Below are 56,688 nucleotides of genomic sequence, written 5' to 3' on the forward strand. Positions count from 1 at the left end.
ACCTGGCCTGGCGCATCCGCGGGCGCGAGGCCTATGCCCGCGGCGACTACGAACGCGCCCGCGAATGCTTCGAGCGCGCGGCGCGCTTCGCCGACAAGCCCTCGCAGGCGATGCTGGGCGAGATGCACTGGGAAGGACTGGGCGGACCACGCGACCGCGCGCTGGGCTATGCCTGGATGGACCTGGCCGCCGAGCGCTATTACGAGGACTTCTACCTCCTGCGCGAGCGCTACTGGTCGCAGCTGGGCGCGCAGGAGCGCGAACAGGCGCTGCGCCGCGGCCAGCCGCTGCTGCGCAAGTACGGCGACGACAAGGCCAAGCGGCGGCTGGCCCGGATCCTGGTCCGCCAGCGCCCGGACCAACTGGCCATCGGCGGCTTCTTTGGCAACCTGCCGATCATCCCGCCCTCCGGCGCCGGCCGCGACTCGATCACCCTGCGCGGCAGCGAGTACTTCGACGACACCTTCTGGGAGCCGGACGCGTATTTCGCCTGGCAGGACACGATATGGAGGACGCTGCTGACCACCGGCCGGGTCGAGGTCGGCGAGCCCAGTGGCGCCGGGCCACCGACCGCGGACTGACCAGATGGCGGCCGGGCGCGACGTCCGTAGAATCCCCGCCCATGGCCAAGCTCTACTTCTACTATTCGGCGATGAATGCCGGGAAGACCACCACCCTGCTGCAATCGGCGCACAACTACCGCGAGCGCGGCATGCGCACGCTGATCCTGACCCCGCGCCTGGACGACCGCGGTGGCCGCGGCGGCGTGGTCGCCTCCCGGATCGGGCTGCGCGCCGACGGCACCGCCTTCGACCGCGACACCGACCTGGAGCGCCTGGTCGGCGCCGACCTGCTGGCCCACGGCCCGCTGGGCTGCGTGCTGGTGGACGAGGCGCAGTTCCTCAGCCGCGCCCAGGTGTGGCAGCTGAGCGAAGTGGTCGACCGCATGCGCATCCCGGTGCTCTGCTATGGCCTGCGCACCGACTTCCGCGGCGAGCTGTTCGAAGGCAGCCAGTACCTGCTGGCCTGGGCCGACGAGCTGCAGGAGATCAAGACCATCTGCCACTCGGGCAAGAAGGCGACCATGAACGTGCGCGTGGATGCGCAGGGCCGCGCGGTGCAGGACGGCCCGCAGGTGGAGATCGGCGGCAACGAACGCTACGTGTCCGTCAGCCGCCCGGAGTTCAAGAAGGTCATGCGCGGCGAAGGCACGATCGAACCGCTGCAGGTGCCGCTGCTGTGAGCCGGCGCGGGTGACCGCCATCGGCCGGCCCGGAGTGCGCCGGCGGGAGATACTCTTGCCGCTGCTGCATGGCGGCCCGGTGCAGACGGCCGATCACGGACACGGAGGTTCCATGTCGGGTTCCAGGTGGGTGCAGGCGGTGGTTTGCCTGGTGCTGGGCGTCGCGGTGGGGATCGCGGCGGTATTCGCGCTGGCCCGGACCGCGGCGATCGCCGCGCCGGCGGGCCTGTTCGCGTGGTTCAAGCAGGCCGGTTCGATCGAGGCCGGGGTGTTCTCCTGGGACCTGCTGGTCACCTACGGCCTGGGGGTCGGCGTGCCCGCCTTCATCGTGGCGCTGCTGGCGTTGCGCTTCGTGGTGGCGGCGACCGACGGGTCGGCGCTCGCGTTCGCGGCCGGCGTGCTGCTGGCCATCCACGGGTTGGCGCCGCTGTGGTTCGGCACTCCGCTGGACACCGTGTCGCAGCGGCCGTGGTTCTACTACGCGCTGGAAGCCAGCCTGGGGTTGGCCACCTGGGCGGCCTGGTGGATCGCACGCCGCTGGCAGCGCTCCTCCGCGGACGCGAGGCCGCCCACCGTCGTCCGCGACACGACCTAGGCGCGGCGGCGCAGGCGCCTCAGTACAGCCGGCGTTCCGACGCCGGCGGCGGATTCCACTGGTACAGCCAGGTCTCGCTGAGCGCGCGGCCTTCGTGGCGCAGGTACAAGCGCAGGTCGAGCTGGCCGGTGGAGTCGTCGCCCGGGTAGACGTCGAACATCGCGCGATAACCCTCGATCGCGTGCAGCGGCCGCGCGGATACGGTGTCGAGGCGGCCGCGGCTGGTTTCCACCACCGCTTCGACCGTCGCATTGCGCTTGGCCAGCGCCGCCAGTTCGCCCCCGGCGAAGTCGACCGCGAAGCGCTGGGAGAACTGCTCGCGCTTGAAGCCGATCACCCCGCCCAGCCCGGTGCGCGTGGCCACCGCCTGCGCCAGCGGCGGCTGCACCGGCGGCTGCTCACCCCAGTACAGGCGATAGCCGTACAGCAGCTCCTGGCCCGGCTGCGGCCTGGCCTGCGGCGTCCAGAACGCGACGATGTTGTCGAAGGTCTCGTCGATGGTCGGGATCTCGACCAGCTGCACCGAGCCCTTGCCCCAGCCATGCTTGGGTTCGACCCACAGGCTCGGGCGCTTCTCGTAGAACACGCCGTCGTCCTGGTAATGGTCGAAGTCGCGGTCGCGCTGCAGCAGGCCGAAGCCGCGCGGGTTCTCGTCGGCGAAGGCGTTGTAGCGCAGGTGCGCGGGGTTGCCCAGCGGCCGCCAGATCCACTCGCCGTTGCCGCTGTGCATGGCCAGGCCATCGCTGTCGTGGATCTCCGCGCGCCAGTCCCAGTCCATGCGCCGGTCGTTCTCGCCGACCTGGTACATGCTGGTCGCCGGTGCGATGCCGATGCGCTCGATCTCCTTGCGCGGATACAGCGCCGCGTCCACGTCCATCACCAGCGGTTCGCCCTTGGTGATGGCGAAGCGGTAGGCGCCGGCCACGCTGGGCGAATCCAGCAGCGCGTACACCACCACCGTTTCCGAGCCCGGCGCCGGGCGTTCGAGCCAGAAGGCGGTGAAGTCGGGGAATTCCTCCGGCCGCGGCATGCCGGTGTCGATCGCCAGGCCGCGCGCGGACAGGCCGTACTGCATGCTCGAGCCGACCGCGCGGAAATAGCTGGCGCCGAGGAAGGCGGCCCAGTCGCGGCGGATGTCGTCGGGCGAGTTGAGGCGGAAGCCGGCGAAGCCCAGGTCCTGCGGCAGCTTCTTGCCCTTCAGCCCGCTCTTGCCGAAGTCGAACATCGCCGGGTCGTAGGCCAGTTCCTGCGCCTGGCCGCCGGCGACCTCGAACATGCGCACCGGGCGCTTGAAATAGATGCCCAGGTGGAAGAACTTGGCCTGGAACTTCGAACCCGGCACGTCGCCCCACAACGCGTGGTCCTGGCGGAAGGCGATGGACTGGTACTGGTCCCAGTTCAATGCCGCGACCGGCGGCGGCAGTACGTCGCTGCGCGGCGAGAACGCCTTGCCGGCCAGTGCCCGCGCATGGCCCTTGAGCCAGGCGTAGTCGAACGGGTGGCGCTCGCCCAGCGGCAGCGGGCTGGCCATCGCTTCCAGCAGCGGGAGCGGCAGGCCGAAGGCGGCCAGGGCGGCCGAGGCCCGGGTCAGGAACTGGCGTCGTTGCATGGCGCGTCGTGGTGGCGGGGGCGCGCCATCTTACGCACAGCCGCGGCGCTGCGAGGAGCCGGCCGCGAAGGCCGTTCAGCCGCGGCCGCGGGCCACCGCCGTCCCGCAGGCGCTGGCCAGGCGGGCGACCTCGCGGACCAGGCTGCCGCCTTCCGGACGCGACTGCCGCAGCTGGTCTTCGAGCAGGCGCAACTGCCGTGCACCGGTGGCGAGGTCCCCGTCCAGGCAGCTGGCCTCGGCCGCGAACGCCTGCGCCTCCCAGCGTATCGGCGCCATCGACGGCGCTTCCGGCAGCCCGTCGGCGAAGCGTGCCAGCGGGGCACCGTCGCCTTCGCGCGCCGCCAGCCGCGCCATCGCCAGTTGCGCCTGCAGCGTGCGCGGATCATCCGCGCCGTAGCCGAGCCGGGTGAGCTGCGCGCCACGCTCGAGCCAGGGCCTGGCCGCCTCGGCCTGGCCGGCGTCGAGCAGCATCTGGCCCATCCTGCGGTCCAGGTCGCCTACGGCCGCATGGCTGGCGCCCAGCCGCGCGGCGCGTACCCTGCGCGCCTCCGCCAGCGTGGCCAGGGCGGCATCGGCGTCGCCGGCTGCCTGCTGCGCGGCAGACAGGTCGGCCAGGCCGTAATCGAGCAGGTAGCGCCCGTCGGGCTGGCGCCAGGCGTCGACGGCGCGGCTGAAGGCCGAAAGCGCGGCGGCGGTATCGCCGCGCTCCAGCGCGAGGCGGCCCAGCGCGCACAGGCTCAGCGCGGTTTCGCGGTGGCGCGGACCGAGCGTGGCTTCGGTCGGGCCATGCTGGGCGTTGAGTTCCCTGCCGGCGTCGGCCAGGCGGCCCAGCTGCAGGAACGCCAGGCCCAGCTGGCGGCGGACCGCCAGCGTCGACGGATGGTCCGGCCCATGCAGCTCCAACGCCAGCGCCAGGGCCGAGCGCAGCGCCGCCTCCGCTTCCTGCGCCTGGCCACGGTCCAGGTACAGCACGCCCAGGCTGCGCCGGATGTCCACCATCAGCGGATGCCGGTCGCCCAGCCGCGCGCGCAGCTGGCGTTGCGCGGCGAGGAACTGCTCGATCGCCGCGCCGGTACGGGCCGCATCGCTCTCCAGCGCGGCCAGGTCGATCATGCCCTCGGCCACGCCGGCGTCGTCGCGCAGCACGTCGCGGCGGATCCCGATTGCGTTTTCGTACCACTGCCGCGCGGCGACCGGTTCGCCGAGCATGCGCTTGCAGCGGCCGAACTGGAGGCTGAAGTCGGCCGCCTGCTGCGGCCATTGCGCCTGCACCTGCACCGCTTCGCCGGCCAGCGGCCGCATGCGTTCGATGCAGGCCTGCGAGCGGCTGAGCAGGCGCAGGACGCGGCCGTGCTGGCTGGCCGCGTCCAGGCGCAACCCGACCGGTGCGCCGGCATCGGCTTCCAGCAACTGCTGCTGGCGTTCGGACAGGGCCAGCGCTTCGCGGTAGTCGCCGATGCCCAGGTACATGCGCGAGATCACGCCCAGCAACTCGGCGCGCGCGCGCGGCTGGTCCTCCAGCTCGCTTTCGCCACGGCGGGCGCCGGCCGAGAGCAGTTCGCGCAGGGCCATGCCCTGGTGGCGCTGGGTGCCGCCGGCATGGTCGAACAGGCCCAGCACGAAGCGCTGCAGCGCCTGCGCGCGGGCGGCTTCGTGCCGGGCTTCGACCGCATGCCACAGCGCCAGGCCGAGCGCCGCCACCAGCACCAGCACCGCCAGCGAGCCCAGGCCCACGCCCCAGCGATGGCGCTGCAGGTACTTCTGCAGCTGGTAGCCGATGCGCGGCGGCCGGGCTTCGACCGGGCGTCCTTCCAGGTGCCGCTCGATGTCGCGCGCCAGCGCCTCGACCGATCCGTAGCGCCTGGCCGGCACCTTGTGCAGCGCCTTGAGCGCGATGTTGTCCAGGTCGCCGCGCAGCCGGCGCGACAGCTTGCGCGCCTGGCCCGGTTCGATCTGCCCGGCCTCGGCCAGGCGCTGCACCGCCACCGACGGGCGTGGCGGCGAGACCTCCAGGATCGCGCGCTCCCATTCGGCATCGCTCTGCCGGCGCAGGCGATAGGGCTTGTCGCCGGCCAGCAGCTCGTAGAGCACCACGCCCAGCGAGTAGACGTCGGTGAGCGTGCTCACCGGTTCGCCGCGCACCTGCTCGGGCGCGGCGTAGTGCAGGGTGAAGGCGCGCACCTCGGTGCGCGCGTGCGAGGCGTCGGTGCCGTCGCGGTCGAGCAGCTTGGCGATGCCGAAGTCCAGCAGCCGCACTTCCTGGTCGGCGGCCACCAGCATGTTCGAGGGCTTCAGGTCGCGGTGCACGATCAGGTTGGCGTGCGCGTGGCGCACCGCCGCGCAGACCTGCAGGAACAGGTGCAGGCGTGCTTCCACCGGCAGCGCATGTTCGCGGCAGTAGTCGGTCAGCGGCACGCCTTCCACGTACTCCAGCACCAGGTAGGGCTGGTCGCCCTCGCCGATGCCGGCGTCGAGCAGGCGGGCGATGTTGGGATGCTGCAGGCGGGCGAGGATTTCCCGTTCGCGCGAGAAGCGCAGGCGCAGGTTCGGGTCGGCGTAGCCGGGGCGCAGCAGCTTCAGCGCCAGCTGGCGCTGGTACAGGCCGTCGGCGCGTTCGGCCAGCCAGACCTGGCCCATGCCGCCTTCGCCGAGCAGGCGCTCCAGGCGGTAGGGCCCCAGGCGGGTGCCTTCGCGCGAGGGCGGACGGGTGCCGGGCAGGGGGTCGTGGAGGAAGGTCGGGTCGGTGTCCTCGACTGCCAGCAGCGCTTCGAGTTCGGCGGCCAACGCCGGTTCGGACGCGCGCAGGCGCTCGAGCTCCTCGGTGCGCCCGGCCGGCGGCAGGTCCAGGAGCGCGTCGAGCAGCGGGGACAGGCGAAGCCAGCGCTCGGCGTCCATGGTCGCCCGCGTCCCCGCGCCTGGTCAGTCTTCGCGCATGGCGGCGAGCAGGAACAGGCGGGCCTTCTGCCAGTCGCGGCGGACGCTGCGCTCGGAGCGGCCGAGCAGTTCGGCGATCTCCTGTTCGGACAGGCCAGCGAAGTAGCGCAGCTCCACCACCTTGGCCAGCTTCTCGTCGACGGCGGCCAGCCGCTCCAGCGCGGTGTCCAGGGCGAGCAGGTTCTCGTCCAGGCGCAGGCTGCTCTCGGCTTCCTCCGGGATCTCGGCCACGCGCTTGAGGTCGCCGCCGCGCTTGCGCGCCATGCGGTTGCGGGCATAGTCCACCACCACGCTGCGCATGGCCGAGGCGGCGTAGGCGAAGAAGTGGGCGCGGTCCTCGAAGCGGGCGCCGTTGCTGGCACCGACCAGCTTCAGGTAGGACTCGTGGACCAGCGAGGTGGGGTCCAGGGTGTTGTTCTGCTGGCCGGACAGCTGGCGGCGGGCCAGCGTGTGCAGCTCCTGGTAGAGCGTGCCCAGGACGCGGTCCAGCGCCTGGCGGTCTCCGCCGCGCGCGGCATCCAGCCACACCGTGATCTCGGGGGAACTGTCGGGGACATCGGCCATCGTCATCTCCATGACCGCGGCGAGGGGCCGAATATAGCGGCTTTTGGCGTTGCGGGCGTCCGCCGGCACCGGCTGCGGTTGGCACGATGCATGCCGGCGGCCACGGGGGCGCGATGCGACTCTCCGGTGGATCGTCACCGTCGGGTATCCCGGCCCGGTGGCCGGGATCCGGGCCGATAGGCGTCGCGCGGTCGCGGCATCAGCGCTGGCAGCGCGCGCACCACACGCTGGCGCGCTGGCCGATGCTGGCCTCGCGCAGCGGCGCTCCGCAGTTGGGGCAGGGCAGGCCGCCGCGGCCGTACACCGCCAGTTCCTGTTCGAAGTAGCCGGGCGCGCCGTCGGGATTCAGGAAGTCGCGCAAGGTCGTGCCGCCGCGGGTGATGGCGTAGGCGAGGATGTCGCGGACCGCGCCTGCCAGGGCGGCGTAGCGTTCGCGCGATACCTTGCCGGCCGCGCGGGTCGGCGAGATGCCGGCCCGGAACAGGCTCTCGGCCGCGTAGATGTTGCCCACGCCGACCACGATGCGCTGGTCCATCAGGAACGATTTCACCGGCGCGCTGCGCCCGCGGCTGCGCGCGAACAGCCAGTCGCCGTCGAAGGCGTCCGACAGGGGCTCCGGGCCGAGGCCACGCAACAGTTCGTGCTCGGTGCCGGCCGGCTGCCAGAGCAGGCTGCCGAAGCGGCGCGGGTCGGTGAAGCGCAGCACGCGGCCGGAATCCAGCGCCAGGTCGACATGGTCGTGCGCGCCGACGGGCGTATCGCCGGGCAGCACCCGCAGCATGCCGGACATGCCCAGGTGCAGCAGCGCGCTGTCGCCGGCATCGGTGTCCATCAGCAGGTACTTGGCCCGGCGGCGGACCGCGGCGATGCGGCGGCCGGGCAGCTGTTCGCCGACCTCGGCGGGAATCGGCCAGCGCAGGTCGGGCCGGCGCAGGACCACGCCGGTCACTCGTCGCCCCTCCACGTGCGGGGCCAGGCCGCGGCGGGTGGTTTCGACCTCGGGAAGTTCGGGCACGGTCAGCTCCCGGCGGCGGCCAGGTAGTGGACGCCGCCTTGCGCGTCGCCTTCCGGCCAGACCCGGACCGGGCCGCCGAAGGCGCGCGAGAGCAGCTCGCCATCCAGCGTGGCCCGGCGCGTGCCGTCGGCCAGGACCCTGCCCTGGTGCAGCACGACCACCCGGTCGATCTCCGGGATGATCTCCTCGATGTGGTGGGTCACCAGCACCAGGGTCACGCCCTGCCCGGCCAGCGTGCGCAGCATCGCCAGGAGGTGGCCGCGGGCGACCAGGTCCAGGCCGGTGCCCGGCTCGTCGAGCAGCAGCGCCTGCGGGCGGTTGACCAGGGCGCGGGCGATGAGGACGCGGCGGGCTTCGCCGGTGGACAGCTCGGCGTACAGGCGCCGGCGCAGCGGCAGGGCGTGGGCGCGCTCGAGGGCCTCGGCCGCGCGCTGCCGCATCTCGTCGGTGATCTCGCGGAACGGCGGCACCACGAACGAGGCGAACAGGCCGCTGAGCACCGTCTCCTCGGCGGTGAGCCGGGGCATGTCGGTCAGCGTGGCGCCGAAGTCGCCGGTCACGATGCCCAGCTGCGAGCGCAAGCGGTCCACCTGCCAGCGGGCCTGGCCCAGCACCTGCACGGGCGCGCTGCCGCCGGTGCGCGCCAGCGGGTACAGCTCGCGGGTCACCAGCTTGATCAGGGTCGACTTGCCGCAGCCGTTGGCGCCGAGGATGGCGGTGTGCTGGCCCTGGTCGATCCGCAGCGACAGCTCGTGGAGCACCCGGACCTGGCCGCGGACGACGCTGGCGCGGTCCAGTTCGATCAGGGGCGGCCGCTCGGCGGCGGGGGCGTGAAGAACGGCGGGAGCGGTCATCGACGGGGGCGGTTCCTGGCGCGGACGCCGCAGATGAACACCATACGCGGCGGACAGGTGAAGTTTGCCGGATCAGGCCCCATCATGTCGCCACGCGGGACGGTTTCCCGCGCTTCTTCACGCTCCGGGGTTTGCCGCGATGCTCGATGTGCTGTTCGATTTCCTCGTCTCCGGCGTCGCCAGCCTGGGCTGGTGGGGCATGCTGGTCGTGCTGCTGGTCTTCACCCAGCTGACGATCTTCTCGGTGACCTTGTACCTGCACCGCAGCCAGGCCCATCGCGGCGTGGATTTCCACCCGGTGCTGAACCACTTCTTCCGCTTCTGGACCTGGTTGACCACCTCGATGATCACCCGCGAGTGGGTGGCCATCCACCGCAAGCACCACGCCAAGGTGGAGACCGAGGAGGATCCGCACAGCCCGCAGACGCGCGGCATCGGCAAGGTGTTCTGGCAAGGCGTGGAACTGTACCGCGAAGCGCGCGCTGACCGTCCGTCGATCGAGCAGTACGGCAAGGGCGCGCCGGACGACTGGATCGAGCGCCACCTGTACACCCCGCACGCCAACCTCGGCCCGACCGCGCTGCTGTTCATCAATTTCGCCCTGTTCGGCCTGCCGGGCGTGGCCCTGTGGGCCATCCAGATGGCGTGGATCCCGTTCTGGGCCGCCGGCGTGGTCAACGGCCTCGGCCACTGGTGGGGCTACCGCAACTTCGAGTCGGCCGACACCTCGACCAACCTCACCCCGTGGGGCGTGTGGATCGGCGGCGAGGAGCTGCACAACAACCACCACGCATTCCCCAGCTCGGCACGCTTCTCGATGCGGCGCTGGGAGTTCGACATCGGCTGGGCCGCGATCAAGGGCCTGGAGAAGGTCGGGCTGGCCAAGGTGCTGCGCGTGGCGCCGAGCCTGGACATCCGCCCGAACATCACCGCACCGGATACCGAGACCCTGCGCGCGCTGCTGTCGCACCGGTTCCAGGCCATGACCGACTACCAGCGCAACGTGCTCAAGCCGGCGTTGCGCGAAGAGGCCGCCGCCGCCGGCGCCCGGCTGCGCGAACTGCTGCCGCGGCGGATGCGCAAGGGGCTGGTCGACGATGGCCGCTGGCTCAAGCCCGATGCGCGCGAACAGCTGCACGCGTGGGTCTCGCAGCGGCCGCGGATCCAGGCGCTGGTCGAGCACCGCGCGCGCCTGTCGGCGCTGCTGGAGGCGCGCAGCCACGACGCGGCCGAGCGCCTGCGCCAACTGCAGGCCTGGTGCCAGGAAGCCGAAGCCAGCGGCATCCGCGCGCTGCAGGAATACTCGGCACGCCTGAAGGGCTACGCGCTGGCGCACTGATGCCGGGCAGCGCTCGCCACGCACCGCCGCCGACCAGGCCCGGACGCCCGCGTCCGGGCCTGCTGCTTTGCGCGGGGTGGCTGCTGGCCGCCAGCGCCACCGCCGCCGCCCAGGTCGAGCGCACCGGCGACTACCTGGCGAGGATGGACGGCGACGGCGACGGGCGCATCTCGCAGGCCGAATACGTGGCCTGGATGGGCTACGCATTCGAGCGCATGGATGCCGACGGCGACGGCGTGCTCGCCACCGCCGAGCTGCCCGGCGGCAAGGGCAAGCCGATCACGCTGGAAGAGCACCGGCGACGCCTGGCCGAACGCTTCGTGCGCCAGGACGCCAACAAGGACGGTTACCTGGACGCGCGCGAACTGGCGGCGCCGCCGCTGTAACAAGGGGCGTGCCTCCCACCCCTTCTGCGAACCGCCGTTCCGTCGTAGAGCGGGGCTTGCCCCGCTGCCCTTTCCATGCGACGCGCGACGGCAGCGGGGCAAGCCCCGCTCTACGAAAGGCGGGACCGGCAACGGCAGCGGGGCAAGCCCCGCTCTACGAAAGGCGGGACCGGCAACGGCAGCGGGGCAAGCCCCGCTCTACGGGGGCATGACCACCGCGTGGTTTCGCGTCACGGCGCGTCCTCGCGCGGCGGGTCGACCAGCGGCTGGCCGTTCTGCAGCAGCCACAACATGATCGTCTTCTGGCGCACGTAGTTGGCGCTGACGAACGACTCGACCAGTCCCGGCCAGCCGTCCAGGAAGCCGGCCTTGAGCACGAAGCCGCGGAAGAAGCGCCAGGCCGGCGCCAGCACCAGCTTGCCCAGCGTGGCGCGCTTGCCGCGGGCGAAATCGTGCTCGGCCATCATCCGCGCGTAGCGCTGCTTCTTGTCCAGCAGCTGCATGAAGGACCGGAACGGATGGTGCAGCAGGTCGCCGGTCAGCAACGCGACCGGTCCGTCCACCGACACGGCCTCGTGGATCTCGCGGTCCCCGCGCCAGCCGCCACGGCGCCGGTCGAACAGGCGCAGCACCCGGTCCGGATAGGCGGTGCCATGGCGAAGGAAGCGTCCGTAGTACTCCGACATCCGCGCGAAGCGATAGCCGGCGGCACGGGCGAAACCGCCTTCGCGCTCGGCCTCGATCGACGCGCGCAGCCGCGCATCGACGCGCTCGTCCGCGTCCAGGCTCAGCACCCAGTCGTGCGCGCACTGGTCGACCGCGAACTGCTTCTGGCTGCGGAAGCCGTCGAACGGACGCACCAGCACCCGCGCCCCGGCGCGTTGCGCGACCTCGCGGGTGCCGTCGGTGGAGCCGGAGTCGACCACCACGATCTCGTCGCAGAACGACAGCGAGGCCAGGCAGTCGCCGATCCGGTCGGCCTCGTTGAAGGCGATGACGCAAGCCGACAGCGGGACCCGGCCCGCCGCCATGACGGCCGCGGCGACCGTGGTCGATGCGGCGGCAGGCGTGGCGACGGCGTGGCGGTCGGCGGTCATGCGGCGGAGCACGGCACGGAAGGTGCGCAAAGCCTAGCAGGGGCTGGCCGGGCCGGCGCGCGCCGGTGCGATAATCCCCGCCGTCCCAGCGCACCCGGGAGTGCGACGTGCCCAAGCATTACCTGCTGTACGGTTCCGAGCGATACGCGCTGGCGATCCTGCGCCCGATCCAGGCCGCGATCCGCGCGCGCGGGGACCGGACCGCGTGGTTCTTCGATGGCCCCGGCGCCGACGAGCTGGCGCCCGACGAGACCCTGCTGGACGTCGAGCAGGTCCGCGCCTGGAACCCGTACGCGGTGATCACCTCGTCCAACGCGGTGCCGCACTTCTTCCCGGGGGTGAAGGTCGAGACCTTCCACGGCTTCGATGCGGGCAAGCCGCGGCACATCTACATCCGCGGCTTCTTCGACCTGTACTGCACCACCGGCCCGCGCGACACCGCGGCCTTCGGCGAGCTGTCGAAGGAACTGGGCCACTTCGCGGTGACCGAGACCGGCTTCCCCAAGATCGACCCGTTCATGGCGCAACTGGGCGATGTGCCCGAGCCGGTGCGGCAGCCGCCGGTGATCCTCTACCACTCCACGTTCTCGCCTTCGTGGAGCGCCGCGCCGGTGCTGTACGACGAGATCGCGCGGCTGTCGCGCACCGGGGAGTGGCGCTGGATCGTGACCTTCCACCCGAAGATGGATCCGGAGGTCGTCGCCCGGTACAAGGCGCTGCAGAACGAACACCTGACCTTCGCCGAGAACGACAACATCCTCGACCTGTTCCCGCAGGTGGACATGATGTGCTCGGATACCTCGTCGGCGCTCAACGAGTTCCTGCTGACCTACAAGCCGGTGGTGACCTTCAAGAACCGCCGTCCCGGGCCGCAGCTGATCGACATCGACGATCCCGCGCAGTTCGAGCCGGCGATCCGGCGCGCGCTGTCGCGGCCGCCGGAGCTGATGGCCGCGGTGCGCGAGTTCGCCGACCAGCTGCACCCGTACCGCGACGGCCGGTCCAGCGAGCGCGTGCTCGATGCGATCGACGCCTTCGTCGCCGCCGGTGGGCGCAACCGCAAGCCCAAGCCGCTGAACCTGTGGCGCAAGCTGAAGCTGCGCAGGCGCATCGGCTACTGGGGTCCGGCCCGGGTCTGACCCGGGCGTCCGCTCACCAGCGCAGTCGCCGCGCGGCGAGGGTGCGCCCGAGCTGCGCGTAGAGGGCGCGGGCCTCCTCCACGGGCAGGTAGCGGATGCGCAGTGGCGGCGACATCCCGCCGGCGCCGGCGGTATCCATCCACAGCGACGCGGTGCCCAGCCAGCGGTCCAGCGGCGAGCGCTGCAGGCGCAGCGCCTGCAGCTTGTCGATCTCGGCGAAGCGCCACCAGCGCGACCACCAGCCGCCGCGCACCGCGACCAGGCGCGCGTCGACCGAATAGCCCATGCGACCGGCCTGGCGCCACGCCGCATACGCCGACCAGGGCAGCCACAGCAGCACCAGCAGCCCCCAGGCGCCCAGCTGCCAGGCCAGCGCCGCGGCGACCACCAGGTTCCATGCGACGCTGCCGGCGAACTGCCGCCACCAGGCATTGCGCGGCAGCGGGCGCCACTGCGCCGGCGGCCAGGCGGCGCCCGGCAGCAGGTGCAGGGCCAGCGCATCGCAGGCGCCGGGAGTGGCGATAGGCGCCAGTTCGCGCAGCTTGCGCGGGTCGTCCTCGCGGCCGCCGGTGGCGGTGTCGATGCGCAGGCTGCGCCGTCCGAACCAGCGGTGCAGCAGCGTCTCCTGCAGGAACCAGGCCTGGATCCTGCGCGGGGCGACGCTGCTGCGCACGCGTGCGAACAGGCCGCGCTCGACCGTCAGCCGGCGCTGGGTCTCGCTCAGGCGGAAACCGTGGTACTGGCTCAGTGCCAGCGCGACCGAGAGCAGCCGCAGCAGGAACACGAACAGGCCGGCCACCGCCAGCATGGCGCTGGCGATGCCGGGCCAGCCCAGGTGCAGCTCGCCGGCGTACCCGGCCGCCTGCTGGAACGAATCCTCGGCGTAGCGCGCGATCAGCCGCTCGTCCGGGAACAGTTGCCAGAGCAGGCCGAAGCCGGCGGCGAACACGATCATGCCGCGGTTGGACACCAGGCCCAGGCGCACGATTTCGGCGGTCGTCAGCGCCAGCAGCGTGCGGCTGTCGGCGTCCACCTGTCCGTTCCCGCCGGCGTCGACCGCTGCGGCGTCGGCCGCTTCGGCGCCGTGGTGCCGCACCAGCCGTTCCAGCGCCAGCGCATCGTCCAAGCCCAGCACGCGCATGTGCGCCTCGGGCTTCTGCCCGCCGGCCGATTCCAGCCGCACTTCGGCCACGCCGAACAGCCGGTGCAGCAGCGACTGGTGCAGCCCCACGTTATGGATTCGCGCGAACGGTATCTCGCGCTGCGAGCGCTGCAGCAGGCCGCTGCGGATGGTGATGCCGTCGCGGCCGACCCGGTAGCGGTAGGTGAAGTACTGCAGGACCGACACCAGCACCAGCGCCCCGACGCCCAGCAACGGTGCCAGCTCCCACCAGCCCTCGGAACCGCCGCGCCGCCCGGCGAACAGCAGCACCACCAGCGGCACGATGAACTGCCGCAGCTGCTGCAGCAGCACGAACAGCCACGACCACCGATGCAGCCGCTGCTCGGCCGGCGCGGCCGGGGGCGCGTCCAGCCCGCTCACAATGCGTCGTCGGCTTCGACCTGGCGGGCCAGGTGCGCACGCAGCGCTTCGGCATCGTCCAGCGCCAGCAGCGGCAGCTTCACCGCGGCCATGCGGGTGCCGGCGGTATGCACCACCAGCGTGGCCAGGCCGAGCCTGCGCTCGAGCGGGCCGCGCTCCAGGTCCAGGTGCTGCACGCGCGAGACCGGCACCAGGGTCTCGGTGCGCCACAGGCCGCCACGGCGGGTGGCGAAGCCGTCGGCATCGAGCTTCCAGCCGATCCGCCGGTGGCGCAGGCGGCCGACCAGCGCCCCCAGCGCCAGGCCGGCCAGGCCGGCGACGATGCCGGCGGGCAGCCGCGACACCTCCAGCAGCGCCGAGGCGAGCAAGCCGACGCCGAACGTGGCAGGCAGCGCGAACGCGAAGCCGACCCCGAGCGCATGCAGCAGTGCGCCCCGCGCCGGCAGCGGATGCCAGTCGGCGGTCGCGGCAGGTGCGACGGGATCCAGGGGAGGAGGGCTGGCGGCCGGAGAGTCGGTCACGGAGTTCCGTGGGTCGGGGAGTTCACCGGATCGTAAGCGTTCACGCCGCCGGATGCGCGCCCGCAGCACCGGGCGCGCCGCGCAGCCTGCGGTTCCGCCGGCCTCAGGCCGGGCGCTTGGCCCATTCGCGACGCTCGTACGGATTGATCTCGCCGCTGCCCGGCGGCCGCAGCGTGTAGCGCTTGTACGTCCACTGGTACTGGGACGGATCGCGCCGGGTGATGCGCTCCACCTCGGCATTGAGGCAGGCCACGGCGGCGACCGGATCCGGGTCGCCGATCGCCGCCGGCGCCGGTTCGAGGTGCAGGGCGAAGCCGGGGCCATCGCCGATGCGTTCGCACCAGGCGAGCAGCACCGGCGCGCCGGTGCGTTCGGCCAGGCGCGACAGCAGGGTCATGGTCAGCGCCTGCACGCCGAAGAACGGCGCGAACTCGCCGTCGCCGGCCTTCGGCTGCTGGTCGGGCAGGATCCCCACCGCGCCGCCTTCCTTGAGCGTCTTCCACAGCTGGCGGACCGCCGCGCCCTCGGCCCGGACCTGGCGGACGTTGTCCACGCCGCGGACCTGCTGCAGGAATTCATCGCCCACCGCCGAGTCGGGCGGCCGGTACACGATGGCGATCGGGCCGCGCGACGCCAGCCACTGGTTGAGCAGCTCCCAGTTGCCGAAGTGGGGCGCGGCGACGATCACGCCGCGGCCGGCCGCCAGGGCCTGGTCGTAGTGCGCCACGCCGTGCGCTTCCCGGATCAGGGCGAGGTTCTCCGCCGGGGGCCGGGTCCAGAGCTTGAGCGTTTCCAGCGCCTGCCGCGCGGTCGTGCGCAGGATGCGGCGATGCAGGGCGTCGCGTTCGGCGCCCTGCACTTCCGGGAAGGCGAGCTCGAGGTTGCGCCGGGCGACCCGGCTCTCGCGCGCGTCGCCCAGCCGCCACAGCGCGGCGATGCCGTCGCCGAGCGCGTACACCACCGGCCAGGGCAGCGCGCCCAGCAGGCGGGTGGCGGCGACGAGCAGGCGGGCCTGGCGGTGGGCGGTCATGCCGGCAAGTCTAGCCGCCGAACGGCCGCGGCCCGCCCGTCGCGCGCCGTCGCGATGCCCGGACGGTTGGCAAATCCGCCCCGCGCGGCCAATGCTGTCGCCTCCCGACCGTAGGAGTCCGTCGCATGCTCGCCCTGATCCAGCGCGTCACCCGGGCCTCGGTGGAGGTCGACGGCGAGATCGTGGGCCGGATCGACCAAGGACTGCTGGCGCTGGTCGGCGTGCAGCCGGGCGACGACGACGCACAGGTGGCGCGAATGACCCAGAGGCTGCTGGGTTACCGGGTTTTCGCCGACGATGCCGGCCGGATGAACCGTTCGCTGGCCGATTCGGGCGGCGGGTTGCTCCTGGTGAGCCAGTTCACCCTGGCCGCGGACACCGCCTCGGGGATGCGCCCGGGCTTCAGTACGGCGGCGGCGCCGGAAGAGGCTGAACGGGTTTTCAACCGGCTGGCCGAATCGTGCCGCCTGGCCCATGCCGGCGGGGTGGAAACCGGCCGCTTCGGTGCCCATATGGTGGTCAGCCTGGTCAATGACGGCCCGGTCACCTTCCTGCTCCGGGCCTGAGCCGCGCTGAACGCGAGCCGCCTGCAAGTGGTTGACGCACAAGGAGAGCAGGGCCCGAGGGTCGGTGCCCTGTTATAATGCTAGGTTCTCTTCACCACACTCAAAGCCGGTGGCGCCGCACATGGCCAACGAACGTCCAGCCCAGCAATCCGAAATCAAGCAGCTCATCAGCAAGGGCCTGGAACAGGGCTACCTGACCTATGCCGAGGTCAACGACCACCTGCCCGACGACATCGTCGACGCGGAGCAGATCGAAGACATCATCGGCATGATCAACGGCATGGGCATCGATGTCCATGAAGTCGCGCCCGATGCCGAAACCCTGCTGCTCAACGACGGCAACACCGGCAACCGCGAGATCGACGATACCGCCGCCGAGGAAGCCGCCGCCGCGCTGACCGCGCTGGATTCGGAAGGCGGCCGCACCACCGACCCGGTGCGCATGTACATGCGCGAGATGGGTACGGTCGAGCTGCTGACCCGCGAGGGCGAGATCGCCATCGCCAAGCGCATCGAGGAAGGCCTGGGCCAGGTCCAGGCCGCGCTGGGCAGCTTCCCGTGGTCGATCGAGCTGCTGCTTGAGGAATACGAACTGCACAAGGCCGGCAAGAAGCGCCTGGCCGAAGTCGTGGTCGGCTTCAACGACCTGGTCGAGGAAGTGCCGGAGCCGGCGCCGGTCGTGGCCGTCGACGACACCGATGCCGAGGCCGACGAGGACGAGGACGAGGACGTCGCCGACGACGAAGAGGCCGAAGCCGGCCCCACCGGCCCGGATCCGGCCGAGGTCGCGCGCCGGATGGAGCTGCTGGCCGCCGACTACGCCAAGTTCAAGAAGGCCAACGCCAAGGCCGGCCCGCAGGCCAAGAACGTGATCAAGATGCGCGGCGAGATGGCCGAGCAGTTCGTCACCTTCAAGCTGCCGCTGGCCCTGACCGACACCCTGGTGCGCAAGCTGCGCGAGGTGATGGGCGAGATCAAGGACCACGAGCGCCGCGTGCTGCACCTGGCCACCGTGGTCGCGCACATGCCGCGCAAGGACTTCATCCGGGCCTGGGAAGGCAACCAGGTCAACCTGGAGTGGGTGGACGAGGTCCTCAAGCGCAAGCAGAAGTGGTCGTCGGCGCTGCGCGAGGTCAAGGACCAGATCGTCGCCGAACAGCAGGCCACCATCGCCATCGAGCAGGCCATGCACCTGGACCTGGCCGACATCCGCGAGATCGGCCGGCAGATGGCCTACGGCGAAGCCAAGGCGCGCAAGGCCAAGAAGGAGATGGTCGAGGCCAACCTGCGCCTGGTGATCTCCATCGCCAAGAAGTACACCAACCGCGGCCTGCAGTTCCTGGACCTGATCCAGGAGGGCAACATCGGCCTGATGAAGGCGGTCGACAAGTTCGAATACCGCCGCGGCTACAAGTTCTCGACCTACGCCACCTGGTGGATCCGCCAGGCGATCACCCGCTCGATTGCCGACCAGGCGCGCACCATCCGCATCCCGGTGCACATGATCGAGACGATCAACAAGCTCAACCGCATTTCCCGACAGATGCTCCAGCAGTACGGCCGCGAGGCCACGCCGGAGGAGCTGGCCAAGGAAATGGACATGCCCGAGGACAAGATCCGCAAGGTCATGAAGATCGCCAAGGAGCCCATTTCGATGGAGACCCCGATCGGCGACGACGAGGACTCGCACCTGGGCGATTTCATCGAGGACACCAACGTGGAGTCCCCGATCGAGAACACCACCAACATCAACCTGTCAGAAACCGTCCGCGACGTGCTGGCCGGGCTGACCCCGCGCGAGGCCAAGGTCCTGCGCATGCGCTTCGGCATCGACATGAATACCGACCACACCCTCGAGGAAGTCGGCAAGCAGTTCGACGTCACCCGCGAGCGCATCCGCCAGATCGAGGCCAAGGCGCTGCGCAAGCTGCGCCACCCGTCGCGTTCGGAGCAGCTGCGCAGCTTCCTCGACATCGACTGAGCCGGCGCGCCGGCGTGATCCAGGATCAGGCCCCGCATCGCGGGGCCTTTTTTCTTCGTGGTTTGCCGGTCTGGCCGCTGCCGGTCGGGCTCCACTACACTCGCGTTCCTGCGCGGGCCTATAGCTCAACGGTTAGAGCAGGGGACTCATAATCCCTTGGTTCCAGGTTCGAATCCTGGTGGGCCCACCATTTTCAAGTCCGAGATTGTCCGTAGGCGTCCGGAATGCAGCCGAAAATGGCTTGAAATAAGGGCTCCGTCGTCCAGGGGTGTCCGGCCCGGTGCGCTTGAATCCGACTGCTAAGTGAGTCAGGCTGTGAGTCACAAGTCGGCGCCTCCTGCCACTGACTCACTATCGGCTGACTCACACATGCTTACCGATACCAAGCTGCGCGCCCTCAAGCCGCGTACGAGCGCATACCGCCTCGCGGATGCCAATGGCCTGTGCATCGAAATTCGCCCGAGCGGCACCAAGTCGTGGCGATACCGATATCGCTATGCGGGCAAGCCCAGCATCATCACCTTGGCGGAGTACCCAGCGATGGGCTTGGCAGAGGCGCGTGCCGAACGGGATCGCCTTCGAGCGCTCCTGAGAGGGGGCGGCAATCCGGCAAACGTCGCCAGGGTCGAACGAGCTGCAAAAGTCGAGCGCGCGGAGACCACCTTTGGCGCGATCGCGACCGAGTTCTTGAACAAGCGAGCGAAGGAAGGGCTCAGCCCCGGGTCTGTGAAGCGTGAACGCCGTCTGATCGAGAAGGACATCGCCGCCATAGGCATGCTCCCCATTACGGACGTGACTGCGCCGCTGTTGCTGGGGGCGTTGCGGAAGCTTGAGAAGCGAGGTGTGGTGGAAACGGCGCATCGGGCTCGGTCTTTCGCGGGTCGCGTCTTTAGATACGCCATCGCCACAGGGCGGGCGCAGAGTAATCCGGCGAATGACTTGGTTGGTGCGCTCGAGCAGCCCCAGGTGAAACACCTCGCCACTGTGACCGACCCTGACAAGATCGGAGAGCTCTTGCGGTCCATGTACTCCTACAGCGGTTCGCCCGTCACGCAAGCAGCGTTGAAGTTGGCGCCGATGCTATTCGTCCGTCCAGGGGAACTTCGGAAGGCCCGTTGGGCTGACATCGACCTTGCTGGAGCCGAATGGCGTTTTACCACGAGCAAGACGGGGACTCCGCACATCGTCCCGCTTGCAACACAAGCCAAAGAGATCCTCGAGGATCTTCAACCGCTCACTAGGCGAAGCGAGTTTGTCTTCCCGGGAGTGAGAAGCGCGAAGCGACCCATGAGCGAGAACACAATCACCGCTGCGCTGCGGTACTTGGGATACGACGGCGACACCATTACAGGGCACGGATTTCGAGCGATGGCTCGTACCGTGCTTGATGAGGTGCTGGGGTTTCGACCCGACTACATCGAACACCAGTTGGCCCATGCGGTTCGCGACCCGCTTGGGCGCGCCTACAACCGCACTACCCACCTCGCTGAGCGTAAGAAGATGATGCAGGCGTGGGCAGACTACCTGGATACTTTGCGGGTCAGCGCAAACGTTGAGCCGACCCCTCGCGTGGTCTCCTGAAACGTAGGCTGGAGATCTCATAGCGCCCCGAAGCGGACGATGGCTGCATCGGGCGGCCGATGCCAAATGCGTGCGCCCAACACTTCCGATAGCTGTTTGGAAGCTGCAATTGTTGGCGTAACAGTGCGAGTAAGTGGGGAGCTGAGCCTTGTGCTGAGTAGTATGTACGACAGTTATTGGCACATCTTGGGGGATGTGGTGGATTGGAAACACGTTCAAGAATTGCGCAAACAGGGAAACATTGTCGAAGGCAAAAAGCTCGCCTACGAGTTGCTAGAGACGGACCCTCGTGATTACCGAACGCGGTCGATGCTTGAGTGGCTGATCTATGACCAAGCTAAGCCGGCATTTAGGGCTGCGGCCGAGGCAGTTAAGGCAGACAAGCGACCTCAGCAAGTAGATCTGCATCGTATCGATCAAGCGTTGACGGAACTCACCAAGCTGCCTGCACAGTGCCCAGGGATGGCCTGCTCGGTAGTGCTGCAACAGCTATGTCGTATTGGACCCGAGTTCCCTCGCTTCGCTGCGTTCGTCAAGTGGGTGGGAATCGAGGGGCTCCGGGAGGAAGACTGGATTTCCCAGTCTTCCAATGATGGGACATGGCCGCCGCTGGTTGTATCGGTGGCTCGCGCGCTCACGAAATGGACGAAAGCCCGAGACACCTCTGTCGAGCGTTTGGAAGAGGCGATGCAGTGGCTAGACGCTGCGGCTCCCGTTGCGACGGGAGACGATAGCTTGTGGCTGCAGTGGGACAGGGCCGGCATGCTGCGGCGGCTGGAGCGGTACGAAGAAGCGGCCCTTGCACTGTCAGCCGTGATCAAGGCCAAGCGGAACGAGTTCTGGGTCTGGGCAGAAGCAGGTCGGCTATACATAACGGATGACCCCGACCTGGCGCAGGCTTGCTTCTGCCAGGCCCTACTGTGTCCTTCATCTCCAGAGTTTGTGGCCAAGGCGCACCGGGAGCTGGCAGAGATGCTTGCCGAGCGTGCTGAGTTCGCGCAAGCCTCCGTCGAAATCAGGATCGCAGCCTCTAGTCGCGAGGAGCAGGGGTGGCGCTTGGGCGATGAGCTGGAACATCTCATGCGCGAGCCTTGGTACGATCCTGAAGCGACAGATGCGCAGGATCCGAAGAGCTACTACGCCGAACATGCCCCACGGGCGCTGGCCCTTTGCTTCGATGAGGTCGAAACGCGATCGGCAACGTTTCTCGGCATCCTGAACCTTCAGCCTCCGCGGGACGCCAAGCCGGGATGGAAGCCGCGACCTCGCACGCGATTCGCAGTGATGAGTGAAGCAGGCAAGTCGGTCAGCATCCTTGGCCCGCATCTCCTTAAGGTTCCGTGGAGGCAGGGGGAGCCGGTGGCCTTGGTACTTGGCCGGCAAGCCTGCGAGACTGAGGAGACGGTTGTTCAGATCATCCTTCGTCCAGACGGACAGGCGTGGGATCGTACGAACATTGGCCGCGGGGTTGTTGTTCAGGAGGCCGCCGACGGAAAGCCCATGCGGATCTTTGCCGACCGTGATCTCGGTGATTTCCCTGTCGACAGTGACTCCGCTTCGGGCAGCGGGATGCTTGCTGGTGACGGAGTGTCGTTCCGGATGACGACGAATCCGAGGAATGGTCGAATCGATCTGTTCGCCGCCAGTCCCGCTCAATTACCTGATGCCGATGTGAAGCAAATTCAGGGTCGACTGCGGCGCCAAGAGTCCTGGGCGCATGCCTTCGTGGATGATGTTTTCGTGCCGCCGCATGTGGTGAAGACCGTTCCTGAGCACGTCGATGAGGTCGGCGTTGTGGCGGTCTACGCCCGTCACCCCAAGAAGGAAGGGTATGGCTGGCGGGCGGTGCGGATCTCGACGGCGAGCTAAGCCAATTCCTAAGTGGGTTAGAGGTTGGCCATAGTTGCGTCAAGGGCCTGTTGCAGGAACGGATCTTGGGGCGGACGACCAATCCAGGCGTGCTTGTTGATGCGCTCCTTGCCATCGCAGTAGATCGCCAGTTCACCTCTTGCAGTGCCGCTGGCCAGCACGAGGCGCAGGTTCCAAGCCTCCTCGGTGACCCCGATGATCTGCAGGCCGTTCGAGACGGCTGCCTTGGTGAAAACTGGGAAGAACTCATTGAAAACGTCGCGCGTGAACCGCGATTCGTGGGCGTTGGGTGGCTTCAGCTCAGGGAACTGGCGGCCTTTAACCCCTGAAAGTCGATCGGCGATCTCCAGACCGAACTCGTCTCTGGGGACAGGCATGATGCTGCCGACGACGCCCTTGCCGTTGTACGCAATGTTGACTCTGGTGAAGCGCGTTCCGTCGGAGATGTAGTAGGCCTCCTGCCATGCATGGTGATCGATCCTTTCGATTCTTATCCCCGCATTGTCTTCAAGTCTATTGGACACTGCGTGGTAGATGCCATCCAGGATGGGATCGCCAGTGCGTGCAGCGGAAGTGCTTTCGTCAGCTTCATCTGAACGAGCGAGCTCGGGCTCGGATGGCGGCACGCGAAGAGGAGCGGGGTCATCAGTCGCCGGTGCGTCAGGGTCCGGATTCGAGGGCGGCGTCGCAGGTCGCGGCTGGCGAGGGCTGCCGGCGCCACCCAAGTCCTGCCAGGGGCGGAAGTGTGGCGGGTTGAGGAGGTGGGCTCGCTTGCTTGCGCGGGTAATGGCCGTGTACAGCCAGCGGAAGTATTCCTCGGTGCGGGGATTGGCGTGGTGGGTCTTGCACTGGACGAAGACGTCAGCCCACTCGCTTCCCTGAGACTTGTGGCAAGTGAGCGCGTAGCCGAACTTCACACGCAACGCGTTGAAGTACGAATCATCTCGAAGCGCATCACCCAATTCCTTCCCGCGCTTGGGAAGGTGAGGATGGCGGCGCTTGAAGTCGATGTACAGGGCTTTCGTCTCATCGGAGCTCAGGTTCGGATGACCGCTGTACAGCAGACTCTCGACGATCTTGACGTTCGCACGCACAACTTCGCCACTGGGCAGCCGGAAGCCGATCTGTACGTCCCTGAATCGGAGGGTCACCTCCGTCTCTTCCACTTTCCCTGTTGACTTGTTCTTGTTGCGGAGCGTGACCGACCTAGATTCCGGTACGTCTACAACACGCGTAACGTAAACAAGGTCGCCGTTGTTGAGGGCGTTTCCGTCTACAAGGCAGTTCATTACCACAACAAGCTTGTCACCTTGGGTGACATCTTCCTTATCAGGGAAAAGCCGGCGGCGCACCTGTTCATTGAACGACGCCACGTCGGCATTCGAACTCGCAATGATCATGGCCACGTCAGAGACCTTGTTGCCGCTCGCTGTCAGATAGGCTGTAACCATGTCGTCGGCCTCTGAGCATGTCTGCACGTCCGGCGCGTCTGTGGACAAGGAAAGTTTGTTGAAGACCTTCTTTGAGAGCGAATCCCGCAGCGCGTTGGCGGATGAAAGTATCCCGCTGTCAGCATCTTGCCGAACGACTTCTGACAGCTCGAATCTGCGGATAGTGGTCACACCGAAAGTCTTGGCGAGATACCGCTGATCAAGCGCCGGAGAGCAGTTCATTCCTACCGGCGGAAGCTGGGCAGAGTCCCCGATGAAAATGACCTTCTTCGTGTGGTCATTGTGGTCGAGATTCACATACTTCATCAGGTCGCTGAGAAGCTTTCCAGAGCCGAACCGGAAGAATTCGCCTTCCGAGTACACATCGGAAACCATCGATGCCTCGTCAACGACATACACGGCATTGTCGGCATCGTTGTTGACTTCGAGCTCGGCGTACAGCTTGAAAGTTTCCGAACCGTCTAGCTCGTCGACCTTGTACTCCCGGATGTCGTCCTTGGAGTAGATCTTCTTGTGGATCGTGGTCGCGTCTCGCCTGGTTTTCTGAGTTATGACACGCGCGGCCTTTCCAGTCGGGGCAGTCAGGACGCACTGACGACCTGCAGCGGCGAGGAACTCAGAGAGCCCTTTGGTAATGAACGTCTTGCCGGTGCCGGCATGGCCGGACAGGATGAAGACGTGCTCGTCCCTGGCGGCTAGGAACGCGTCGAGCTCAAGGACAAGGCTCTCTTGGTTAGCGGTGAGTTGGTATCCATCGAATGCATCACGCAGCCGGATCTCCGGCGTCCATTCTGCTTGCACGAATCCGCCCGCCTCTCTGGATCGCTCCGAAAAAGTTGCGACGTCTTCCCTTCGGATGCGGCGTGCCGCTTCAGCCAGGCGTTCTTCGTACTCGGTTGCCTGTAGCCGCAGCTTCTTCTCCTGCTCAGCAGCCAAGGCCAGCGAGGCTTCTGCGTCCAAGGTGCGCTCGTTGATGATGGCAAGCAGGCGACCTTCCTGGTCCTTGAGATTCCTGACGAGTTCTCTGCTCCTCTCGGAATCATCTCGCTGTTTCTCGAGCTCGAACGCGAGCCGAGCGATTTCCGCTCGCAGATCCCCTTCCTCCTTCTTCCAATCCCGTGGTTGGATGAACGGACCAGGTTTGAAATCCGGGCGAGGGCTGCAGAAGGTGCGGTAGTACCAGATGCAGGCCTCGCGCGCGGAGCGCAAAGCTTTCGCTGCCTCCGCTTGGTCGTGCCGGTACTCATGCACCGCTTCGTTTCCGCTCTTGCGGAGATGGTGCAGAAGTCGTACGACCTTCTCGTCGACGGCGATTCGTGACTTGAGGGAGGCGATTAGGCTGAAGAAGGTTTCATCCGTGCCCGCGACGATGCCAAGTCTGGCAGCAGCATTCCGCGTCAGGTGCTCTGCCAGCTGGCGTAGCTTGACCAGCGTCACGTTTGAGTCGGAGTAGAAAGAGGCTTCTGCGGCCGTCGCAATCTGATGCAGGAGCGGCTCTTGGTCGGAGAGGAATGCGAAGTTGCTAGACAGAGTCGCTGACATGCCTCACTCGCCCCGCCCCTGACCAGCCCAGACTAGATTTTGATTGTAGCGAATGGTCAGTTGCTGATGGCAGCTCGCAGACCTAATTGTCAGCGTAGTCCCTTGAGAGCGGCTCTCAACGGCTCCAGGATCCTGAGCTTGGTGCCGATTCTGACGTATGTCTGTGCGAAAGATGCTTACTCCCGCCAAACACTGAAGCAGCTGTCCTGCGCTAAGCAGTCTGGCGTCGGCAGCCGCGCCATCCCTGACGCGGCCCGCAGCCGCTGGATGACCTGGACTCCTGTCCGGTGCCGCACGTTGCCGACCCCTGCAGGCTAGCCAGAGGGCAGTCCAAAAGCGATAAGGGTTCGCCCCGCCGCAAAGTAGGAAAAGTCTGAGTTCCCGCGCTGAGTCTGCCAATCGCACGGAATGAGACCCAAGGCCGCCATCCTCCCGGCCTCGGAGGATGCATGACCCAACTCGCTCGCCTTGACCTTCAACCAGCTGGCGCGGATGTCGGGCACCTGCTCGCGCCTCGATTGGCCCGCAAATACCCCGATCGCGTAACTGGAGCCTTCGTGGTTCCGGCACGCGAGGGTCGCTTCGTAGACCTGCCCGCTGACCTACCAACGGGTATCGCCGCGGCGTTGCGAGCGCGAGGTCGCGAGCGCCTGTATTCCCATCAGGGTGCCTGCTGGGACGCTGTGCAGCGCGGCGAGGACGTCGTCGTGGTGACACCCACCGCCTCCGGCAAGACGCTGTGCTACACACTGCCGGTCGTGGCCGGCGCCATGACCCGCCGTAGCAAGGCGCTCTACCTCTTTCCGACCAAGGCACTGGCGCAGGATCAGGTGGCCGAGCTGATCGAACTCTCCAAGGCCGGGGACCTTGGCGTGCGCGCTGCCACCTTCGATGGCGACACCCCAGGTGACCAGCGTCAGGCGATCCGTCTGTCGGGCGACATCGTGGTGACCAACCCGGACATGCTGCACCAGGGCATCCTGCCGCACCACACGAAGTGGGCGCAGTTCTTTGAGAACCTGGCCTATGTGGTGATCGACGAGATCCACGCCTATCGCGGCGTGTTCGGCTCGCACCTGGCCAACGTGCTGCGGCGGTTGGAACGCATCTGCGCGTTCTACGGGGTGCGCCCGCAATTCATTTTGTGCTCGGCGACCATCGGGAATCCGAAGGAGCACGCCGAAGCCCTGATCGGCCGCCCGGTCACGGCGATTACCGAGTCCGGCGCTCCGGCTGGGGAGAAGCACGTCCTGCTGTGGAATCCGCCGGTCGTAAACCCGGACCTGGGTCTGCGTGCCTCGGCGCGCTCGCAGTCCAACCGCATCGCACGGATGGCCATCAAGGCCGGGCTTAAGACGCTGGTCTTTGCGCAGTCACGGACTATGGTCGAGGTGCTGACGAAGTACCTGAAGGACGTGTTCGACCATGACCCACGCAAGCCGACGCGCATCCGAGCCTATCGCGGGGGCTACCTGCCCACCGAGCGCCGGGAGGCCGAGCGGGCAATGCGCTACGGACGTATCGACGGCATCGTGTCCACCTCTGCGCTGGAACTCGGCGTGGACATCGGAGCGCTGGATGTCGTGGTGCTCAACGGCTACCCCGGCAGCGTCAGCGGCACTTGGCAGCGCTTCGGACGCGCGGGGCGTCGCCAGAAGCCCAGCCTAGGTGTCCTGGTGGCATCGTCAGACCCTCTCGACCAGTACATCGTCCGGCATCCCGAGTTCTTCTCGGATGCCAGTCCCGAGCACGCGCGCATAGCACCCGACCAGCCGGTGATCCTGCTGGACCATATCCGCTGCGCTGCGTTTGAGTTGCCTTTCCTGGAGGGCGACACCTTTGGCCCAGTCGATCCTGCCGTATACCTGCAGCTGTTGGCCGAGGATGGCGTGCTACATCCCGAAGGTGGGCGCTGGGAGTGGATCGCGGACAGCTATCCCGCAGGCGCCGTCAGCTTGCGCTCGGTCGCGGATGGCAATTTCGTGGTGGTGGATCGCACCGACGGACGCCAGGTGATCATCGCGGAGGTCGATTTCAGTTCCGCGCCGCTGATGCTCTACGAAGGCGCGATTCACATGGTGCAATCCACCCCGTTTCAGGTCGAACGCCTGGACTGGGAAGGCCGCAAGGCCTATGTCACCCGCACCCACGTCGATTACTACACCGACGCGATCGACTACACCCGACTGAAGGTTCTGGAGTCCTTCGATAGCGCTGTGACCGGCGTGGGTCAGGTCCACCATGGCGAAGTTCATGTGGTGCGGCGCGTGTCTGGCTACAAGAAGATCCGCTACTACACGCACGAGAACATCGGCTACGGACCGGTCACGCTCCCCGATCAGGAAATGCACACCACCGCGTGCTGGTGGCAGCTGCCGGAGCCAGTGCTGCATTCGTTGTTCGACAACCGCCAGCAGGCGCTGGACGGCTTCCTCGGGGCGGCACACGCGCTGCATGTCGTGGCTCGCATCGCTGTAATGGCCGACGGGGCCGACCTGCAAAAGGCGGTCGGCAGTGGTGATGGGGCGTGGTCAGCGAGCGGTGACGGACGGGGTCGGGGGCAACTGTGCGCCACCGATGGCGCGGCGGTTCAGGCCGACGCACTGGCCCGCTTCGAGCCTACCGTCTATCTCTACGACAATTATCCCGGAGGCGTTGGCCTCTCCGAGCCGCTATTCCAGCGCCAAGCCGAGCTCCTGCAGCGCGCGCAGTCGCTGGTCGAGGCGTGCGACTGCCGTGCGGGCTGCCCTGGGTGCGTGGGGCCGGTCCTCGACGAAACCGTTCCACTGACGGAAGGACCCCGCCAGCTCGCACTGCGCCTGCTGCGCGCGCTGCAGGCCGCATGAGCCTGACCCTGACCCGGCTGCAGGCGCTACGGCGGCAAAGTGGCGCGCCTGCCGCGGCTGCAGTGGCGACACCGGCCTCTCCGGCGGCGAAGATCGACTCTGATCCGTTGGCCCGCCTGCGTGGCCTGCTACGGGTCAAGCGCCGCGACGCGCCGGCACCTGCATCAGCGGAAGACCGCTTGCTTCCAGGCCGGGAAATTGCCCCCGGCCTCTGGCTGCAGGAAGGTCGCCTGCCGTTCGATCTGCCGTGGCAGCCGCATCTCGACGCCGCCTTCGCCAGGCGCGACGTGCCGTTGCCCACCTCTGAACTCATGTTCTTCGACACTGAAACCACCGGTCTGGCCGGTGGGACAGGCACGCGCGCCTTCATGATCGGCGCAGCAACGCTCGACCCTGCCGGGCTGCACATCCGTCAGCTCACCATCACGAAGACGAGCGCTGAACCGACCATGCTCGACCTGTTCCGCGGCTGGCTCCGACCTAGCACCATTCTGGTCAGCTACAACGGCAAGTCCTACGACGCCCCGCTGCTCAAGACGCGCTATCGCCTGATGCGACAGGCCGAGCCGCTGTCCGCGCTCGATCACGTTGATCTGCTGCATCCCACGCGGCGACGCTACCGGGGTGTGTTCGAGAACTGCAGGCTCGGGACCATCGAGCGACGGGTGCTCGGCATCGTTCGGGAAGACGATCTGCCGGGTAGCGAGGCACCCGGGGTGTGGTTGGATTACCTGCGCGGTAGCTCAGCCAAGCAGTTGCGGCGCGTCATGGCGCACAACCATCAGGACGTGGTGACACTGGCGCGACTGGCCATTCATTTGGGTAGGTGCTAACGCGCATCCCTAGATGCTTTCTAGGTGCGGCTAGGCAGTCAGTAGGGGTCAGATGGCCTCAGCGCAGGCCCTATCTGACCTTGAGGACATCGCTCCACTTCTGCGTGTACGCAGGCGACAAACTGTCTTGGCGCATCGCCCATTTGGGCGTGGCATCCCGCCGAGCTGCCGCCGACGCCAACGCAACGCTGCCACGTCCGAACTTGCGGTTGACCGCATCCATCACTTCCATCAACTTGGCGGAGCGGGGATCGATGCCGGCGAACAGATCGGCCTGCTGCAGGTCCCCATGCGTGAGATCGAGCAGCCCCACGCCGGCCTTCTTGTAACGGTACCCCTTCTTGAACATCGCACGCGTCAGCGCCTGAGCCACGGAGACCACCTCCCGTGTATCGGAGGAGGGTCCGATCAGGTTGAATGCCTTGGACGGATTGTACTGACGAGCCCCCGGCTTGAAGGGGTTGGTGTTGATCCATACCCAGACGCCCGAACAAATCAGGCCACGCTTGCGCAGCTTCTCGCACGCCCGGATTGCGAATGTTGCCACGGCTTGCTGAAGGTCTTCCAAAGATTCCACGTCGTTCTTGAAGGATCGGGAGCAGACGATCTGCTGGCGGTCCGGTTCGTCCTCGACGAGCTCGGCGCAGACGACCCCTTGCAGCTCGCGTTGCGTGCGGGCAAGCACCACCCCGTAGCGCGCGCGCAGGGTCTCGGGATGTGCGCCCATGAGGTCGCGGGCCGTCAGGATGCCTTCGGCACCGAGCCGGGCTGCGAACTTGCGACCAACCCCCCAGAGGTCCTCCACGGGATAGGCTGCAAGCTCAGGAATGGATGCGTCCACGGCCATCACGCCGCCTGGCGTCTTCTTCGCCAGCTTGTTGCCGAGCTTGGCCAGCGTCTTGGTGGGGCCGATGCCGACGCAGCAGGGAATGCCCGTCCACTGGAGGATCCGCTCACGGGCGACGCGCGCGACATGTATGTGATCCGCGACGGGAATGCCTTCCAGCGAGACGAAGCTCTCGTCAATGGAATACACCTCCACGCGCGGGAACAGGTCACGCAGGATGGTCACGATCCGTCCGGACAAATCCCCGTACAGGCCGAAATTCGCAGAGCGGATGATGAGCTGCCTGCGCAAGCTGGGCGCCACCTCGTGAATGGGCTGGCCCATCCTGACGCCGAGCGCCTTGGCCTCGTTGCTACGGGCAATAGCGCAGCCGTCGTTGTTGGATAAAACAACGACAGGCCGGCCAATGAGATCGGGTTGGAAGGCCCGCTCACAGCTGGCGTAAAAGTTGTTGCCATCGACCAGCCCGAGCATCAGCGCCCCAAGTGGTTACGGAATGAATAGGTCACCACGCCCCAGACCTGCAGCTCCGCCTCGTCACCCACGAACACGGGCGGCGAACCGTCGCCCGAGACCAGTTCGACGCCAGAGCGACGGATGCGCAGCTGCTTGACGCAAAAGCCGCCGTCCCACAACACCAGGGCGATGTGACCCGACTTGGCATTGATCGAGCGGTCGACGACCAGCTTGTCGCCGGCGTGGATCCCAAAGCCGCGCATGCTGTCGCCCTCCGCCTGGGCGAAGAAGGTTGCAGGCGGGTTGCGGATGCACAACTCGTTGAGATCCAAGTCCTCCTCCATGAAGTCCTCAGCCGGGGAGGGGAACCCGCAGCTGGCACGCATGCCCAGGAAGCGCAGCGGAAGGTGCGACAGGTCTATGCGGCATGCGGCCAGGGGGACGATGGCGGGGGAAGGAAGGGAGTTCATGGTGGCGGAAGCTTCGCGGGCCAGTGACGCACCCGATGAGACGAGGGGCGCGAAAACTACGCCCCGACCCATGGCGAGTGCCACCGATGACCGCGCAACGCCCAGCCCACCACGGCCGCGACAGAGATGAAAGCGCCCCGGATCCTCTTAGCTGCGATGTGAAGAGGCCTGAACAGGCCCAGCGGGATACTTTCGGGATGGACCAGAATGCCCACTGCGACCTGATGGCGGCCCGGCTGGCCAACCAGAAGCCGCACCTGTTGGCGTTGGCCGAGTCAGGCCACCCGCAAGCGTTTGATCAGGCGTGGAACCTCCTGGACCCGATCTTCTTCGAAGCCGAACGCCATGGTCTGGGCAGTCGTTGTTACCACCTGATAGGGCTGCTCTTGGCTGAGAGCGGATTGAACCGGAGGTTGCGATGAAATCGCGCGTTGAACTCGATGCCATGTTGGATGACCTTGAAGCGCGCCTGCCCGGCTTGCTCGCTAACTGCAAGCAAGAGGACATGCTGGACTGCTTCGCGAATGAAGCAGACGCCATTGATGCCCAGACCAAGGAAGAGGACCACGCGCACGTGTGGGGCCGCCTGCAGCACCTGCAAGGCTGTGCTGGCCTGATTCCAAGTGACGAAGAATGCGCCGATGAATGAAGCAGTCGAGGCGCAGTGGGACGCTGACGATCAGACACTTCAAGAGCTGGTGTGGAAACTTGCGCCCCCGATCCCCAATACCAAGCACGATGATGGAGTGAGCGGTGTGCTATTCGGCTGAAGCGTGGTCCCTGTACGACAACTACGTGCGTGAGTTCGCCGCGGATATCGACATCAAGGCGTTCTGGGAAATCTACCTGGAGCGCGATGAGAAGTACCGCATTCGGAAGAAGCTCTCGGACGGCACGAAGATCCCCAAGGGAATGGACCGAAACTTCCTCCCGCCCAAGTCAGACCTAGAGCGGAAGATTCAAGACCTGATCTCCGAATGGAACGGTCGGAAGCTTGCTGAAAGCGAAGCCGAATTAGCAACGCAAGAGGTGCGACTGGCTGCCGCCGAAGCGAAGCTGGCGGTCAAGGAAACGAAGACGGCGCTCAACGAGCAGCGGATCGCCGGTAACAAGATCAAGCAGATGAAGCGCTGGATCGAGGATGCCAAGCGCACCAGGCACGAGCCGACCAAGGACGACCGAATCTTCCCGGACTGGTACGCGCCCGTGCTTATCGTGGAGAACGGCAAGCGAATCGTGCGGCCCATGCGCTATCACTGCCGACCGGCGGGGATGGATCCGTCCATTGATCGCACCAAGACCGGCCAGGTTTCAGGCACCTACAACGCGCGTCGCGACAACCTGACGCGGTTCTGGCGCAACCAATTTGGCCATACGCACGGGCTGATGCTGGCTGAGACCTTTTACGAGAATGTCGATGACGGCAAGGGCGGGAGCAAGGAAATTCAGTTCCGCCCCCAGACCGGCGAGACGATGTATATCGCTTGCCTCTATTCGCACTGGACCGATCCCAAGGGCATCGAGCCGGACCTGTGGTCATTCGCCGCCATTACCGATGAGCCCGAACCAGAGGTCGCCGCGGCGGGACACGACAGAACAGTCATCAATATCAAGCCTGAGCACGTCGATGCGTGGCTCAACCCCGACCCGAAAAATCTGGACGCGCTGTTCGCGATCTTCGAGGACAAGCGACATCCCTACTATGAGCACCGCGAGGCCGCATGACCATCCAAGACGCATCACAGATTGCCGCCGAGGCTCTGAGCTTCATTGCTGCCTACGATCGCAGCAACAGCTACGAAACGTTCTCGGACCACTACCTTTCGCGCTTCGGATCGATGATGCAGTCGCTACAGCAACCCGACGCAACCGACAGTCAGAAAGCCGCCCTGCACATGATCCAAGACGCGCTGGGCCCGTTCTGCGCTTCCCATGTTGGGAAACTGGATACTGACTCAATGATGGATACGCCTTGACTCCGGAAACCAGCGGCCTCCTCGACGTAGGCTCCGAACTAGCGAGCGGACTAGCCGGCATTTCATAGTCGTACAAATGCCCGGAATGTGTCGGAAGGGCACGCCAGCCAACGGCGGCAAACGACCCAAAGCGGACGCGCGGAGCAAAGTCACCTGCTGTCCTATTTCTGGAAGCGGGCACGTTGACTCATCCGGACGGGGATCGGGGAGGAACTGGAACAACAACTGTGCGACCGCCAGCGTGGAATCGCGCTGCGCACACAACTGGCAGCGCTTGACTTGCAGTCCTGCGTGATTCTCGGCGACCCGACGGTGGCGTTGCCGGCATTGAGATAACGTCGCCACGCCTGTTGCTGAACCTAGCTGTCGGCGGTCGGCTATCCCGGCTTGGCTTCCAGGTACAGCACTCGGAGTGGTGTCAATCTGGAATGGGTCGCCCACTCAGACCTGACCTCCCTAACAGTGAACTGTTGTCCGCGGTCGAGCAGCAACTCCTGCTCAGGGGCTTGGCCATTGGGAGCGTTAAGCACTGGCTCGTTCGGCGGCACTAACGTGTTGATGCGATCGATACGGAGCAGCACGAGCAGTACGCCAGCCTTGGCGAAGCGCTCGGCGTTCTCGCGACACACGGTTGTACTCAGAAATCCGTGAAACTGGACCACATCGCCCACGGTCGCGGCGGCGAGCTCTAGATACTCATAGAACTCATGATGACCAATGCCCTTGTACACGACGCTTTGCGCATCGAAACGGACGCCGAGCTGCAGAAAATATTCGTCTAGCGTCGCTTTGGTATGCTCGAAGTCTTCGCTGTCAGGATCTGTAAAGTCCTCCAGTGAACCAAGACGTTCCTCGGCCGTATCGTCGCCTGAGGAGTACATGCCATACCTGCCACCCGCGCCTTCCAATGTCAGGCAATGGTTGAGGTTGTGTGCGCATAGAAAGCGCCCCTGTGCAGCATGCTGATATGCCTCCAACGCGGGACGTCTGACCGGCTGGATTGCATGGCGAGCAAGGTAGTCGTCAAACGACGTCCATTCGGGGTCGTTGATGCTGGTCGGATTTGGCGGCGCGGGGAGAAAGGTCGAGGTCATCTGCCTATTCTTGCGCAATCCAGTTGCATTCGGCGCTGCCCCGCCCAGGACAGTTTCTGGAACCCGGCGCGTTCGCTGCACGGGTCGCAAACCGCCGTTCAATGCGATCCGACCAACATCGCTTCCGATTGCCGGTCGCGGACATCGAGCAAAGTATCGCCTGCCGAATGCAGACAACAGGCTAGGTACCGCCGCCGACCCAAAGCAACAGCAGCTAGTGCGTTGCTATCCATTAGCCATTAGCCCGACTTCGGTGCCTACGGTTGGCCTGAGTTTGCGGACTCCAGAACATCGATTACTCCGTTGATTGCAGAGATCAAATGAGGGGTCCGCGTCGAGAGGGCGCTTATGCGTCGGATTAGTGCATCGAGGCGTTCATCTCCGACTGGGTTCCGTGGGTCTAGGCCGAGGACTGTGCAAACTCTTTGCACACTTTCGTTGAGAGTTCTGAAATGGCCGCCCTCAAGCTTTGAGATGAGGGAGCGTTCTACTCCTGCATCGACACTCAGAGAGTCCTGCGTTTTATGCAGGTTCCTGCGTGTGTCGGCGATGCGCTGACCTAGTAGTCGGGCGTCATTGGGGCTTGCAAAACGTTCTGACATGTGCAATATAATTGCACATATTGCACAAGGAGTGTAGGGTGACGATCTTCGTTGACGACGAGCGCATTGCTTGGAAGGGTAGAGAGTGGTGCCATCTGGTGGCGGATACCTTGCCCGAACTGCACGACTTTGCGCAGCAGCTGGGGCTTAGAAGCGCATGGTTTCAGGATCGGGCGTCCTACCCCCACTACGACGTAACGACGGCGGTCCGCGAACGCGCTCTCCGAATGGGCGCTCTGCAGGCCGACCGAATCCAGCTCATGGCTTGTTGCAGAAAGCTCAAAGCCGAATTGAATGCAACCCGTCCACTTCGATCAAGATAGGCAGAACCCACCGTTAGGCGAACTCATGGATGCTGCTTCGAGCCCACCCGACCTCACCTTGACCGCCTACTCTGAGCGCGCACAGAAGAGCCAGCGTTTTGGTACAGGATCTCAGGCGCTTCAGAACCTTAGTTTTGGTTACTTTGGGGAAGTGGGTGGCTTGTTAGCTGCACTCAAGAAGGTCAATCGAGACAAATTGCTCGAAACCGACCGGGACTTTGCGTCCGAGGAACTGGGAGACGCACTTTGGTACCTGCTCGCAGTTGCCCATGTACATGGCATCAAGCCAGCGACTTTAGGTGAAGTGGCGCTTGGGCTCTTGCGGACCCATTACCAAGAGCATTCGAAGGCACTAGAGGGCGAGGTGTCCTTCAAAAACATTGACGCGCTGATTCAGGCGCAAGTGAAGCGCCGAGAGGACCGGGATCAGCTGCTCAGCGAGCTCGCCGCCGCAGCTGGCGATCTCGCAGCTGCGACAGGTCCTCAGACCGACATCCGAAATTCCGTCGCCACCACGCAATTCCTTGGCAATCACCTGGCGCTCTTGTCACGCGTGGCGGCGTCGTTTGAACTGAACCTCAACGAGGTCGCTGCCCAGAATCTGGCGAAGATTGCGGATCGCTGGCCGGGCGATGACCCGGAATACATCACGCCGTTTGACCCGGTCTCTGACTACCCGGAGTACGAACAGCTGCCGCGCAACTTCACCGTCGAATTTGATGAACGTGCAAATGGTGGCCAGAAGCACGTCGTCCAGAGCATCCGCGGGGTGTTTGTAGGTGATCGTCTTACCGACAATAGTGTCGAGGAAGACGGCTATCGGTTTCACGACGTCTTCCACCTGGCTTATGTTGCGCACCTTGGATGGTCGCCGGTGATCCGCGGGTTGCTGAAGCGCAAGCGCAAGTCAATGCCGCATGTGGACGAGAACCAAGATGGTGCGCGGGCCATGATCATCGAGGAGGGAATTGCGACGTGGATATTCAACCACGCCAAGATTCGTGGCGATAATTTCGCCGGCGTTGAACGCGGGCAGCTCGCCTTCGGCTTGCTGAAGCAGCTTCGCCAAATGGTGCGTGGCTATGAAGTAGATGCGTGCCCATTGTGGCAGTGGGAGTACGCCATCCTCGACGGCTTTAGGGTCTTTCGGGAGTTGTACGAAGCAAAGAGAGGCCGGGTGCACGTCGACATGGAAGCGCACACGCTAGTTTTTGAACATATGGATTCGTCGCAATGAAGTTCGAACACCTGGTTGATGCGTTGGCGAGTGTTCGACTGAACAACGTCTTCAACCCCTACGCTGACGTGTGTCCGATTCACGACCGGCCGGACGCTCCAGCGGCTCGCCGGGCTAACCTGCTGGGCTTCCTGAAAGCCGCCAGGCGATTGGGCACCGATACGATCTGGATGGGGCGCGACCTCGGATATCGCGGTGGCCGCCGCACGGGACTGGCGCTCACCGATGAACGGCATTTGCCAGTGATTGCCTCTGTCTACGGCAGCCGTGCAGGCCAAGCCACTGTCGGTCCGGCCATGGCAGAGCGCACGGCCGCGGAGATCTGGGCAATCCTATCGCAGCTCTCGGCGCCACCATTTCTGTGGAATGTCTTTCCATTCCACCCGCACGAGCCCAACGATCCCTTTTCTAATCGCAAGTTCACCTCACGTGAGCTCACGGCGGTGCACGAAATCAACAACGCATTGATCCGGAAATTAGGGATTCGAAGGATCGTGGCCATTGGCCAGGACGCCGCACATTACAGTGCCGGTTTCGGCGTTGAGGTCGTTGCCGTCCGTCATCCGAGCTACGGTGGCGTCAACGAATTTCGTGCGGGCATTCAATCGCTTTACCCTGCGTCTGGGCGCATCCCCAGCCAAGCCCTGGCATTCGAGCTGGCGTAGCCGGCAACGACTACAGCGAGTCCAGCAAGATTCCGCCCTCTTTGACGCCACCCCAACTGGCCAAGTCGAGATCAGCGTGGGTGGAAATGCAAGTCAGTTTGCCCAGATCCAGGGAAGCTTGTTCGGCAACGTATTTTTGCAGGCGCGCTAATCCCACCAGATTGCCAAGCGCTCGTTCGCAATAGCGGTGCGAGCGGTAGATGGCCGTCAGATCCAGGACATGCCGGTCGGTAATCTTGAAACTCAGATGGCTCAGGCAAGGGCCACCGTAAGAACGCTTTCGATCCCGGACCGGGTCGTAGGTCGCCAGTTCGGCGCCATCGTCATCGACTGGATCGATGTCCTGGGCCGGATCCGAGGGGGAAAGCTCATACGTTGATTGGTAGATTGACCTGCCTGGCGTGGCGGCGCGCTTGAGCTTTTCGATCACGTCCTCAAGAGGGTTCACCAGCGTGCCGTCGGGCGCCTTCCGCCGGGTCATCCGCTCGAAATACTGCCCCCACGTTCCAGCCTTCTTCGCGCGGTCTAACAGACGCAAATGCTCTTGATAGAAGTCAGGCCGACCTCGGCGATCGTAGAGGCCTTGCGGAAAGATGGTGCCGGCGATGGTATCGATGGACAAGCCATTGTCTTGCGCGACGATTCGCGCGTCGACGCGTCGCAGAGTGTGAAGATCGCTCCGCCGCATCACCCCAGGGCGAGAGATCTCCAGCACAAGGTTTCGCCCCAAACCGCCTGCGGCTTGCAAGTGCCTGGCGGCTGTGAGCCAGGTGGGGACGATGCGGTCATTCGAATCGAATACGGCTGCCATGTATCAGTCTCCAAAAGCACAAAGCGCATGGGTCCGGATGTAGGACGCAGGCAACCACGCGTGGCCGCTATCTCCCCAGCTTTCGCCCCAGCTGTTTCGAATCAGCACATGCCGTTCGTTGCTAACGCTGTCGTAACCCATGCCAACCGCGATGACTGCGTGCGAGAGGCCGAAGATCGCATGCGGCGAGAAGGGAACCTGCGGAACATTCGCAGTCACGGTGAAGAACTCCACTGTCAATCGCAGGACCAGCCCGATCGAGCGATCACTGGTCAAGGCGCTTTCAATGGTGCCCATTACGGGCAAGTGCCGGCCGTAGTCTCGCGCAAACAGAGGGGTGCACTGCGGGTTTGTTGCTAGCGGGAGGGTCGGTTCCACCGCGACGTAGGGGACGGCGACTTCAAGGGCTTGTCCTGGCGTGGATACCGCGCGCAGAGCGGCATCCACTTCAAGCCCATCTCCCGGTTTCCATCCAGGCATCAGCCCGGCGGCCTCCCGGTATAGGTATTCCGGGCTCAGCTGTGCCGACTGCTGATGGCGTTGCCCATTGAGATCCGAGAGCGCAAATGCCATGCAAGTCGGGCGGTCGCCCTGATTACGAACTGTCCCATGGAAACCGCGCAGATCGATTTCGTGAATGATCGTCATGCGTCGGTGATCTCGGCCAGGAGCTTTCCTTGGGACTGCTTGTCTAGGCCAATCGCCATCGACTCGAACTCGGCGGCCAGCGTGAAACGGGCTTTATGCGCTTCATCCGTACGCCACGGTTGGGCCTCTTTGAATTCCAGTTCAAGGCGTTCGGCCGGTACATCCAACTCCCGTTCGATTCCGTGCTCAAGCACGTAGCGCTGTCGTGCGCGCCCACCGACCACCAGAGGCTCGTCGGCCCTCTCCGCGGTCGCCTCGGCGTCCACGGTGAGGGGTGCGAGCCGGAAGCCGGCATCAGCGACCTCATCGATCGACCAGAGGTAGCCTGCAGACGCATGGTTCGGAAGATCTACGACGAACCGGTCCTGCGGACGTGGCTCCAGGATTCGATCGCGGTCGTTTTCATCCAGCAGCCAGACATCGCTCAGGGTTTGCTCGGGCATCCACGTCGCCAGCTCGCGCTTCAGGCGTTGCAGCGGAGTCTGTGAAAGCTTGTCCCCTTCCGCGGGTCCTACGGACAGCATCTCCAGGCTGATCAACGTCCAATAGGTCGCGGTGAAACTCGTCCCCAGCCGTAACGACAACTGATACAGCGTCCTGGGATTCTTCAAGTCGCTCAGTCGCCATCCCTTCCGCCGCATCACATCCACGATGAGAGAACGTGGCATCAGCAGGTGGTAGGCAAACCAGTCGGCTTCGCGCTCCTTGGGGTCACCCTTGGCGCCATAGTCGAGCACCTGGTCGACGGTAGTCTCGTGACCAAGGAAGAAATGGCCGAGCTCGTGGGCGCAGGTCATGTGCACCATGCCTGGAGGCCGATCGATGTTCACCAGGATGCCAGACTGCTCATCCCGGAAAAAACCGCCGAGCAGGTCCTGGAGACTCCGCTTCATGACGGCAAGGTCCGCATCGATTGCGATCTTGAAAGGATCTACGCGCGTGTAGCCTTGGTCTCGAATCCGGTCGAGCGAACCGCTGTCCCTGAGGATGCCGGCTGCCTGCTGTGCGATTTGCAATCGTTCCTTGCGACCCAGCATCCCGAGCTCCTATTTCTGCGGCTTCTTGCCCGTTTTTGCGTCGGAAGAGCGCTTAAGAAATGACGCGAACCTGGCCACTTCCTCCATGTCTTTTTGAGAGAGCCCCTTGACGGCGCGAGCAAGAAACTGGACCTGCGCCGGCACCGCGCCAACAGCATCTTCGCCGGACAGCAAAAAAGTTACCGATTGGCGATAGAGCGTCGCCAACTTGTCGAGCTCCACGGCCTCTACCTTGCGATTACCCGTTTCGATGTTGGTAACTGCAGGCCGAGACACACCCAGCGCCTGGGCTACCTCTTCCTGTGACAGCCCGACGTACTCCCGCGCCTCGCGCAATCGCTGCGCCATTGCCGCCCGCAGCTCTTCGGTTTGACCGCGGGTGTTCACGGTGATGCCCCTAGGCATTCATCGACCGCGTTGGTCACTTCCTGGATGAATTGTTCCCTGGACGAGTAGCCACCCTTGCGCACGATCTTTTCGATGGAGAGCTGCTTTCCGATGACCTTCTCGATATCGAGCAATACATCCACCGCAGTTATCGAATCCAGCTGCACTAACGGCTCATCGATCGCGATCTCTTCATCCGCGCCCCCCTCATCCGCAGGAACTTCCAGTACGTTCTGATCCCAGAACGCAGAAAGGACGTCGTGCAGTTGCTCGTGTTTGGCATTCATTTCCCACCTCCCCGCTATGGAAGAATATCTAACCAGTAAGTAAGAATATCGTACATGTTGGACGTGAGGTCAACAGCTGTTGATCAGACAACAGGATTCGGCTTGAATGGCGGGCAAATACCACGGCGTCATGTGGCCAACGCTTGCGGATTTCTCGCAAGGCGAACCGACTAGAAATGCACTTAATCGATTGTTGGCAGTTGCCCACTTACGGACAGCATCGGCAACTCCTTGCGAACCCGGTTAAGCGATCAGCCTATGGTTGCGATTAGGGAACTCGGCGATGTCCGTGCGAACGGGCGACGCGGAACTCGATCGGTTCATTCTTGTGCGTTTCGATCCCGCTGCGTTGCTGACAGCGATCAAAAGATCTTTTACCGTCCCGCGGCATGCGATCTCACAAGAACGTTGCGTTCCAACACGACTAAACGGCTGCTTATAGATCATTCGACTGGAGCGCTTGCAGGCCTTACGTCCGCTGCTGGCCGAGGCCGTGTGAAAACCCCGCCTCTACTGGCATGATCTGAGCACCGGTCGATGGGTGCTCTGCATGAAGCGATTCGTGGATGGCGTTGATCGTTCCCAAGGGCTTCTGCTCCCTGATCGGCTTGAAGACTACGTCCACGAAGACAACCCCGTTCGGGTGGTCGATGCCTTCGTCGAAGCACTCGACCTGAGCGCGCTTGGCTTCGATGCCGCCAATCGCGCGGCAGGTGGTCGGCCCGCGTATCACCCCGCGGTGCTGCTCAAGATCTACATCTACGGTTACCTCAACCGCATCCAGTCCAGCCGTCGCCTGGAACGAGAGGCGCAACGGAACCTGGAGCTGATTTGGCTGACCGGCCGGCTGGCACCTGACTTCAAGACCATCGCCGACTTCCGCAAGGACAACGGCAGCGCGATCACGGCCGTGTGTAGTCGGTTCGTCGCGCTGTGCCGGAACATGAAGGTCTTCTCGCACGCGATCGTGGCGATCGACGGCAGCAAGCTCAAGGCGGTGAACAGTCGGGATCGCAACTTCACCGTCGGCAAGATCAAGGGGCGCCGGAAGCAACTGGAGGAGAGCGTTTCACGTTATCTGGCCGAACTGGATCGGGCAGATCGCGATCCGGCTCTGCTGCCGGAGGGCCGCGTACCGCACCTGAAGGACAAGCTGGCCAAGCTGCATGCGCAGATGGAGAAGTTGGACAGCATCGAGAAAGAGCTTAAGGCCTCTCCAGACCGCCAGATCTCGATGACGGATCCGGACGCGAGGTCAATGACCTCAAGCGGGCGCGCAACCGGCACTGTGGGCTACAACGTGCAAGCGGCCGTCGAAGCCAAGCACCACCTAATCGTGGCATACGACGTGACGAACGACGGTCATGACCGTGCGCAGCTCTCACATATGGCGATGAAGGCCAAGGATGCCCTTGGTGCCGAACACATGACGGCGCTTGCGGATCGCGGTTACTTCAGCGCCCCTGAGATCCTGGCGTGCGAGGAGGCAGGCGTCATTCCGCTGGTGCCCAAGCCCCTCACGTCGAACAGCAAGGCCGAAGGTCGGTTCGACAAACGGGACTTCGTCTACGACGCAGCCGCGGATGAGTACGAATGCCCGGCGGGCGAACGGGCGATCCACCGCTTCACCACAGAGGAGAAGGGGCTGACCTTGCATAAGTACTGGTCATCCGCCTGCCCCCGTTGCCCGATCCGGAAGAAGTGCACGACTGCCACCTACAGGCGTATCGGACGATGGGAGCACGAGCATGTGCTCGAGCGAATGCAGATGTTGCTGGATGCCAGGCCAGAAGCTGCCGTGGCACGAAGACAGACGGTGGAGCATGTCTTCGGAACGCTCAAATCTTGGCTCGGCACAACGCCATTGCTGACGAAGACGCTACCGAAGGTCAGAACGGAGATCAGCTTGGCGGTGTTGGCCTACAACATGAAGCGGATGATCAAGATCATGGGCACCGAGGGCATGGTGCGGGCCATCGCGGACTGAGCATCTCGTTCTTTTGCTGCAGCTCTACTTGCTCAAACTGGCTGCATCGTCGTCGGCAGCACCGCGCCCGGGAGTTTTTACACAGCCTCGACCCGAAGCGGACCCTCGTGCAAAGGTGGGATTTAAAGCGATACTTGGAGAAGTTTTGGGGGGGGGGAAGCGTTGGCTCCCTTCAAGTCTTGTCACGCATTCTATGCGTCCATACGCGATCATGTTGACTGACTTGTGACGCGCTCTTTAATATTAAAGTCCATTATAACTCTGCGCCACTTCGTCGGGCAGCGTAACTGAGGCATTAATCTGCGTCACTTAGCACATGCTGATTCTAGCTAAAGGCCAATTCGACCTTGTGCAGGTTACAGACCGATTAGCGATCACTTTAAGGAGCTATGATGATGATGAGAATTCCTGGGCTAGCAGATGTAGTACGCACTTTTAATATTCGCCATTGGACTGATATTCCAGAGCAATCTAAACAAGCCTTTAGATTGGCGGAGAGTTTTAATGTTAGGACATTGATTTCAGCTTACCCATTATTGAAGTACGCGCCAGGCAGGTCGCTCATGATTACGGCGCTGACAGGCGCTCCACTTGATCCGTCCGACTATCGGCAGCTACTTTCCGTGGCTTTTCGCGACAATTGTTATACGGTAAGACTACGCGCTACAGCGTTGGCTGCGACATTAACTAACTCAAACATTCTTGACCTACTAGACGAGCTCAGTTTGTGCGGAGATGAAAGATCGCGCGCCGACGCAGAAGCTGCTGCTCGTTCTATTATCTTATCTGATCACCAGCAGTTCGTGAATCGCGAAGAAGATGAGCCTAGATATTGGATTCCAACAATATGGCATTTAATGAGAATAGAGCCAGGCAAGCTCCCCGAAACATGCATAAACGGTAACTACTTCTTCACTAGCTATCTTGATTGCTACTCGAATCATGATTTCATTATGTCATTTGATAGCATGGACAGTAAGAGCAGTTAGGGTTATTCAGACAATGTCTACTCTCAACCTTTTTTCTGTGAAGGCGCTCGCTATGCCGTCACGGGTGCTAGACGGGTGTGATGTTGCGTCAAGGGACAAAGGTGATATGGCAAGGCTGCTGCGCCATTCTTTCATGTGCTTCCTGCACATCTACTCGTGAAGCAGGCGCGTTTGGGGGGCAGTCTGACGTCCGCTCTTGGCCGACTTCTGCCTGTCACCGGCAGGTAGTGCGCGCCCTCAAGCAAAAATTTTTCAGACCTATAACACCCCATTGAAGCGGGACAGTCTTGCTTCACGCCCAGGTGCTGCGTTCCTAGCGCCTAGTGGGGTCTAGCCATGCGCGACGACACCAAGGAGACGATCTACTGCGTCCTTATCGTGGCAGCCGCGGTCCTGGCCACGCTGCTAAAGAAGCCGCCGTTTGATCGCTTCCCCTAGCCATTCACTGGCACTCACAGAAGGCCCGCCTTTACCGGCGGGCCTTCTGCGTTTATGCCGCCCAACACGAGGATTCAACATGCACCTGGTCGAAACGATGGCCTATGCCGGCGAAAAGCCTTGGCATAGCCTTGGCAACAAGCTCACCACCCTGCAACCCATCGACGTCTGGAAGCGCCAGGCGGGCATGGACTGGATGATCGAGGAGTCCGAAGTCCGCTACATCACGGGCAACCGCACGGTCGGGGCGATCCATTCCTTCCCCGAGCAGAAGGTGTTGTACCGCTCCGACACCAAGCGCCCGCTGGCGGTGGTGTCCAAGCGCTTCCAGGTCGTGCAGCCCGAGGAAGTGCTGGAGTTCTATCGCGACCTGACCGAGTACAGCGGCTTCGAGCTGGAAACCGCCGGTGTGCTGAAAGAAGGCCGCAAGTTCTGGGCACTCGCTCGAACCGGCCAGAGCACCACGCTGAAGGGCAAGGACCAGGTCAACGGCTACCTGCTGCTGGCAACGGCCTGTGACGGGTCGCTGGCGACCACGGCCCAGTTCACCTCGGTGCGCGTGGTCTGCAACAACACGCTGCAGATTGCGCTGGGTGACAACCGGGGCGCGGTGAGGGTGCCGCACCGCTCGGCGTTCGACGCCGATGCGGTCAAGCAGCAGCTGGGCATCACGGTCGCGCCCTGGAGTCCGTTCGTGGCCAAGATGAAGGACCTGGTCGCCTGTCCGGTCGATCCGGACTTGGTCGACGGCCTGCTGCGGCGGGTGCTGGTCTATCCCGGCCAGGCCGGCAAGGCGCCGGTGGTCAACGAGCGGGCCGTGCGCTCGGTGCGGGCTCTGTACGAGGGCGGTGGCCGCGGCGCGCAGCTGGCCTCCAGCCGGGGTACGGCCTGGGGCCTGCTCAACAGTGTCACCGAGTACGTAGATCACCACCGCCGCGCGCGCAGCGAGGATCACCGTCGTGAAGCGGCCTGGTTCGGCCAGGGCGCGCAGTTCAAGCAGCGCGCTTGGGATGAACTCATCCAGCTGACCACCTGATCCCAATCCTCGTTGTTCCTCCCCACGCCCGGCCCCTGCCGGGCGTTTTCATTTGGAGAATCGTGATGAAGAAGAACGCCGCCTTGCGGCTGGTGGACACGCGGACGCTCGATCGCGAGCAGTGGTTATCGGTGCGCCAGGGCGGCATCGGCAGTTCCGATGCCGCCGCGGCCGTGGGCCTGTGCCCCTACAAGAGCCAGCTGGAACTGTGGATGGAAAAGACCGGCAGGACGCCGGCCGAGGATGCACCACCCGGCATGGACGATCCGCGTTACTGGGGCACCTTGCTGGAGCCCTATGTGGCCGTCGCGTACTCGCAGCAGACCGACCGCAAGGTCCGCAAGGTGAATGCGGTCCTGCAGCACCCGAGCTTCCCCTACATGCTGGCCAACCTCGATCGCGAAGTCGTCGGCTGCCCCGATGTGCAGATCCTGGAGTGCAAGACCGCCGGTGAATGGGGATCAAAGCTGTGGCGGGATGGTGTCCCGGAGTACGTCCAGCTGCAGGTCCAGCACCAACTGGCGGTGACCAATCAGCAAGCCGCCGACGTGGCGGTGTTGCTGTGCGGGCAACGGCTGGAGATCCACCGGATCGAGCGTGACGAGGAGGTCATCGCCCGGCTAATGGTGCTGGAAGCCAGGTTCTGGCAGTACGTCACCACCGACACCGAGCCGCCTGCCGACGGCAGCGAGTCCGCCGGGAAGGCGTTGCGCCAGCTGTACCCCGGTGGTGGTAACACCTTGGACTTTTGTGAGGACCGGGGCCTTTCGGACACCTTCGCGGAGCTGGTGGCCCTGAAGGACGAGCTGGACGTACGCGGCAAGCACGCCGAACACCTCAAGCAGACCCTGCAGCAGGCCATGGGCGATGCCGCCCGTGCGGTCTTTGCCACCGGCGAGGTGAGCTTCAAGCGGGCGCAGGATGGCACCGGCCTCGACACCAGGCGCCTGGCCCAGGACCACCCGGATCTGGTGGCCCAGTACAGCGTCACCAAGCCCGGCGCTCGCCGGTTCCTGATCTCGGCCAAGGCCGATCACCCTTAGGAGAACACCCATGCTCAAAGGCTTTGCAATCACCCCACCGGTGGTGGGTAGGATCTCGATCGGGCGCGTGGTCGAACGCAATGGCATGCGCCTGCCAGAGAAGGACGACCAGTTCACCCTCACGAGCCAGGTCCAGAACCGAGACGGTTGGTTGTTGCATCCGCTGGACGAGGCACTCCGCCAGCAGGCCGGCGGCAAGCTGCGGAGCCTGCCGGTCCGGCTGCTGTTCAACGATCCGAGCCTCAACCTGCGGGCGGACTTCAATCTGTTCGACCGAACCACGGGACGACCCCTGTGCGTCGGCAATGGCGAGAGCTGCAGGAGATTGGGACAAGAGGGCATCGAGGCCTTGCCCTGTCCAGGACCGGAGGGCTGTCGATTTGCCGAAGGCCAGTGCAAACCCTACGCACGGTTCAACGTGCGCATCGGTGAGGAGGACGAGACCGGCACCTTCGTGTTGCGCACGACATCTTTCAACACAATCCGCACCTTGGCAGCGCGGTTGCATTATTTCGAGGCCGTCTCAGGCGGGTTGCTGGCCTGCCTGCCGTTGGAACTGAAGCTGCGCGGCAAGTCGACGACCCAGAGTCACCGTGCGCCAATCTTCTATGTGGATCTTTCGGTCCGTTCCGGCATGGCGCTGGAGCAAGCGATCACCGATGCACGTCGACTGGACGGGGAACGCAAGCAAGCCGGCTTCGACCAAGCCGCGCTGGATGAAGCGGCACGCCAAGGCTTTGCCAACGGTGCGTTTGAAGAGCTGGAGGAAGACGTCCCGGCGGTCGTCGAAGAGTTCTTCCCCGATGAACAAGGCACGGCCGCAAAGCCGAATGTGGCCGCACCGAAGGGCCTCAGCGGACGCCTCCAGGAAAAGATCGCCATCGCCAGCACAGATTAGACGAACCGAAACACTCATCCATGCAAGCGAAGGCGAAGGGGCCAACTATGGCCCCTTCGCTTTGTCGCGCAGGGCAGATCAATGCATCACCGACAAGGACACCGAAATGCGACCCGAAGCATCGCAAGGCAACCGGCTGTACGTGAGAAGTGAGTTGCGGCGCTACCGCATTGCCAATGCGGATGAAATCATCGAGGCGGCAAGGGCCGTCGCGGGCCAAAGGATGCAGCGCGGGGAATCGTTCACCGATCCACAGGCATCCGGAAGGTTCTTCCAAGACAAACTGGCAGGACTGGAGCGGGAAGTCTTCGCAGCGGTCTTTCTGGACACGCGCCACCGGCTGATCGAATACGTGGAATTGTTCCATGGCACCGTCGACGGGGCCGAGGTACACCCGCGTGAAGTGGTCCGGAAAGCCCTTCGCTGCAATGCGGCAGCGGTGATCGTGGCGCATAACCACCCCTCGGGGACCACGGATCCCTCTGCGGCGGATCGGGCGGTAACTGCCAGGCTCAAGCAGGCACTTGCGCTGGTGGATGTCCGGCTGCTTGATCACATCGTCGTCGGAGCGGAAGAGGCGCGATCGATGGCAGCGGCCGGAACGGTCTAACTACCGATTGCAGAAGCAACGGGCGAGAGCGGGAGCTCTCGCCCTAGTTGGGCTTCTCTTATTTTCTTGCTGTGCACGCTCCGAACTCAGCCCGGCGTCAAGCGGTACAGGGTTGCCGGTATGACTGCCTGGGATCTGAGGTGATCTGGGTCAAAGCGAGGTTAGGTGGCAGGCGGTGTCAGCAGCCCGGCACGGTGCTTGCAAAAACGTTGAACATTTTTCCGTCGCGCGGGTTCTGGTCCAAATCCAGACTTGTTCCAAGCCGGATGACATCCGGCCCGGGACTCCGGCCGGACTCCTTCGTTACCAACCTAAAACAATGAAGGAACTAGCAATGACTACCAAGAATCATGTCGCGAACAACAACGAGGACGTCTGTCGCTCCTCGGAAACGACGCAACTGGATGGGGTGCCCTTGTGGCAGACCGAGAGTTCGAACCTGCGCTTCAAGGAGCTGCTCAAGTTCATGCGCATGAGCAAATCGAAGGCTTACGAGTTGATCAAGGGTGACCCCGATTTCCCGAAGGGAATCCCGCTGTACGACGGGGATCGCTCGCCGAAGATCTACCGCCTGACCGATGCGCTGGCCTGGATCGAAATGCGCAGCAACAAGCGCCGTGGCCAGTAGGAGAATTCGGATGAACACGATGACGAATGAGATTCCGATGGCGGCGAGCGCCGCGTTGGAGAAGTTGAAGCTCGCGCTTCAGAGCCAGGTCGTCTCCGGTATGGCTAGGAGGACGGCTGACTTCAAGGAAGCGTACCCGCTGATCGAGCAGCACCTAGCGTGCGGAGGGTCGCAGAAGGCGGCTTGCGATCAGTTCAACGCCGCGTATGGCTACAAGTTCCACCAGCCGCAGTTCAGGAAGTTGCTGAATGCGGAGCGCAAGTGGCGCGCTGAACGTGGCGACGAGGCGAAGTGCGACAAGTGCGGGACGGTGCTGCACTCGGTCGCCGATGGCGCGGTGTCTGTCAACAACATGGAGGGCGAGTGATGAACGGTTTGTTCCCGAAACCTCTCGCGCCCACTCCGTATCCGTTGGACGCGTTCCTGGTGATTGTCCGTGAAACCGGCTACGAACTCAGTCGCAACGTGCAGGCGCCGGATGCGATGGTCGGCATGGTCCTGATTAACGCGATTTCCATGGCATGCCAAGGCCTGATCGATGTGAAGCTGCCGACCGGTCAGGTGCGACCGGTGTCGCAGAACCTCTTGCTCGTTGCTGAATCCGGCGAGCGAAAGTCAACGCTGGCATCGCTGCTGCTCGCGCCGTTCCACGACGCGGACTTGCGGGCGATCACCAGCCAACACCTCAGGATGGCGCAGTACCAGGCCGAACTCGATGCCTGGCAGGCCAAGAACAAGGGCCTGCGACGCGCTATCAGCAAAGCCAGCAGCCAGGGTAAGGACACCCGCGAGTTGGATGCTGAGTTGGTCGAGCACGGGACTCGGAAACCCTGCGTGCCGCGCTTGCGCTATTTCCTGCGCCAGGACATCAGCGCCAAAGCGATCATGGAAGCCTTGCAGGGCGACGGCGAGTCCATCGCGCTCACCACGGACGAGGGGCAGATGCTGTTCCAGAGCTCCGCCATGTCGCACCTGGGTCTGCTCAACCGTCTGTGGGATTCGCCGGAGGTGCTGCCGCTGGATCGCGCTGGCAAGGAGCACATTCTGGCCATGAATCCGCGCGTGTCGGTCAGCATCATGACGCAGAAAGCGCCGCTGCAGGCCTACCTGGAAAAGCGGGGCTCGGTGGCGAAAGGATCTGGGCACTGGGCGCGCTATCTGGTGGGTTGGCCGGCGTCGACCCAGGGTTATCGCTGGGTGAATCCGCAAGAGCAGACTTGGGAACACCTCCCGGTGTTCCATGCGCGGATCAAGGAGCTGTTGGCTGCGTACAAGAGCATGATCGAATCGGGCCAGATCGAGCGCGAACAGATTGAGTTCTCGGACGACGCGAAAGCGCGTTGGTTTGGCCTTGCTGCCGAGACCGAGCGTATGTTGCGTGAAGGCGAGTACCTCAGCGACATCAACGACTTCGCGTCGAAGGTGATGGAGATCCTGGCGCGCCTCGCTGCGGCGATGCACTACTTCGGTGGTGAGGGCGGCAAGATCACGCTCGACACGCTGGAGCGCGCATTCAAGATCATTCGCTGGCACGTCGAAGAATACAAGTACCTGTTCTCGCCCCAGTTCGTGGTCCCCCAGGATCAGGTCGACGCACAGGCGATAGCGAACCACCTGCGGTCGCGCTACTGGGGTGGACCTTTGTCAGACAGCTATGCGCCGAAGAACCGCGTGCTGCGCGTAGGCCCTGTCCGCGACAAGGCGCGCCTGAACGACGCTCTGGAGCTGCTCGCAGCCCAGGGGGCAGTGGAGGTTGGTGTTGCGCCGAAGGACAAGAAGACGTACATCCGGTTGATGAACCACTTCTTCGGCAGCATGTAGTCCGACGAGGTGATCGAGGAAGCCCCGGCCTGGTGCCGGGGCTTTCGCGTTTTTCGCAGCCGGTAGGGCGAATGACGCGCGATTTCGCTACTCCGTCGCAGAATCGCACGTGTGGTAGGGCAGTGGCCTGACTAGAGTTCCACCACTCCAGACCCGGGCGCGCCGCGATGGAAGGCGTACAGCGCCTTCTCGCCGGCCCCCATCCCCTCGATGAAGTGCGCGCCCAAATGACGCTCCGCGCGACGCTCCAGGCCCTGCGCGCGCAGGCTCCGGTGATCAACTCGGGCATCGTAACCGCACTCCGACAGCACCTGGTTCTGGGTGTCAGCTACCAGCTTGCGCGTGGCTGTGACCTCCTGCCGCAGCTGCAAGGGTGTCTTACCACCGCTGTCCTTGCGGCATCCGCCGGTCTCAGGTGCCTTGGCATTGAAGCGCGAGAACATCTGGTCCGGAGCACGATCGATCCCATCCGGCATTCGATCCGAGTACATCAGGTGGATGTGCGGGTTCTGAATTTTGCCGATGCTGCCTTCCGGCGCGTGGATCGCGTACTGATAGGGCTTGCTACCGACTAAGTTCAGCACGAGTCGTTCTGCAAGCTCGATGAGCTGCTCCCTGGTCAATTCGTTAGGCAATGCGATCTCATGTTCACGGTAGACGGCGCCATTTGCGCGCTCGTACTTGTCTGCCATGCTCCAGAAATAGCCCGGATTCCCCTTGGCCCAATCGGGCAGGTTGCCGTAGCCGGTGTGGATCAAGTCTTCGCGAGTACTGTTTGCACCCTCGCGACCAATGTAAGTGGAATGCCTACGGGCACTGCCCTTCTTGCCGCTCTTGATGCTGTGGTGGAAGCTGGCCATCTGTGTGTCACCCTTTCTCACGAGTCAATAAAAAGCCGACGGACTGATGCCGTCGGCTGCCGTGGAGATGGGGTTTTAGTCGTCGTATCTGCCGGACCTGAGAGAAAAGGTAAGTGCGCGTGTGTTACCTACCTCTAGTCCATCGCTTCAAGTCAGTGAGGTAGCCTCTCATGTCTATTAGCAGTTGCTGATTCCATCTCCATAGGCTTAGTGTTGGCGAGTAGAAAATTACTCATGCCGTCATGAGATTGAGATTGCTCGCTGCAGAGTTATTGAGCGGAAATCAGTATCCGCTTGGCGACAAGTTCGGAGATGTTTGAGCAGAAGTCATTTAGGTGGTTGATGGAGTGGGAAATGCCAGAGATGTTGTTCGACTGCATGCACGAGGCGTACTGCCGCAATCGCGCAAGTTGAAATAACATCCATGAGTCGTGCCTGTCCTGGTTTCCAACGAGAAGTAGGTGAACTTGACAGAACCTTTGGTACAGGAGCTGGTTTACCCCTTCCGGAATGTAATCCGTGGCCTGCAAGTCACTGACACTTCGCTCTCTATGGAAAAATTTGAGGGGGCTGGCACCCACATCCGTAAGGCCGAACCACCGCGGCTTGTAGTTCGTTTTCACCGATTGTTGGTGGCGAATGGCAATCAGGGAGGCGAGGCAGTCCGCGACGGAGATGCATTCCTTCCGCAGATCCTTCTCCTGAAACTGCACCCACATGTAAGCATTCAGAATTTTGCTGGCGTGGCTGCAGATGTCGTCCAGCGTGTCATCTCGCGTCGCGAGTCCCGTCGCAGATTTGATGAGCGACTTGAATCGATTCGACTGCCGTTTGACAAGCTCAGGGAACTCCTCAATCGAAGTAATCGGGGTGTTGAGGTCAACGGGAATCATATTGGCCTCGGCGAGTTCATTGCAGAATCGCTCCATCTCCAAAGGGATAGCCTTGATATCCTCGGCAATCATCGCCTTCTCAACGATGTCTGCATACCCGCCCACAAAGTGCTGGAAATGCAGTGATCGCAAGTAGGTGTATAGCGCCTCATCGCAAGCATTTTGTCGCGTAGCAGGTTTGATGTTCGGATATAGATCGATAATCTGCGCAAGGAATAAGTAAGCGGGCGCTGGATCGCTCCCGATTGTTTGGCTGACCGCCCGAATGGGAAGGAGAATTTCATCGTTCTCAATCACAATAGCTTCTAGGAGCTTCGAGTAGTTCAGCAGTTGCACATGGATGGCACTGAGAGTCGTTTCTGGAATTTCAACGCTGAGATAGGCGATCAAGTCTGCAACGAGAAGCTCGTTCTCTTCGATCCTTATCTCATTGGGTGTTGGCTCGTCAATCTGGCGATCTCGGTAAGCATCTCCGAACTCCACGGATGCGTTGTCTGCCGCAGGGGCGATCAGTCCAAACAAATGACCGGGGCGCCCCTTGGTCAAGCGATAAAGCAGCTTGATGACTTTCAAATCGCCTGCTGTCAGCTTTTCAAAGGAGTCGCCTAGTCGTCTTTGGATGACCGACTCAATACCTCTGAACACTGTCCCTAAATCTTTCTTCTGTACGCCGCCGACGTTTTCTCCCCTACCGGTCTTCTTGCCTCCGTTGATCTCGCGCAGGAGCTCTCCGAGATCTGCGGGGGCCCTGCTGTCCGATTGAGTATTCCCCAGGTCGAATCGGCCAGGATAGAGCTCCTTGCGAAGCTCATCGGTCATGCCGTCGTGCAGGAGAACATTGATCCACGTGCGTTGCATGAAGTCGGATCGCCATGCGTCTTCAGCCAGATCGGGGTACGGCATGTGGCGATATTTGGCATAACTGCGATGAAAGACCGCATCTACTGCGCTGACGTCCTGATTGGCTTCCTTTTTGATGTGCGCCAGAAACGAGCTCAGAACTTCGGACCGAAAGGGATGGTCGACGCGATTCGTCTGCAGGAGCTGTGGGGCAGTGCTTTCTACCGCCGTCTTGGTAGTTTTGGTACTCCGGGGAGCTTTGGCTTTGGTGGGTGTCGGCTTTCCATCGACCTTCTTGGCTGCCATCACTTCACCACTTCCATGAGCTTCTCAAAACTGTTGACCACGTCATATCGCACGTTCTCTGCGACGTGCCTCTTGTTGAGTTCAGCGAAGAACTTGCGGGCGCACTCGATCTTCATGTCTTCGATGGGGCGCAGGGCCATGCTGGACATGCTCCCCTTGGTCTCGGCCACGAAATAGATGTGCTTGACCGCGCCGGCCTTGAAGCTGATCGCCCAGTCCGGGTTGTAGTTGCCAATCGGTGTTGGGATGAAAAATCCCTTCGGCAGCTTGGCGTAAACCACGACATCGCTGCTGACATCCAGCTCTTGCACGAACTGGCGTTCGACGTTGGAGTCGGTCACGACATAGTCGTAGACGTGGTGCCTCAGCTTGTCCCCGGCCTTGCTGAAGTCCTGTTTGATCTGCCCGTCCGTGAAGATGTCGAGACCATAACTGTCGTCAATCGGGTTATAGGCCAGGTGCTCGATGATGACCGTAGCTTTCTGCTCATTGATGAAGCGGATGGCCTCGGCAATGAAGCTCTCCGGGTTGGTTTTGAACTGGGCGAACACTGCAGCGTTGATGGCTTTTAGGATCGCGGTCACCGTGCGACGGGTGAGCTGGGTACCTTCGGCGATCTTGCCGATCAGGTCATAGCGAACGGCGGATTGCACCGATTGCTTGTACTTCTCTGTGCGGGTTTCGCCAACGCGGAAGCCGTCGCCGGACTTCATTGCGTCGAAGCTGATCTCATCGACCTGCTGCCCGCGCTCAACGGTGTACTGCAATGGCGTCACGCGCAGGCCGGCATCCTTGGCGTTGATGGCGGCGACCGCCTTTTTCACAAGCTCGTCCGAGTCGAAGGCAACGCTATATGCAGCCTTGCGGTTGATCCGGCTCCACAGCTCCTTGAATTCATGCTTGTTGAAGTTGTCGTTGAGCGGGTTCTTCTTCGGCTTGCGGTCGTCGCCAACCTCCGGGAGCTGCCTGTCGCTGAAGACGCTGTCCACCAGCGCGAACACTTGCTCTGCGTACTCCTTGAGTTCCGCCGGCAGTTCGGCCAACGTTCCCTCCTGCTTGGCCTGGTGATAGGCCTCGCTGATGCGGTCGTTGTCGTCGGTGTAGTCGTTCTTGAGCAGGAACTTGTAGATCTGCTTCGCCATCTGAGGCGTGACGGTGACATCGCCCGCGGCCGTTTTCAGAACCTTGCCAGTGAAGTAATCCTGGTCGGCCTTGCGTGGACGCGAAGACAGGGATTCGCTGATGTCCTTCTGCAGAGCGGCAACGAAGTCCTTGTAGCTTTCGCTTGCAACCACGGTGAGCAGGTTGATGTCATGCACGATCGCCGGGTGATCCATCCGCTCGCCGTGCTGGTTCACCGCCAGGCGCAGGCCACGCCCCACTTCCTGACGGCGCGAGACTGTGTTGTCGCTGTGCTTGAGCGTGCAGATCACGAACACATTGGGGTTGTCCCAGCCTTCGCGCAGCGCCGAGTGGGAAAAGATAAAGCGCGTAGGCTCGTCGAAGGACAGGAGCTTTTCCTTGTCCTTGAGGATTAAATCGTAGGCATCCACATCATCGGAAAGCCCGGCATTCTCGCCCCGCTTGGCCACTTCCGGGTCAGTGAGGCGCTTGCTCTTCTTGTCGATGGAGAAATAGCCGTTGTGGGTCTTCTCGGTCGCGATCCCTTTCAGGTAGCGCGTGTACGGCGTTTCTTCCAGCTCCAGCACTTCGTTGAGGTATTCGTTGTATTCCTCCTCGAAGATGCGGGCGTACTCGCCCTTCTCGTCGGCCAGTGCGTAGTCGCGGTACTTGGCGACCTCGTCGATGAAGAAAAGGCTAAGCACCTTGATGCCTTGTGCGAACAGCGCCTGCTCCTTGTCGAAGTGGGCTTTGATCGTTTCCCGGATCTGGATGCGGCGCAGCGCTGCCTCGTTCACGTCGCCGGAGGCATCTCCTACGCCCAGATCAACGCCGTTGACGAAACTCAGGGTGTCGGTAATGGCACTGATATCGGCGACGACAAACCCCTTGTACTGGTCCAACCCGTTGGACAGATCGAACAGGTTGTCGCCCTTGCCCAGCTTGCGTACGACGCGTTTGATGTTGCCACCCGCCAGCTTCTGTTCGAACTCGACGCGGGCCTGCGGCGGTTTTTGGGGAGAAATCTCGATGGACTGCAGGTACAGATAGGCATTGGTGCCCGCCAGTCCCTTCACCGAGATGCCACGCACGGCGATCTTCTTGACCAGCTTTTGGTTGTAGGCATCCAGCGCATCCAGTCGGTGGACCTTGTTGTGGGTGGTTCGGTGCGTGGCCGAATAGCGCAGCACCATCAGCGGCTTGAAGTTGACCAGCGAATCCAGGGTCTTGCCGCCTTCCATCTTCTGCGGCTCGTCCAGGATCAGAATGGGCTGGTTGGCGCTGATGACATCGATGGGTTTGCGCGACTGGAAATCATCCAGCGCTTCGTAGATGCGGCGGTTGTCCTTGCCGGTGGCATTGAACGCCTGCACGTTGATGACCATGACGTTGATGCCGGCATCGGACGAGAAGCTTTCCAGCTGGTGCAGCTGCTTGGAGTTGTAAATGAAGAATCGCGCTTTCTTGCCGTAGCTTTCCAGGAAGTGGTCGGCGGTGATCTGCAGCGACTTGTACACGCCCTCGCGGATGGCAATGGACGGCACCACGATGATGAACTTGCTCCAGCCGTAGCGCAGGTTCAGCTCGAAAATGGTCTTGATATAGACGTAGGTCTTGCCGGTGCCGGTTTCCATCTCGACATCGAGGTTGAAGCGGGACACCTTGGTCTTCACCAGCGCCTCGGAGATCGGCAGGTTCTGGCTGTGCTGCACGGCTTGGATGTTCTCCAGCACAGCGGCATCGCTGATCTGCAGGTCGGCATTGCGAAAAGCATTGCCAAGGAACAGATCCTCCACACCCTTTTTGGCCTTACCGGGATCAAGCCGGTAGCTGACCGCTTCCTTGCTCGCCGGCGGTTGGCCCTTGAAGCAGTCCACTACGGCCTGCACGGCGGCGGTCTGGTAGGCCTGCGTCTTGAACTTCAACTTCATGATGCGGGCCTCAGAGCGTCTTCACGTCGGTGCCAGGCGAAAGCTGCTTGAAGATCTGTTCGGCGTTGATTTTGGCCGCGTCGTTCTTGAAGCCGGCATCGCGGAACACGGCGCGCAGTGGCTTGGTCTTCGCCAGCGCCATGATGAAGGCATCGTCGATGCCGCCATCGGCGTCGAAGCAGGCCGCCAGCGCGTCGGTGTCTACGAAGAACACTTCCTTGCCGGCGATGGTCTTCTTCTCGATGGGCAGGGCCAGATCAACGCCCCAGTCCAGCATGACTTGGAACAGCAGGTCTTCGGGGGTGCGGTCAGGCTTGATGTTGTCGATGGCAGCGAGCAGGTCGTCTTGCGTGGTGGCATCCGGGCTGTAGAACACATCCGCCATGTTGGATGTCTCCACTTTTAAAACGCGAAAGCCGGTGTCCACACTGCCGTTGGCAAGGTTGGCGGCAATTTTCTTGCCAGCGCGGCGAATACGCTCCTTGCTCACGTCTGCAATTGTTGCGAACCCGGCCTTTGCTGCGTCAGATTTTGGCTCTGGCTTCTCTCCAATCTGCACTACGACGAAGCGGCGGTTCGCTCCATCCTCGGCATTAGCTTGCATGACCGCATGCGCAGTAGTTCCAGATCCCGCAAAGAAATCGACAATAGTTCCATTTTCAGAATTGTTAGCCCAAAGAATCAGCTGCTTGATAAGGCGAACAGGTTTTTTTCCATTGGAGAACGCAATTTCACCCTCTTTGGCAACATTACCCATATCTTGATGGAACCCCTTCCACAAGTCGCCACGAATTACTGTTCTACCGAATCTTGGCTTGTAATCGTCAGACATTCGATAGTTCAAAGAGAGGGGCATTAAGGCTTGAAGCGCACCATTTTCGAGAGTCGTTAGAAGGTAGGTTCGGCGGTCTGCCTCGAATGTTTCGTAGTGTCCGACACGAGTCGATCTGCCGGAGGCAGAAATGGGCGGCCTATCTATACGAGCGATTCTTTCCAGATTACTTTCGATGAAAGACTTTGCTTTATCTGAAACTGCAATCAATTTATCTATGCTCTTAATGCTAAACCTGTTTCGCTCAATCAGATCAAATCGCCTGATTTCCGCCCCAACAGCCTCATTGGAGAGCATCACGTCTGCAAGCGACCCAAGGCTTCCGTCTTCGTGGAGCCAAATAGAATAGTGCGTATCGAATGAGTCGATTCCATCAAGAAGTGGTCTATGCGGCTTCTTATCGAATTCCTCGGATTTTCGGTAAATGTGGATGAACTCGGCGTTCTTTACGATCGTGCCCTGTTGTGCATTAACTGTCTTCGGGCCAGAAGTTGTTGACATCTCGACAGTGATTGTGTCAATGAAATTCTGTTCGCCAAAAACCTCGTCGAGGATCTGCTTTAGCGTGGATGCCTCGCTGTCATCAATCGAGGCAAGGAAAACACCATCATCTGCAAGCAGGTTACGGGCCAGGCGAAGACGCGAATACATCATGCTCAACCAGTCGGAATGAAGACGACCATTGGCCGCGGTGTTCGCCACCATCCGATTGCCTTCCGCATCTACCTGATTCGAGCGTCGCAGGTACTCGTCCGCGTTCTCCGCAAAGTTATCCTCATAGATGAAATCGTTGCCCGTGTTGTAAGGCGGATCGATGTAGATCATCTTCACCTTGCCCAAGTACGTTTCCTGCAACAGCTTCAACGCATCCAGGTTGTCGCCCTCGATGAACAGGTTCTTCGTCGTATCGAAGTCCACACTCTCATCCCGTGACGGGCGCAAGGTCTTGGCAATGGGTGCATTGGCCGTCAGCAGCGCCTCACGCTTGCCCGGCCAATCCAGGTGATACCGCTCCTGCGGCCCTTCCACCAGCGACGCCGACAACTCCTGCCGAAGCAGGTCGAAATCAACCGCCA

General features: G+C 63.4%; 51 protein-coding genes and 1 tRNA gene (2 of these 52 running past the window's edge). 30 read left to right on the forward strand and 22 right to left on the reverse strand.

Features of this window, described 5'->3' with window-relative positions; all coding sequences use genetic code 11:
- From CSC66_RS03910 to CSC66_RS03920, 3 genes are all read left to right on the forward strand, one after another.
- Positions 1–581: the 3' portion of a sel1 repeat family protein gene (locus CSC66_RS03910; protein ID WP_162376067.1), read on the forward strand. It extends 232 nt beyond the left edge of the window; 581 of the gene's 813 nt are visible here — the last part of the coding sequence; its start codon lies off the left edge, out of view; the stop codon is at positions 579–581.
- Between the two features lie 41 nt (positions 582–622).
- Positions 623–1,243: a thymidine kinase gene (locus CSC66_RS03915; RefSeq protein ID WP_162376068.1), complete on the forward strand. Its 621-nt coding sequence runs from the start codon at positions 623–625 to the stop codon at positions 1,241–1,243.
- 112 nt (positions 1,244–1,355) lie between these two features.
- Positions 1,356–1,838 carry a hypothetical protein gene (locus tag CSC66_RS03920; protein WP_162376069.1) on the forward strand — a complete coding sequence of 161 codons (483 nt, stop codon included), beginning with the start codon at positions 1,356–1,358 and terminating at the stop codon, positions 1,836–1,838.
- A 19-nt stretch (positions 1,839–1,857) separates the two neighbouring features.
- Here CSC66_RS03920 and CSC66_RS03925 read toward each other — a convergent pair whose 3' ends face one another.
- The 5 genes from CSC66_RS03925 to CSC66_RS03945 all read right to left on the reverse strand — a co-directional run bounded on the left by CSC66_RS03925 (position 1,858) and on the right by CSC66_RS03945 (position 8,814).
- The gene (locus CSC66_RS03925; RefSeq protein WP_162376070.1) at positions 1,858–3,447 is read right to left on the reverse strand and encodes an OpgD/OpgG family glucan biosynthesis protein; all 1,590 of its coding nucleotides are present in this window, start codon (positions 3,445–3,447) and stop codon (positions 1,858–1,860) included.
- A gap of 75 nt (positions 3,448–3,522) precedes the next feature.
- The gene (locus tag CSC66_RS03930) at positions 3,523–6,342 is read right to left on the reverse strand and encodes a serine/threonine-protein kinase (protein WP_162376071.1); all 2,820 of its coding nucleotides are present in this window, start codon (positions 6,340–6,342) and stop codon (positions 3,523–3,525) included.
- Between the two features lie 24 nt (positions 6,343–6,366).
- A complete protein-coding gene (locus CSC66_RS03935) occupies positions 6,367–6,945 on the reverse strand; it encodes an ECF-type sigma factor (protein WP_162376072.1) in 579 nt (192 codons plus the stop codon).
- A gap of 199 nt (positions 6,946–7,144) precedes the next feature.
- Positions 7,145–7,960: a bifunctional DNA-formamidopyrimidine glycosylase/DNA-(apurinic or apyrimidinic site) lyase gene (mutM, locus tag CSC66_RS03940; protein ID WP_162376073.1), complete on the reverse strand. Its 816-nt coding sequence runs from the start codon at positions 7,958–7,960 to the stop codon at positions 7,145–7,147.
- 2 nt (positions 7,961–7,962) lie between these two features.
- Positions 7,963–8,814 carry an ABC transporter ATP-binding protein gene (locus tag CSC66_RS03945; protein WP_202935589.1) on the reverse strand — a complete coding sequence of 284 codons (852 nt, stop codon included), beginning with the start codon at positions 8,812–8,814 and terminating at the stop codon, positions 7,963–7,965.
- A gap of 139 nt (positions 8,815–8,953) precedes the next feature.
- Here CSC66_RS03945 and CSC66_RS03950 point away from each other — a divergent pair, with 139 nt between their 5' ends.
- Together CSC66_RS03950 and CSC66_RS03955 are read left to right on the forward strand one after the other, a co-directional pair.
- Positions 8,954–10,153: a DesA family fatty acid desaturase gene (locus tag CSC66_RS03950; protein WP_162376074.1), complete on the forward strand. Its 1,200-nt coding sequence runs from the start codon at positions 8,954–8,956 to the stop codon at positions 10,151–10,153.
- A complete protein-coding gene (locus CSC66_RS03955) occupies positions 10,153–10,539 on the forward strand; it encodes an EF-hand domain-containing protein (RefSeq protein ID WP_238394262.1) in 387 nt (128 codons plus the stop codon). Before CSC66_RS03950 ends, CSC66_RS03955 begins: the two co-directional genes overlap by 1 nt.
- Positions 10,540–10,769: 230 nt before the next feature.
- On the opposite strand, the gene CSC66_RS03960 is transcribed toward CSC66_RS03955, so the two are convergent.
- Complete coding sequence (locus CSC66_RS03960; protein WP_162376170.1) at positions 10,770–11,570, reverse strand: glycosyltransferase family 2 protein; 801 nt, start codon at positions 11,568–11,570, stop codon at positions 10,770–10,772.
- A gap of 173 nt (positions 11,571–11,743) precedes the next feature.
- Between CSC66_RS03960 and CSC66_RS03965 the strand changes: the two genes are divergently transcribed.
- Positions 11,744–12,775 (forward strand): CDP-glycerol glycerophosphotransferase family protein, encoded by a 1,032-nt coding sequence (locus CSC66_RS03965; protein ID WP_162376075.1) that lies wholly within the window; start codon positions 11,744–11,746, stop codon positions 12,773–12,775.
- A gap of 13 nt (positions 12,776–12,788) precedes the next feature.
- On the opposite strand, the gene CSC66_RS03970 is transcribed toward CSC66_RS03965, so the two are convergent.
- From CSC66_RS03970 to CSC66_RS03980, 3 genes are all read right to left on the reverse strand, one after another.
- The gene (locus tag CSC66_RS03970) at positions 12,789–14,318 is read right to left on the reverse strand and encodes a PH domain-containing protein (protein WP_162376076.1); all 1,530 of its coding nucleotides are present in this window, start codon (positions 14,316–14,318) and stop codon (positions 12,789–12,791) included.
- Entirely contained in the window at positions 14,315–14,839 is a 525-nt protein-coding gene (locus tag CSC66_RS03975; protein ID WP_202935596.1) for a PH domain-containing protein, read from the reverse strand. The genes CSC66_RS03970 and CSC66_RS03975 overlap by 4 nt, the downstream gene beginning before the upstream one ends.
- 103 nt (positions 14,840–14,942) lie before the next feature.
- Entirely contained in the window at positions 14,943–15,962 is a 1,020-nt protein-coding gene (locus CSC66_RS03980) for a lauroyl acyltransferase (RefSeq protein ID WP_379655867.1), read from the reverse strand.
- A gap of 32 nt (positions 15,963–15,994) precedes the next feature.
- Here CSC66_RS03980 and dtd point away from each other — a divergent pair, with 32 nt between their 5' ends.
- The 5 genes from dtd (at position 15,995) to CSC66_RS04005 (ending at position 21,866) form a co-directional block, all read left to right on the forward strand.
- Entirely contained in the window at positions 15,995–16,435 is a 441-nt protein-coding gene (gene dtd / locus CSC66_RS03985; RefSeq protein ID WP_162376079.1) for a D-aminoacyl-tRNA deacylase, read from the forward strand.
- Positions 16,436–16,556: 121 nt separating this feature from the next.
- Positions 16,557–18,416, forward strand: a complete 1,860-nt coding sequence (rpoD, locus tag CSC66_RS03990; protein ID WP_162376080.1) for an RNA polymerase sigma factor RpoD — start codon at positions 16,557–16,559, stop codon at positions 18,414–18,416.
- A gap of 114 nt (positions 18,417–18,530) precedes the next feature.
- Positions 18,531–18,606, forward strand: a tRNA-Ile gene (locus tag CSC66_RS03995).
- Between the two features lie 179 nt (positions 18,607–18,785).
- Entirely contained in the window at positions 18,786–19,997 is a 1,212-nt protein-coding gene (locus tag CSC66_RS04000; RefSeq protein ID WP_162376081.1) for a tyrosine-type recombinase/integrase, read from the forward strand.
- Positions 19,998–20,159: 162 nt separating this feature from the next.
- On the forward strand, positions 20,160–21,866 hold the full coding sequence (locus CSC66_RS04005) for a tetratricopeptide repeat protein (RefSeq protein WP_162376082.1): 1,707 nt from the start codon (positions 20,160–20,162) through the stop codon (positions 21,864–21,866).
- Between the two features lie 17 nt (positions 21,867–21,883).
- Here CSC66_RS04005 and CSC66_RS04010 read toward each other — a convergent pair whose 3' ends face one another.
- Complete coding sequence (locus CSC66_RS04010; RefSeq protein ID WP_162376083.1) at positions 21,884–24,859, reverse strand: ATP-dependent DNA helicase; 2,976 nt, start codon at positions 24,857–24,859, stop codon at positions 21,884–21,886.
- Between the two features lie 449 nt (positions 24,860–25,308).
- Between CSC66_RS04010 and CSC66_RS04015 the strand changes: the two genes are divergently transcribed.
- Positions 25,309–27,705: a DEAD/DEAH box helicase gene (locus CSC66_RS04015; protein ID WP_162376084.1), complete on the forward strand. Its 2,397-nt coding sequence runs from the start codon at positions 25,309–25,311 to the stop codon at positions 27,703–27,705.
- The gene (locus tag CSC66_RS04020; RefSeq protein ID WP_162376085.1) at positions 27,702–28,538 is read left to right on the forward strand and encodes a ribonuclease H-like domain-containing protein; all 837 of its coding nucleotides are present in this window, start codon (positions 27,702–27,704) and stop codon (positions 28,536–28,538) included. Before CSC66_RS04015 ends, CSC66_RS04020 begins: the two co-directional genes overlap by 4 nt.
- Positions 28,539–28,608: 70 nt before the next feature.
- Here CSC66_RS04020 and CSC66_RS04025 read toward each other — a convergent pair whose 3' ends face one another.
- Positions 28,609–29,859, reverse strand: coding sequence for a Y-family DNA polymerase (locus CSC66_RS04025; protein WP_162376086.1), 1,251 nt, complete (start codon positions 29,857–29,859; stop codon positions 28,609–28,611).
- On the reverse strand, positions 29,859–30,311 hold the full coding sequence (locus CSC66_RS04030) for a LexA family protein (protein ID WP_162376087.1): 453 nt from the start codon (positions 30,309–30,311) through the stop codon (positions 29,859–29,861). Before CSC66_RS04030 ends, CSC66_RS04025 begins: the two co-directional genes overlap by 1 nt.
- A gap of 197 nt (positions 30,312–30,508) precedes the next feature.
- Between CSC66_RS04030 and CSC66_RS04035 the strand changes: the two genes are divergently transcribed.
- Genes CSC66_RS04035 through CSC66_RS04050 form a run of 5 tightly spaced genes read left to right on the forward strand, consistent with a single transcriptional unit; the run spans position 30,509 to position 32,287 of the window.
- Entirely contained in the window at positions 30,509–30,733 is a 225-nt protein-coding gene (locus CSC66_RS04035) for a hypothetical protein (RefSeq protein ID WP_162376088.1), read from the forward strand.
- Entirely contained in the window at positions 30,730–30,960 is a 231-nt protein-coding gene (locus CSC66_RS04040) for a hypothetical protein (RefSeq protein WP_162376089.1), read from the forward strand. The genes CSC66_RS04035 and CSC66_RS04040 overlap by 4 nt, the downstream gene beginning before the upstream one ends.
- Positions 30,953–31,081: a hypothetical protein gene (locus CSC66_RS17685; RefSeq protein WP_274381852.1), complete on the forward strand. Its 129-nt coding sequence runs from the start codon at positions 30,953–30,955 to the stop codon at positions 31,079–31,081. The genes CSC66_RS04040 and CSC66_RS17685 overlap by 8 nt, the downstream gene beginning before the upstream one ends.
- Before the next feature lie 25 nt (positions 31,082–31,106).
- Positions 31,107–32,036, forward strand: coding sequence for an SOS response-associated peptidase family protein (locus tag CSC66_RS04045; RefSeq protein ID WP_379655864.1), 930 nt, complete (start codon positions 31,107–31,109; stop codon positions 32,034–32,036).
- Positions 32,033–32,287, forward strand: coding sequence for a hypothetical protein (locus tag CSC66_RS04050; protein WP_162376091.1), 255 nt, complete (start codon positions 32,033–32,035; stop codon positions 32,285–32,287). Before CSC66_RS04045 ends, CSC66_RS04050 begins: the two co-directional genes overlap by 4 nt.
- Positions 32,288–32,664: 377 nt before the next feature.
- Here the strand turns inward: CSC66_RS04050 and CSC66_RS04055 are convergent, their stop codons facing one another.
- Entirely contained in the window at positions 32,665–33,381 is a 717-nt protein-coding gene (locus CSC66_RS04055) for an ADP-ribosyltransferase (protein ID WP_162376092.1), read from the reverse strand.
- A gap of 640 nt (positions 33,382–34,021) precedes the next feature.
- On the opposite strand from CSC66_RS04055, the gene CSC66_RS04060 reads away from it, so the two are divergent.
- The 3 genes from CSC66_RS04060 to CSC66_RS04070 are packed head-to-tail and all read left to right on the forward strand — an operon-like array spanning position 34,022 to position 36,208.
- Complete coding sequence (locus CSC66_RS04060; protein WP_162376093.1) at positions 34,022–34,306, forward strand: DUF4031 domain-containing protein; 285 nt, start codon at positions 34,022–34,024, stop codon at positions 34,304–34,306.
- Positions 34,307–34,331: 25 nt separating this feature from the next.
- Entirely contained in the window at positions 34,332–35,543 is a 1,212-nt protein-coding gene (locus CSC66_RS04065) for a nucleoside triphosphate pyrophosphohydrolase family protein (protein WP_162376094.1), read from the forward strand.
- A complete protein-coding gene (locus CSC66_RS04070; RefSeq protein WP_162376095.1) occupies positions 35,540–36,208 on the forward strand; it encodes a uracil-DNA glycosylase in 669 nt (222 codons plus the stop codon). The genes CSC66_RS04065 and CSC66_RS04070 overlap by 4 nt, the downstream gene beginning before the upstream one ends.
- A 10-nt stretch (positions 36,209–36,218) precedes the next feature.
- On the opposite strand, the gene CSC66_RS04075 is transcribed toward CSC66_RS04070, so the two are convergent.
- From CSC66_RS04075 to CSC66_RS04095, 5 genes are read right to left on the reverse strand one after another with little or no spacing between them, the layout of a single operon-like run.
- Entirely contained in the window at positions 36,219–37,019 is an 801-nt protein-coding gene (locus CSC66_RS04075; RefSeq protein WP_162376096.1) for a thymidylate synthase family protein, read from the reverse strand.
- 3 nt (positions 37,020–37,022) lie between these two features.
- A complete protein-coding gene (locus tag CSC66_RS04080; protein WP_162376097.1) occupies positions 37,023–37,667 on the reverse strand; it encodes a C1 family peptidase in 645 nt (214 codons plus the stop codon).
- Complete coding sequence (locus tag CSC66_RS04085; RefSeq protein ID WP_162376098.1) at positions 37,664–38,704, reverse strand: ImmA/IrrE family metallo-endopeptidase; 1,041 nt, start codon at positions 38,702–38,704, stop codon at positions 37,664–37,666. Before CSC66_RS04085 ends, CSC66_RS04080 begins: the two co-directional genes overlap by 4 nt.
- 9 nt (positions 38,705–38,713) lie before the next feature.
- Positions 38,714–39,091: a helix-turn-helix domain-containing protein gene (locus CSC66_RS04090; protein WP_202935590.1), complete on the reverse strand. Its 378-nt coding sequence runs from the start codon at positions 39,089–39,091 to the stop codon at positions 38,714–38,716.
- Complete coding sequence (locus CSC66_RS04095) at positions 39,088–39,378, reverse strand: hypothetical protein (RefSeq protein ID WP_162376100.1); 291 nt, start codon at positions 39,376–39,378, stop codon at positions 39,088–39,090. The genes CSC66_RS04090 and CSC66_RS04095 overlap by 4 nt, the downstream gene beginning before the upstream one ends.
- 550 nt (positions 39,379–39,928) lie before the next feature.
- Between CSC66_RS04095 and CSC66_RS04100 the strand changes: the two genes are divergently transcribed.
- The 9 genes from CSC66_RS04100 (at position 39,929) to CSC66_RS04140 (ending at position 48,828) form a co-directional block, all read left to right on the forward strand.
- Positions 39,929–41,365 carry an IS1182 family transposase gene (locus CSC66_RS04100; RefSeq protein ID WP_162376101.1) on the forward strand — a complete coding sequence of 479 codons (1,437 nt, stop codon included), beginning with the start codon at positions 39,929–39,931 and terminating at the stop codon, positions 41,363–41,365.
- A gap of 392 nt (positions 41,366–41,757) precedes the next feature.
- The gene (locus CSC66_RS04105) at positions 41,758–42,354 is read left to right on the forward strand and encodes a hypothetical protein (protein ID WP_162376102.1); all 597 of its coding nucleotides are present in this window, start codon (positions 41,758–41,760) and stop codon (positions 42,352–42,354) included.
- A 517-nt stretch (positions 42,355–42,871) separates the two neighbouring features.
- Positions 42,872–43,828: a DUF932 domain-containing protein gene (locus CSC66_RS04110; protein ID WP_162376103.1), complete on the forward strand. Its 957-nt coding sequence runs from the start codon at positions 42,872–42,874 to the stop codon at positions 43,826–43,828.
- Between the two features lie 65 nt (positions 43,829–43,893).
- Positions 43,894–44,871, forward strand: a complete 978-nt coding sequence (locus tag CSC66_RS04115; RefSeq protein WP_162376104.1) for a YqaJ viral recombinase family nuclease — start codon at positions 43,894–43,896, stop codon at positions 44,869–44,871.
- A gap of 10 nt (positions 44,872–44,881) precedes the next feature.
- On the forward strand, positions 44,882–45,769 hold the full coding sequence (locus CSC66_RS04120; protein ID WP_162376105.1) for a recombination directionality factor: 888 nt from the start codon (positions 44,882–44,884) through the stop codon (positions 45,767–45,769).
- Between the two features lie 106 nt (positions 45,770–45,875).
- Positions 45,876–46,379: a RadC family protein gene (gene radC, locus CSC66_RS04125; protein WP_162376106.1), complete on the forward strand. Its 504-nt coding sequence runs from the start codon at positions 45,876–45,878 to the stop codon at positions 46,377–46,379.
- Between the two features lie 334 nt (positions 46,380–46,713).
- The gene (locus tag CSC66_RS04130; RefSeq protein WP_162376107.1) at positions 46,714–47,007 is read left to right on the forward strand and encodes a helix-turn-helix transcriptional regulator; all 294 of its coding nucleotides are present in this window, start codon (positions 46,714–46,716) and stop codon (positions 47,005–47,007) included.
- Positions 47,008–47,017: 10 nt separating this feature from the next.
- Positions 47,018–47,374 carry a hypothetical protein gene (locus CSC66_RS04135; RefSeq protein ID WP_162376108.1) on the forward strand — a complete coding sequence of 119 codons (357 nt, stop codon included), beginning with the start codon at positions 47,018–47,020 and terminating at the stop codon, positions 47,372–47,374.
- A complete protein-coding gene (locus CSC66_RS04140) occupies positions 47,374–48,828 on the forward strand; it encodes a YfjI family protein (protein ID WP_162376109.1) in 1,455 nt (484 codons plus the stop codon). Before CSC66_RS04135 ends, CSC66_RS04140 begins: the two co-directional genes overlap by 1 nt.
- 131 nt (positions 48,829–48,959) lie before the next feature.
- Here CSC66_RS04140 and CSC66_RS04145 read toward each other — a convergent pair whose 3' ends face one another.
- The 4 genes from CSC66_RS04145 to CSC66_RS17565 form a co-directional block, all read right to left on the reverse strand.
- The gene (locus CSC66_RS04145) at positions 48,960–49,688 is read right to left on the reverse strand and encodes a MobA/MobL family protein (RefSeq protein ID WP_162376110.1); all 729 of its coding nucleotides are present in this window, start codon (positions 49,686–49,688) and stop codon (positions 48,960–48,962) included.
- Between the two features lie 269 nt (positions 49,689–49,957).
- Positions 49,958–51,727, reverse strand: coding sequence for a hypothetical protein (locus CSC66_RS04150; protein ID WP_162376111.1), 1,770 nt, complete (start codon positions 51,725–51,727; stop codon positions 49,958–49,960).
- On the reverse strand, positions 51,727–54,780 hold the full coding sequence (locus CSC66_RS04155) for a type III restriction-modification system endonuclease (RefSeq protein ID WP_162376112.1): 3,054 nt from the start codon (positions 54,778–54,780) through the stop codon (positions 51,727–51,729). Before CSC66_RS04155 ends, CSC66_RS04150 begins: the two co-directional genes overlap by 1 nt.
- A 10-nt stretch (positions 54,781–54,790) precedes the next feature.
- Positions 54,791–56,688, reverse strand: the 3' portion of a protein-coding gene (locus CSC66_RS17565) for a site-specific DNA-methyltransferase (protein ID WP_162376113.1). Its footprint extends 115 nt past the window's final position; only the last 1,898 of its 2,013 coding nucleotides appear in the window; its start codon lies beyond the right edge, outside the window — the gene reads right to left on this strand; its stop codon occupies positions 54,791–54,793.

It is taken from the genome of Pseudoxanthomonas kaohsiungensis (genome assembly GCF_010211765.1).
GTDB classification, from domain to species: domain Bacteria; phylum Pseudomonadota; class Gammaproteobacteria; order Xanthomonadales; family Xanthomonadaceae; genus Pseudoxanthomonas; species Pseudoxanthomonas kaohsiungensis.

Excerpts from the sequence above, each read along its gene's own strand:
- CSC66_RS04050 (WP_162376091.1), top strand. The coding sequence starts at position 32,033 with ATGACCATCCAAGACGCATCACAGATTGCCGCCGAGGCTCTGAGCTTC.
- CSC66_RS04070 (WP_162376095.1), top strand. The coding sequence starts at position 35,540 with ATGAAGTTCGAACACCTGGTTGATGCGTTGGCGAGTGTTCGACTGAAC.
- CSC66_RS04145 (WP_162376110.1), bottom strand. The coding sequence starts at position 49,688 with ATGGCCAGCTTCCACCACAGCATCAAGAGCGGCAAGAAGGGCAGTGCC.
- CSC66_RS04015 (WP_162376084.1), top strand. The coding sequence starts at position 25,309 with ATGACCCAACTCGCTCGCCTTGACCTTCAACCAGCTGGCGCGGATGTC.
- CSC66_RS17685 (WP_274381852.1), top strand. The coding sequence starts at position 30,953 with ATGAATGAAGCAGTCGAGGCGCAGTGGGACGCTGACGATCAGACACTT.
- rpoD (WP_162376080.1), top strand. The coding sequence starts at position 16,557 with ATGGCCAACGAACGTCCAGCCCAGCAATCCGAAATCAAGCAGCTCATC.
- CSC66_RS04020 (WP_162376085.1), top strand. The coding sequence starts at position 27,702 with ATGAGCCTGACCCTGACCCGGCTGCAGGCGCTACGGCGGCAAAGTGGC.
- CSC66_RS04085 (WP_162376098.1), bottom strand. The coding sequence starts at position 38,704 with ATGCTGGGTCGCAAGGAACGATTGCAAATCGCACAGCAGGCAGCCGGC.
- CSC66_RS04150 (WP_162376111.1), bottom strand. The coding sequence starts at position 51,727 with ATGGCAGCCAAGAAGGTCGATGGAAAGCCGACACCCACCAAAGCCAAA.
- CSC66_RS04030 (WP_162376087.1), bottom strand. The coding sequence starts at position 30,311 with ATGAACTCCCTTCCTTCCCCCGCCATCGTCCCCCTGGCCGCATGCCGC.
- CSC66_RS04100 (WP_162376101.1), top strand. The coding sequence starts at position 39,929 with ATGAAGCGATTCGTGGATGGCGTTGATCGTTCCCAAGGGCTTCTGCTC.
- CSC66_RS03920 (WP_162376069.1), top strand. The coding sequence starts at position 1,356 with ATGTCGGGTTCCAGGTGGGTGCAGGCGGTGGTTTGCCTGGTGCTGGGC.
- CSC66_RS03945 (WP_202935589.1), bottom strand. The coding sequence starts at position 8,814 with ATGACCGCTCCCGCCGTTCTTCACGCCCCCGCCGCCGAGCGGCCGCCC.
- CSC66_RS04025 (WP_162376086.1), bottom strand. The coding sequence starts at position 29,859 with ATGCTCGGGCTGGTCGATGGCAACAACTTTTACGCCAGCTGTGAGCGG.
- CSC66_RS04140 (WP_162376109.1), top strand. The coding sequence starts at position 47,374 with ATGAACGGTTTGTTCCCGAAACCTCTCGCGCCCACTCCGTATCCGTTG.
- CSC66_RS04035 (WP_162376088.1), top strand. The coding sequence starts at position 30,509 with ATGGACCAGAATGCCCACTGCGACCTGATGGCGGCCCGGCTGGCCAAC.
- CSC66_RS04055 (WP_162376092.1), bottom strand. The coding sequence starts at position 33,381 with ATGACCTCGACCTTTCTCCCCGCGCCGCCAAATCCGACCAGCATCAAC.
- CSC66_RS04000 (WP_162376081.1), top strand. The coding sequence starts at position 18,786 with ATGCTTACCGATACCAAGCTGCGCGCCCTCAAGCCGCGTACGAGCGCA.
- dtd (WP_162376079.1), top strand. The coding sequence starts at position 15,995 with ATGCTCGCCCTGATCCAGCGCGTCACCCGGGCCTCGGTGGAGGTCGAC.
- CSC66_RS04135 (WP_162376108.1), top strand. The coding sequence starts at position 47,018 with ATGAACACGATGACGAATGAGATTCCGATGGCGGCGAGCGCCGCGTTG.
- CSC66_RS04120 (WP_162376105.1), top strand. The coding sequence starts at position 44,882 with ATGCTCAAAGGCTTTGCAATCACCCCACCGGTGGTGGGTAGGATCTCG.
- CSC66_RS04065 (WP_162376094.1), top strand. The coding sequence starts at position 34,332 with ATGGATGCTGCTTCGAGCCCACCCGACCTCACCTTGACCGCCTACTCT.
- CSC66_RS04155 (WP_162376112.1), bottom strand. The coding sequence starts at position 54,780 with ATGAAGTTGAAGTTCAAGACGCAGGCCTACCAGACCGCCGCCGTGCAG.
- CSC66_RS03950 (WP_162376074.1), top strand. The coding sequence starts at position 8,954 with ATGCTCGATGTGCTGTTCGATTTCCTCGTCTCCGGCGTCGCCAGCCTG.
- CSC66_RS04075 (WP_162376096.1), bottom strand. The coding sequence starts at position 37,019 with ATGGCAGCCGTATTCGATTCGAATGACCGCATCGTCCCCACCTGGCTC.
- CSC66_RS04005 (WP_162376082.1), top strand. The coding sequence starts at position 20,160 with ATGTACGACAGTTATTGGCACATCTTGGGGGATGTGGTGGATTGGAAA.
- radC (WP_162376106.1), top strand. The coding sequence starts at position 45,876 with ATGCGACCCGAAGCATCGCAAGGCAACCGGCTGTACGTGAGAAGTGAG.
- CSC66_RS04010 (WP_162376083.1), bottom strand. The coding sequence starts at position 24,859 with ATGTCAGCGACTCTGTCTAGCAACTTCGCATTCCTCTCCGACCAAGAG.
- CSC66_RS03960 (WP_162376170.1), bottom strand. The coding sequence starts at position 11,570 with ATGGCGGCGGGCCGGGTCCCGCTGTCGGCTTGCGTCATCGCCTTCAAC.
- CSC66_RS04040 (WP_162376089.1), top strand. The coding sequence starts at position 30,730 with ATGAAATCGCGCGTTGAACTCGATGCCATGTTGGATGACCTTGAAGCG.
- CSC66_RS03930 (WP_162376071.1), bottom strand. The coding sequence starts at position 6,342 with ATGGACGCCGAGCGCTGGCTTCGCCTGTCCCCGCTGCTCGACGCGCTC.
- CSC66_RS03925 (WP_162376070.1), bottom strand. The coding sequence starts at position 3,447 with ATGCAACGACGCCAGTTCCTGACCCGGGCCTCGGCCGCCCTGGCCGCC.
- CSC66_RS04130 (WP_162376107.1), top strand. The coding sequence starts at position 46,714 with ATGACTACCAAGAATCATGTCGCGAACAACAACGAGGACGTCTGTCGC.
- CSC66_RS04110 (WP_162376103.1), top strand. The coding sequence starts at position 42,872 with ATGCACCTGGTCGAAACGATGGCCTATGCCGGCGAAAAGCCTTGGCAT.
- CSC66_RS04080 (WP_162376097.1), bottom strand. The coding sequence starts at position 37,667 with ATGACGATCATTCACGAAATCGATCTGCGCGGTTTCCATGGGACAGTT.
- CSC66_RS04105 (WP_162376102.1), top strand. The coding sequence starts at position 41,758 with ATGATGATGAGAATTCCTGGGCTAGCAGATGTAGTACGCACTTTTAAT.
- CSC66_RS04095 (WP_162376100.1), bottom strand. The coding sequence starts at position 39,378 with ATGAATGCCAAACACGAGCAACTGCACGACGTCCTTTCTGCGTTCTGG.
- CSC66_RS04115 (WP_162376104.1), top strand. The coding sequence starts at position 43,894 with ATGAAGAAGAACGCCGCCTTGCGGCTGGTGGACACGCGGACGCTCGAT.
- CSC66_RS03915 (WP_162376068.1), top strand. The coding sequence starts at position 623 with ATGGCCAAGCTCTACTTCTACTATTCGGCGATGAATGCCGGGAAGACC.
- CSC66_RS03935 (WP_162376072.1), bottom strand. The coding sequence starts at position 6,945 with ATGGCCGATGTCCCCGACAGTTCCCCCGAGATCACGGTGTGGCTGGAT.
- CSC66_RS03955 (WP_238394262.1), top strand. The coding sequence starts at position 10,153 with ATGCCGGGCAGCGCTCGCCACGCACCGCCGCCGACCAGGCCCGGACGC.